The organism is Streptomyces sp. ICC4 (assembly GCF_003287915.1).
GTDB classification, from domain to species: Bacteria; Actinomycetota; Actinomycetes; order Streptomycetales; family Streptomycetaceae; genus Streptomyces; species Streptomyces tritrimontium.
The window spans coordinates 6,602,795-6,657,909 of the sequence record NZ_CP030286.1 but is presented as its reverse complement, the minus strand read 5'-3'; the positions used below and the strand labels follow the sequence as shown (position 1 = coordinate 6,657,909).

At 72.5% G+C, this 55,115-nt stretch carries 57 protein-coding genes (1 of these 57 cut by a window edge); 29 read left to right on the top strand and 28 right to left on the bottom strand.

What is annotated here, in order from left to right; translation table 11 throughout:
* On the top strand, positions 1 to 211 hold the 3' portion of the coding sequence (locus DRB89_RS31115) for a hypothetical protein (RefSeq protein WP_112449852.1). The gene continues 119 nt to the left of window position 1, outside the view; 211 of the gene's 330 nt are visible here — the last part of the coding sequence; its start codon lies beyond the left edge, outside the window; it ends in the stop codon at positions 209 to 211.
* A gap of 46 nt (positions 212 to 257) precedes the next feature.
* On the opposite strand, the gene DRB89_RS31110 is transcribed toward DRB89_RS31115, so the two are convergent.
* The 3 genes from DRB89_RS31110 to DRB89_RS31100 form a co-directional block, all read right to left on the bottom strand.
* A complete protein-coding gene (locus DRB89_RS31110) occupies positions 258 to 626 on the bottom strand; it encodes a hypothetical protein (protein WP_112449853.1) in 369 nt (122 codons plus the stop codon).
* 146 nt (positions 627 to 772) lie between these two features.
* Complete coding sequence (locus DRB89_RS31105; RefSeq protein WP_112449854.1) at positions 773 to 1,372, bottom strand: isochorismatase family protein; 600 nt, start codon at positions 1,370 to 1,372, stop codon at positions 773 to 775.
* Between the two features lie 118 nt (positions 1,373 to 1,490).
* Positions 1,491 to 2,819 (bottom strand): nicotinate phosphoribosyltransferase, encoded by a 1,329-nt coding sequence (locus DRB89_RS31100; protein ID WP_112463502.1) that lies wholly within the window; start codon positions 2,817 to 2,819, stop codon positions 1,491 to 1,493.
* Between the two features lie 81 nt (positions 2,820 to 2,900).
* Between DRB89_RS31100 and clpS the strand changes: the two genes are divergently transcribed.
* The 7 genes from clpS (at position 2,901) to DRB89_RS31070 (ending at position 7,699) form a co-directional block, all read left to right on the top strand.
* Positions 2,901 to 3,215 (top strand): ATP-dependent Clp protease adapter ClpS, encoded by a 315-nt coding sequence (clpS, locus tag DRB89_RS31095; RefSeq protein WP_112449856.1) that lies wholly within the window; start codon positions 2,901 to 2,903, stop codon positions 3,213 to 3,215.
* Complete coding sequence (locus tag DRB89_RS31090) at positions 3,215 to 3,817, top strand: DUF2017 domain-containing protein (RefSeq protein ID WP_112449857.1); 603 nt, start codon at positions 3,215 to 3,217, stop codon at positions 3,815 to 3,817. The genes clpS and DRB89_RS31090 overlap by 1 nt, the downstream gene beginning before the upstream one ends.
* A 320-nt stretch (positions 3,818 to 4,137) precedes the next feature.
* Positions 4,138 to 5,562: an amino acid permease gene (locus DRB89_RS31085; protein WP_112449858.1), complete on the top strand. Its 1,425-nt coding sequence runs from the start codon at positions 4,138 to 4,140 to the stop codon at positions 5,560 to 5,562.
* 170 nt (positions 5,563 to 5,732) lie between these two features.
* Positions 5,733 to 6,155, top strand: coding sequence for a M67 family metallopeptidase (locus tag DRB89_RS31080; RefSeq protein ID WP_112449859.1), 423 nt, complete (start codon positions 5,733 to 5,735; stop codon positions 6,153 to 6,155).
* Positions 6,156 to 6,265: 110 nt separating this feature from the next.
* A complete protein-coding gene (locus DRB89_RS46410) occupies positions 6,266 to 6,373 on the top strand; it encodes a putative leader peptide (protein ID WP_310941867.1) in 108 nt (35 codons plus the stop codon).
* Positions 6,374 to 6,461: 88 nt separating this feature from the next.
* Positions 6,462 to 6,749: a MoaD/ThiS family protein gene (locus DRB89_RS31075; RefSeq protein ID WP_112449860.1), complete on the top strand. Its 288-nt coding sequence runs from the start codon at positions 6,462 to 6,464 to the stop codon at positions 6,747 to 6,749.
* Positions 6,749 to 7,699, top strand: coding sequence for a cysteine synthase (locus DRB89_RS31070; protein ID WP_112449861.1), 951 nt, complete (start codon positions 6,749 to 6,751; stop codon positions 7,697 to 7,699). Before DRB89_RS31075 ends, DRB89_RS31070 begins: the two co-directional genes overlap by 1 nt.
* A 237-nt stretch (positions 7,700 to 7,936) precedes the next feature.
* Here DRB89_RS31070 and DRB89_RS31065 read toward each other — a convergent pair whose 3' ends face one another.
* Complete coding sequence (locus DRB89_RS31065) at positions 7,937 to 8,857, bottom strand: ion transporter (protein WP_112451556.1); 921 nt, start codon at positions 8,855 to 8,857, stop codon at positions 7,937 to 7,939.
* Between the two features lie 279 nt (positions 8,858 to 9,136).
* On the opposite strand from DRB89_RS31065, the gene DRB89_RS31060 reads away from it, so the two are divergent.
* Positions 9,137 to 10,486: a CoA transferase gene (locus DRB89_RS31060; protein WP_112451557.1), complete on the top strand. Its 1,350-nt coding sequence runs from the start codon at positions 9,137 to 9,139 to the stop codon at positions 10,484 to 10,486.
* 87 nt (positions 10,487 to 10,573) lie between these two features.
* Here the strand turns inward: DRB89_RS31060 and DRB89_RS31055 are convergent, their stop codons facing one another.
* A complete protein-coding gene (locus tag DRB89_RS31055; RefSeq protein WP_162688801.1) occupies positions 10,574 to 12,598 on the bottom strand; it encodes a putative Ig domain-containing protein in 2,025 nt (674 codons plus the stop codon).
* Between the two features lie 523 nt (positions 12,599 to 13,121).
* On the opposite strand from DRB89_RS31055, the gene DRB89_RS31050 reads away from it, so the two are divergent.
* Positions 13,122 to 15,905, top strand: a complete 2,784-nt coding sequence (locus DRB89_RS31050) for a LuxR family transcriptional regulator (RefSeq protein ID WP_162688800.1) — start codon at positions 13,122 to 13,124, stop codon at positions 15,903 to 15,905.
* On the opposite strand, the gene DRB89_RS31045 is transcribed toward DRB89_RS31050, so the two are convergent.
* From DRB89_RS31045 to DRB89_RS31020, 6 genes are all read right to left on the bottom strand, one after another.
* A complete protein-coding gene (locus DRB89_RS31045) occupies positions 15,835 to 16,467 on the bottom strand; it encodes a hypothetical protein (RefSeq protein ID WP_239516412.1) in 633 nt (210 codons plus the stop codon). The genes DRB89_RS31050 and DRB89_RS31045 overlap by 71 nt on opposite strands.
* Before the next feature lie 122 nt (positions 16,468 to 16,589).
* Complete coding sequence (locus DRB89_RS31040; RefSeq protein ID WP_112451560.1) at positions 16,590 to 18,035, bottom strand: glyceraldehyde-3-phosphate dehydrogenase; 1,446 nt, start codon at positions 18,033 to 18,035, stop codon at positions 16,590 to 16,592.
* A gap of 81 nt (positions 18,036 to 18,116) precedes the next feature.
* Positions 18,117 to 18,776 carry an NAD(P)H-dependent oxidoreductase gene (locus DRB89_RS31035; protein WP_112453932.1) on the bottom strand — a complete coding sequence of 220 codons (660 nt, stop codon included), beginning with the start codon at positions 18,774 to 18,776 and terminating at the stop codon, positions 18,117 to 18,119.
* A gap of 121 nt (positions 18,777 to 18,897) precedes the next feature.
* Complete coding sequence (locus tag DRB89_RS31030; RefSeq protein ID WP_112451561.1) at positions 18,898 to 19,671, bottom strand: 3-hydroxybutyrate dehydrogenase; 774 nt, start codon at positions 19,669 to 19,671, stop codon at positions 18,898 to 18,900.
* Positions 19,672 to 19,792: 121 nt separating this feature from the next.
* On the bottom strand, positions 19,793 to 20,125 hold the full coding sequence (locus tag DRB89_RS43865) for a hypothetical protein (protein WP_204358162.1): 333 nt from the start codon (positions 20,123 to 20,125) through the stop codon (positions 19,793 to 19,795).
* Positions 20,122 to 20,646: a hypothetical protein gene (locus DRB89_RS31020; RefSeq protein ID WP_162688799.1), complete on the bottom strand. Its 525-nt coding sequence runs from the start codon at positions 20,644 to 20,646 to the stop codon at positions 20,122 to 20,124. Before DRB89_RS31020 ends, DRB89_RS43865 begins: the two co-directional genes overlap by 4 nt.
* A gap of 90 nt (positions 20,647 to 20,736) precedes the next feature.
* Between DRB89_RS31020 and DRB89_RS31015 the strand changes: the two genes are divergently transcribed.
* From DRB89_RS31015 to DRB89_RS31005, 3 genes are read left to right on the top strand one after another with little or no spacing between them, the layout of a single operon-like run.
* Positions 20,737 to 21,456 carry a response regulator transcription factor gene (locus tag DRB89_RS31015; RefSeq protein ID WP_204357861.1) on the top strand — a complete coding sequence of 240 codons (720 nt, stop codon included), beginning with the start codon at positions 20,737 to 20,739 and terminating at the stop codon, positions 21,454 to 21,456.
* Positions 21,453 to 22,709, top strand: coding sequence for an ATP-binding protein (locus DRB89_RS31010; protein WP_112451605.1), 1,257 nt, complete (start codon positions 21,453 to 21,455; stop codon positions 22,707 to 22,709). Before DRB89_RS31015 ends, DRB89_RS31010 begins: the two co-directional genes overlap by 4 nt.
* A gap of 33 nt (positions 22,710 to 22,742) precedes the next feature.
* Positions 22,743 to 23,588: a hypothetical protein gene (locus DRB89_RS31005; RefSeq protein WP_239516411.1), complete on the top strand. Its 846-nt coding sequence runs from the start codon at positions 22,743 to 22,745 to the stop codon at positions 23,586 to 23,588.
* Here the strand turns inward: DRB89_RS31005 and DRB89_RS31000 are convergent.
* The 3 genes from DRB89_RS31000 to DRB89_RS30990 form a co-directional block, all read right to left on the bottom strand.
* A complete protein-coding gene (locus DRB89_RS31000; RefSeq protein WP_204357862.1) occupies positions 23,560 to 24,309 on the bottom strand; it encodes a hypothetical protein in 750 nt (249 codons plus the stop codon). The two genes, DRB89_RS31005 and DRB89_RS31000, sit on opposite strands and share 29 nt — an antisense overlap.
* 70 nt (positions 24,310 to 24,379) lie before the next feature.
* Positions 24,380 to 24,775, bottom strand: a complete 396-nt coding sequence (locus DRB89_RS30995; RefSeq protein ID WP_112451606.1) for a PIN domain-containing protein — start codon at positions 24,773 to 24,775, stop codon at positions 24,380 to 24,382.
* Positions 24,772 to 25,044: a hypothetical protein gene (locus DRB89_RS30990; protein ID WP_112451607.1), complete on the bottom strand. Its 273-nt coding sequence runs from the start codon at positions 25,042 to 25,044 to the stop codon at positions 24,772 to 24,774. The genes DRB89_RS30995 and DRB89_RS30990 overlap by 4 nt, the downstream gene beginning before the upstream one ends.
* 168 nt (positions 25,045 to 25,212) lie before the next feature.
* On the opposite strand from DRB89_RS30990, the gene DRB89_RS30985 reads away from it, so the two are divergent.
* The 5 genes from DRB89_RS30985 (at position 25,213) to DRB89_RS30965 (ending at position 31,887) form a co-directional block, all read left to right on the top strand.
* The gene (locus DRB89_RS30985) at positions 25,213 to 26,160 is read left to right on the top strand and encodes an LLM class F420-dependent oxidoreductase (protein ID WP_204357863.1); all 948 of its coding nucleotides are present in this window, start codon (positions 25,213 to 25,215) and stop codon (positions 26,158 to 26,160) included.
* Positions 26,161 to 26,185: 25 nt separating this feature from the next.
* Complete coding sequence (locus tag DRB89_RS30980; RefSeq protein WP_112451608.1) at positions 26,186 to 26,980, top strand: glucose 1-dehydrogenase; 795 nt, start codon at positions 26,186 to 26,188, stop codon at positions 26,978 to 26,980.
* A gap of 139 nt (positions 26,981 to 27,119) precedes the next feature.
* Positions 27,120 to 28,241, top strand: a complete 1,122-nt coding sequence (locus tag DRB89_RS30975; protein WP_112451609.1) for an LLM class flavin-dependent oxidoreductase — start codon at positions 27,120 to 27,122, stop codon at positions 28,239 to 28,241.
* Positions 28,242 to 28,582: 341 nt separating this feature from the next.
* Positions 28,583 to 30,322 carry a D-aminoacylase gene (locus tag DRB89_RS30970; protein WP_112463501.1) on the top strand — a complete coding sequence of 580 codons (1,740 nt, stop codon included), beginning with the start codon at positions 28,583 to 28,585 and terminating at the stop codon, positions 30,320 to 30,322.
* Positions 30,319 to 31,887 (top strand): aldehyde dehydrogenase family protein, encoded by a 1,569-nt coding sequence (locus DRB89_RS30965; protein WP_239516410.1) that lies wholly within the window; start codon positions 30,319 to 30,321, stop codon positions 31,885 to 31,887. The genes DRB89_RS30970 and DRB89_RS30965 overlap by 4 nt, the downstream gene beginning before the upstream one ends.
* A gap of 179 nt (positions 31,888 to 32,066) precedes the next feature.
* On the opposite strand, the gene DRB89_RS30960 is transcribed toward DRB89_RS30965, so the two are convergent.
* From DRB89_RS30960 to DRB89_RS30940, 5 genes are all read right to left on the bottom strand, one after another.
* The gene (locus DRB89_RS30960) at positions 32,067 to 33,584 is read right to left on the bottom strand and encodes a flotillin family protein (RefSeq protein ID WP_239516409.1); all 1,518 of its coding nucleotides are present in this window, start codon (positions 33,582 to 33,584) and stop codon (positions 32,067 to 32,069) included.
* Positions 33,585 to 33,729: 145 nt separating this feature from the next.
* Positions 33,730 to 33,948: a hypothetical protein gene (locus DRB89_RS30955; RefSeq protein ID WP_112451582.1), complete on the bottom strand. Its 219-nt coding sequence runs from the start codon at positions 33,946 to 33,948 to the stop codon at positions 33,730 to 33,732.
* Positions 33,949 to 33,966: 18 nt separating this feature from the next.
* A complete protein-coding gene (locus DRB89_RS30950) occupies positions 33,967 to 35,295 on the bottom strand; it encodes a nitrate/sulfonate/bicarbonate ABC transporter ATP-binding protein (RefSeq protein WP_112451581.1) in 1,329 nt (442 codons plus the stop codon).
* A gap of 11 nt (positions 35,296 to 35,306) precedes the next feature.
* Positions 35,307 to 37,061 carry an ABC transporter permease subunit gene (locus tag DRB89_RS30945; RefSeq protein ID WP_112451580.1) on the bottom strand — a complete coding sequence of 585 codons (1,755 nt, stop codon included), beginning with the start codon at positions 37,059 to 37,061 and terminating at the stop codon, positions 35,307 to 35,309.
* A 65-nt stretch (positions 37,062 to 37,126) separates the two neighbouring features.
* A complete protein-coding gene (locus DRB89_RS30940) occupies positions 37,127 to 38,035 on the bottom strand; it encodes a DUF3027 domain-containing protein (protein WP_112451579.1) in 909 nt (302 codons plus the stop codon).
* A 326-nt stretch (positions 38,036 to 38,361) separates the two neighbouring features.
* Between DRB89_RS30940 and DRB89_RS30930 the strand changes: the two genes are divergently transcribed.
* The 4 genes from DRB89_RS30930 to DRB89_RS30915 all read left to right on the top strand — a co-directional run bounded on the left by DRB89_RS30930 (position 38,362) and on the right by DRB89_RS30915 (position 42,038).
* A complete protein-coding gene (locus DRB89_RS30930; RefSeq protein ID WP_112451578.1) occupies positions 38,362 to 39,744 on the top strand; it encodes an MFS transporter in 1,383 nt (460 codons plus the stop codon).
* 164 nt (positions 39,745 to 39,908) lie between these two features.
* Positions 39,909 to 40,394 (top strand): DUF2771 domain-containing protein, encoded by a 486-nt coding sequence (locus tag DRB89_RS30925; RefSeq protein ID WP_112451577.1) that lies wholly within the window; start codon positions 39,909 to 39,911, stop codon positions 40,392 to 40,394.
* 13 nt (positions 40,395 to 40,407) lie between these two features.
* Positions 40,408 to 41,133, top strand: a complete 726-nt coding sequence (locus DRB89_RS30920) for a futalosine hydrolase (RefSeq protein ID WP_112451576.1) — start codon at positions 40,408 to 40,410, stop codon at positions 41,131 to 41,133.
* A complete protein-coding gene (locus tag DRB89_RS30915; RefSeq protein WP_112451575.1) occupies positions 41,130 to 42,038 on the top strand; it encodes a 1,4-dihydroxy-6-naphthoate synthase in 909 nt (302 codons plus the stop codon). Before DRB89_RS30920 ends, DRB89_RS30915 begins: the two co-directional genes overlap by 4 nt.
* Positions 42,039 to 42,094: 56 nt before the next feature.
* Here the strand turns inward: DRB89_RS30915 and DRB89_RS46095 are convergent, their stop codons facing one another.
* Positions 42,095 to 42,478, bottom strand: coding sequence for a cold-shock protein (locus DRB89_RS46095; protein WP_112451574.1), 384 nt, complete (start codon positions 42,476 to 42,478; stop codon positions 42,095 to 42,097).
* Between the two features lie 239 nt (positions 42,479 to 42,717).
* Between DRB89_RS46095 and DRB89_RS30905 the strand changes: the two genes are divergently transcribed.
* Positions 42,718 to 42,969: a hypothetical protein gene (locus tag DRB89_RS30905; RefSeq protein WP_112453935.1), complete on the top strand. Its 252-nt coding sequence runs from the start codon at positions 42,718 to 42,720 to the stop codon at positions 42,967 to 42,969.
* 11 nt (positions 42,970 to 42,980) lie between these two features.
* Here the strand turns inward: DRB89_RS30905 and DRB89_RS30900 are convergent, their stop codons facing one another.
* The gene (locus tag DRB89_RS30900) at positions 42,981 to 43,610 is read right to left on the bottom strand and encodes an HAD family hydrolase (protein WP_112451573.1); all 630 of its coding nucleotides are present in this window, start codon (positions 43,608 to 43,610) and stop codon (positions 42,981 to 42,983) included.
* A gap of 324 nt (positions 43,611 to 43,934) precedes the next feature.
* Positions 43,935 to 44,834 carry a hypothetical protein gene (locus tag DRB89_RS30895; protein WP_112451562.1) on the bottom strand — a complete coding sequence of 300 codons (900 nt, stop codon included), beginning with the start codon at positions 44,832 to 44,834 and terminating at the stop codon, positions 43,935 to 43,937.
* 278 nt (positions 44,835 to 45,112) lie between these two features.
* Here DRB89_RS30895 and DRB89_RS30890 point away from each other — a divergent pair, with 278 nt between their 5' ends.
* A complete protein-coding gene (locus tag DRB89_RS30890) occupies positions 45,113 to 46,273 on the top strand; it encodes a sensor histidine kinase (protein WP_112451563.1) in 1,161 nt (386 codons plus the stop codon).
* Entirely contained in the window at positions 46,270 to 46,977 is a 708-nt protein-coding gene (locus tag DRB89_RS30885; protein ID WP_112451564.1) for a response regulator transcription factor, read from the top strand. The genes DRB89_RS30890 and DRB89_RS30885 overlap by 4 nt, the downstream gene beginning before the upstream one ends.
* 208 nt (positions 46,978 to 47,185) lie before the next feature.
* Here the strand turns inward: DRB89_RS30885 and DRB89_RS30880 are convergent, their stop codons facing one another.
* The 3 genes from DRB89_RS30880 to DRB89_RS30870 form a co-directional block, all read right to left on the bottom strand.
* Positions 47,186 to 47,980, bottom strand: coding sequence for a DUF3732 domain-containing protein (locus DRB89_RS30880; RefSeq protein WP_239516408.1), 795 nt, complete (start codon positions 47,978 to 47,980; stop codon positions 47,186 to 47,188).
* Between the two features lie 41 nt (positions 47,981 to 48,021).
* Entirely contained in the window at positions 48,022 to 48,741 is a 720-nt protein-coding gene (locus tag DRB89_RS30875; RefSeq protein ID WP_112451565.1) for a class E sortase, read from the bottom strand.
* A gap of 187 nt (positions 48,742 to 48,928) precedes the next feature.
* Positions 48,929 to 49,561, bottom strand: a complete 633-nt coding sequence (locus DRB89_RS30870) for a sortase (RefSeq protein WP_112451566.1) — start codon at positions 49,559 to 49,561, stop codon at positions 48,929 to 48,931.
* 547 nt (positions 49,562 to 50,108) lie between these two features.
* Here DRB89_RS30870 and DRB89_RS45095 point away from each other — a divergent pair.
* Positions 50,109 to 50,414: a hypothetical protein gene (locus tag DRB89_RS45095; protein WP_239516407.1), complete on the top strand. Its 306-nt coding sequence runs from the start codon at positions 50,109 to 50,111 to the stop codon at positions 50,412 to 50,414.
* 458 nt (positions 50,415 to 50,872) lie between these two features.
* Positions 50,873 to 51,598, top strand: a complete 726-nt coding sequence (locus tag DRB89_RS30860) for an SMI1/KNR4 family protein (RefSeq protein WP_112451567.1) — start codon at positions 50,873 to 50,875, stop codon at positions 51,596 to 51,598.
* Between the two features lie 123 nt (positions 51,599 to 51,721).
* Here DRB89_RS30860 and DRB89_RS30855 read toward each other — a convergent pair whose 3' ends face one another.
* The 3 genes from DRB89_RS30855 to DRB89_RS30845 all read right to left on the bottom strand — a co-directional run bounded on the left by DRB89_RS30855 (position 51,722) and on the right by DRB89_RS30845 (position 53,583).
* The gene (locus tag DRB89_RS30855) at positions 51,722 to 51,970 is read right to left on the bottom strand and encodes a hypothetical protein (protein WP_112451568.1); all 249 of its coding nucleotides are present in this window, start codon (positions 51,968 to 51,970) and stop codon (positions 51,722 to 51,724) included.
* Positions 51,967 to 52,197: a hypothetical protein gene (locus DRB89_RS30850; RefSeq protein WP_112451569.1), complete on the bottom strand. Its 231-nt coding sequence runs from the start codon at positions 52,195 to 52,197 to the stop codon at positions 51,967 to 51,969. Before DRB89_RS30850 ends, DRB89_RS30855 begins: the two co-directional genes overlap by 4 nt.
* A gap of 834 nt (positions 52,198 to 53,031) precedes the next feature.
* A complete protein-coding gene (locus tag DRB89_RS30845) occupies positions 53,032 to 53,583 on the bottom strand; it encodes a hypothetical protein (protein WP_112451570.1) in 552 nt (183 codons plus the stop codon).
* A 480-nt stretch (positions 53,584 to 54,063) separates the two neighbouring features.
* Between DRB89_RS30845 and DRB89_RS30840 the strand changes: the two genes are divergently transcribed.
* Entirely contained in the window at positions 54,064 to 54,387 is a 324-nt protein-coding gene (locus tag DRB89_RS30840; RefSeq protein ID WP_112451571.1) for a hypothetical protein, read from the top strand.
* Positions 54,384 to 55,049 carry a nucleotidyl transferase AbiEii/AbiGii toxin family protein gene (locus DRB89_RS30835; RefSeq protein WP_112451572.1) on the top strand — a complete coding sequence of 222 codons (666 nt, stop codon included), beginning with the start codon at positions 54,384 to 54,386 and terminating at the stop codon, positions 55,047 to 55,049. The genes DRB89_RS30840 and DRB89_RS30835 overlap by 4 nt, the downstream gene beginning before the upstream one ends.
* Positions 55,050 to 55,115 lie beyond the last annotated feature (66 nt).

The window sequence follows — 55,115 nt, the reverse complement described above, 5'->3', positions numbered from 1 at the left end:
GCTGGTGCACGCGGCGAACCGGGCCCGCGCCCTGACCAGGCTGCGGAACCTCGGCATGCGCGCCGTCTACCTGCGCGGCAACGCGCAGCCGCCGACCCCGGACGAGATCACCGCCGTCCTGCACCACCCCGACGGCCTGCTCTGGCGCTGCGCGCCCGACCGGGCGGAGGAGCTGTGGCACCCGATCAGGGCGCTGCTGGGGCGCAGCTAGTGCTGTGACGGGCGCGGGCATGGGCGTGGGCACGGGCACGGCGCCGTCAGGCGAGCTCGAAGCCGAAGCTCCCGCCGACCCGTGCGCCGTCGTCGTCGCGGGCGGTCCACCACTCCACGGTGTAGGCGCCCGCCGGGAGCCGGCCCCCGGGGGTGTGCCCGAAGCGGTAGGCCCGCTGCCGGGACCCGCGCATGCGGAACTCGAGCAGCGGGGTCCCCTCCGGCGTGCGGACCTCCGCCCCCGCGGTCAGGGGCAGCTCCCCGCCGTGGCCGGGGACGGGCAGGGCCTCGCCCGACCACACGAAGGTCGGCTTCCAGCCCCCGTCGGCCGCGGCGACGCTGAGCGTGCCGCGGCCCCGGAGCGAGGGCCGGTCGGCCGGGGTCCCGTCGTCCGCCGGCCCGGTGAACCTGAACATCACGGAGCGCCTCCTCGTCGCAGGTGCTGACCGGCGACAGGTTTCCAGGACTCGTGATCAGATGTGGAGGGTTTCGCGGCTTTGACGCAAATCCGCCCCAGCTTGTCCGATGTGCTCCTCTGACGGCCCGGGCCCGGCCCGGGGCGTCAGCCGCCGACGACGGGCGTTCCGGACAGCTCCACCCCGGCCTCGCGGAGCTCGGCCAGCGCCCGCGTCGTGGTGTGCGGGGCCACGCCGGCCGTCAGGTCCAGCAGGACGTGCGTACGGAACCCGGCGCGGGCCGCGTCCAGGGCGGTGGCCTTGACGCAGTGGTCGGTGGCGATGCCGACCACGTCGACCTCGGTGACCTGCCGGTCGCGCAACCACTGCGCGAGCCCGAGGCCGTTCTCGTCCGCCCCCTCGAAGCCGCTGTACGCCGCCTCGTACGCCCCCTTGTCGAAGACGGCGGCGACGGCCCCCGAGGCGACGGCGGGCGCGAAGTTGGGGTGGAAGCCCACCCCCTCGGTCCCGGCGACGCAGTGGACCGGCCAGGAGGTCTCGTAGTCCGGCTGGGCCGGCGGGTGCGCGAAGTGGGACCCGGGGTCGACGTGGTGGTCCCGGGTGGCGACGACGTGCCGGTACCCGGCGGTGGCCTGCCCGATGAGCTCGGTGACGGCGGCGGCCACGTCGGCCCCGCCGGCGACCGCGAGGCTGCCGCCTTCGCAGAAGTCGTTCTGGACGTCGACGACGATCAGTGCGCGGTGCATGTCCGGTGCCCTTCGGCTTGGTGTGTGGCGGTGCGGGGGGACCCTGCGGGGGCTCTTCCCCCGCCCTGCCCCGGGCAAATCCAGCCCCCGCCGGCGTTTGGGTCCGGCGGGGCGGCGCTTACGCGTACTCCGTCGGGATGACGGCCTCGCCGCGCGAGAGCTGGGTGGCCGGGAGGGGGAGGCCCGCCAGGGCCTCGCGGTGGCGTTCGCGCGCGGCCTCCAGGGACTCGCGGGCCACGACCTCGCCCCCCTTGACCAGCTGGACGAGGAGCTGCGTGTCGGCCAGTGCCGCCGGCACCGGACCGGTCCCGATGACCTCGGCCTCCGCGATCCCGTCGGAGTCGAGCCGCCGCGCCGCCCACTTGCGGCCGCCGACGGACGTCTTGCCGCCCGAGGACTTCTTCGCCACCGACACGTACGGGGCCTTCAGGTCCGCCGAGGCGGCCCGCGCGACCAGCTTGTAGACCATCGAGCACGTCGGGTGCCCGCTGCCCGTCACCAGCTGCGTGCCGACGCCGTACGCGTCCACCGGGGCGGCCGCCAGCGAGGCGATCGCGTACTCGTCCAGGTCCGAGGTCACCACGATCTTCGTCGCCGTCGCCCCCAGCTCGTCCAGCTGCTGGCGCACCCGGTGGGCGACCAGCAGCAGGTCCCCGGAGTCGATCCGGACGGCGCCCAGGCCGGTCCCGGCGACCTCCATGGCCGTGCGGACCGCCTCCGCCACGTCGTAGGTGTCCACCAGCAGCGTGGTCCCGTCGCCCAGCGAGGCGACCTGGGCCGTGAAGGCGTCCCGCTCGCTGTCGTGCAGCAGGGTGAAGGCGTGCGCGCTCGTGCCGACCGTCGGGATCCCGTACCGGAAGCCGGCCGCCAGGTCCGAGGTCGAGGTGAAGCCGCCGACGTACGCGGCGCGGGCCGAGGCGACGGCCGCCAGCTCGTGCGTGCGCCGCGCGCCCATCTCGATCAGCGGCCGGCCGCCGGCGGCCGAGGACATCCGGGAGGCCGCCGCGGCGATCGCCGAGTCGTGGTTGAGGATCGACAGGATCACGGTCTCCAGCAGCACGCACTCGGCGAAGCTGCCCTCGACGCGCAGGACCGGCGAGCCGGGGAAGTAGACCTCGCCCTCCGGGTAGCCCCAGATGTCGCCGGAGAAGCGGTACGAGGCCAGCCAGTCGAGGGTGCGCGCGTCGACGACGGCGCGCTCGCGCAGGAATTCCAGTACGGCGCCGTCGAAGCGGAAGTTCTCCACCGCGTCGAGCACCCGGCCGGTTCCCGCGACCACGCCGTAGCGCCGCCCCTCGGGCAGCCGCCGGGTGAAGACCTCGAAGACCGAACGCCGGTCGGCGGTGCCGCTGGCCAGCGCGGCCTGCAGCATCGTGAGCTCGTAATGGTCCGTGAAGAGCGCTGTCGACGGCACGTCCACCGGCAGGCCCAGGTCCGCAGGGTTCATGTCACGGATGCTAGCGCACATCTCGTCAAAGTGACGAGATGTAGGGGCCCGTTTGTGCGACAGGCCCCCCGCAGTGGCAGCATGGGACGAGTGAGTGTTGCTCCCATTGAGATCGAACGCACCGAATCGGCCGAAGAGACCTTCGCGGTCCCCGAACCCGACGTCCCGTGGGTGACCCTGGTGCACAACGACCCGGTCAACCTCATGAGCTACGTGACGTACGTGTTCCAGGCGTACTTCGGCTATTCCAAGGACAAGGCGAACAAGCTGATGATGGACGTCCATCACAAGGGGCGGGCCGTCGTCTCCAGCGGCAGCCGCGAGGAGATGGAGCGCGACGTGCAGGCCATGCACGGCTACGGCCTCTGGGCGACCATGTCCCAGGACCGCAACTGATGGGCGGCGTGTTCGAGGCCCTCGAGGGCGGCGGCGCCGCCATCGCCCTGGACGAGATCGAGATCTCGATCCTGCGCTCGCTGGCCGTGCAGCTGCTGGAGCTCGTCGGCCCCGGCAGCCCCGAGCCCGACCCGGACGCCGATCCGCTCGCCGCGCTCTTCGCCGGCTCCGACGGCCCCACCGAGCCCCCGTCCGACCCGGCCCTCGCCCGGCTCTTCCCCGACGCCTACGGCGGCCCGGACACCGCGCCCGGCGCCGACAAGGCGCAGCTGCGCGCGAACTCGGGCGAGTTCCGCCGCTTCACCGAGAACGACCTGCGCGACCGCAAGCGCGAGGACGCGCTGGCCGTCGTGCGCAGCCTCGACGGGCTCACCCGGGCGGACGACCGGGCGGCCGTCCTGGAGCTCACCGGCGAGCTGCCGCTGCGCTGGCTCGGGGCCCTGAACGACCTGAGGCTCACCATCGCGGCCCGCCTGGAGATCACCGAGGACGACGAGAGCGCCGTGCTCTTCCGGCTGCCGGACGACGATCCGCGCAAGCCGATGGTGATGGCGTACCTCTGGCTCGGCGGCCTCCAGGAGACCCTCATCGAAACCCTCTGAGGACCCTCAAACGCGCAGATCGTTCGCTCAGCGGACGCTCAAATCCGGATAACGATCAGATCACCACCATGTGGTGATCTGATTTGTTTTCGGGACCTCTGTCCCGATTTTTTTGCGCCCTGCGTCACATTTTCTTCCCTCATCCACCCGTAAGCACGTGATAAATCTTCACGACCGCCGACGGGGCGCCACCCATGCCCCCCGGCCTGCTTGAACCGGCTGACCGCCGGCGTGCAACTCCATCCGTATCCGGGGGGATCGAGGACCCGATCCGCAGCCAGTCAAGGCGCGGGTCGGCGTGGAGAAAGGCGCACCAAGACATGACCTCCGTACAGGTCGACGAGCAGCAGCACGACACGGCCGAGGGCGGCGAGGGGTACCACCGCGCGCTCGGCGCCCGCCAGATCCAGATGATCGCGATCGGCGGAGCCATCGGCACCGGCCTCTTCCTGGGCGCCGGCAAGGCCATCTCCAAGGCCGGACCCAGCCTGATCCTGGCCTACGCCATCGCCGGCCTGGTCATCTTCTTCATCATGCGGGCCCTGGGCGAACTGCTCATGTACCGCCCGGTGTCCGGCTCCTTCTCGGACTACGCCCGGGAGTTCCTCGGCCCCTTCTGGGGCTATGTGACCGGCTGGACCTACTGGCTCTTCTGGGTGGTCACCGGCATCACCGAGGTCACCGCCGCCGCGCAGTACATGTCGTACTGGACCCACGACAGCTTCCCGCAGTGGGCGTACGCGCTGATCTTCACCGTCATCCTCTACGGCGCCAACCTGATCTCCGTGAAGCTCTTCGGCGAGCTCGAGTTCTGGTTCTCCATGGTCAAGGTCACCGCCATCGTCGGCATGATCCTGATCTGCGCCGGCATCCTCACCATCGGCTTCTCCGACGCCGCCGACACGGCGACCGTCAGCAACCTGTGGAGCGACGGCGGCTTCTTCCCCAAGGGCATCGGCGGCACGCTGATGACCCTGCAGATCGTCATGTTCGCCTTCCTCGCCGTCGAACTGGTCGGCGTCACCGCCGGCGAGTCCAAGGACCCCGAGAAGACCCTGCCCAAGGCCATCAACACCGTGCCGTGGCGCATCGCCGTCTTCTACGTCGGCGCGCTGATCATGATCCTGTCGGTCGTCCCGTGGCACGAGTTCCAGCCCGGCGTCAGCCCCTTCGTCGCCGCCTTCCAGAAGATGGGCCTCGGCGTCGGCGCCGCGATCGTCAACTTCGTCGTGCTGACCGCGGCCCTCTCCTCCTGCAACTCCGGCATGTACTCCACCGGCCGCATGCTGCGCGACCTCGCGCTCAACGGCCAGGGCCCGAAGTTCTTCACCAAGCTGACCAAGAGCGGCACCCCGCTCGTCGGCACCAGCTTCTCCGCCGCGCTCATGCTGGTCGGCGTCTGGATCAACTACGTCGCCCCCGGCAAGGCCTTCGACTACGTGGTCTCCTTCGCCACCATCTCCGGCATGTGGGCCTGGATCATGATCCTCGTCTGCCAGATCCGCTACCGGGCCGCCTCCGACCGCGGGGACCTGCCGAAGTCCCCCTTCCGCGCCCCCGGCGCCCCGTACACGAGCTACTTCGCCCTGGCCTTCATCGGCATGGTCATCGTGATGATGGGCATCGACAAGGACGCCCGGGTCTCGCTCTACTGCGCCCCGCTGTGGGGTCTGCTGCTGGGCGTGTCCTACCTCGTGATGAAGTCCCGCGACCCGCGCTCCGCGGCCTTCACCAAGGCCTCGTAAGGCCCCTCGAACCGTGGTTCCCGGCCGCCTGCCGCGGCCGGGAACCACGCGGCTCCGCCGCCGCGGGCCCCCGGAGCGGGGGCCCGTGTCCAGGCGGTGCCCGTCCAAGATGTGGGCCCGCCCGTACCACTCCTCGGTACGGGCGGGCCCGTCTGTTTATCCTGTCGCTCATGCTGACCCTCACCCAGGCCCTGTACGACCAGATCGTCGCGCACGCCCGCCAGGACCACCCCGACGAGGCCTGCGGCGTGGTGGCCGGCCCGGAGGGCACCGGCCGCCCCGAGCGGTTCGTGCCGATGCTGAACGCGGCCCGCTCGCCCACGTTCTACGAGTTCGACTCGAAGGACCTGCTCAAGCTCTACCGCGACCTGGACGACCGGGACGAGGAGCCCGTCATCGTCTACCACTCGCACACCGCGACCGAGGCCTACCCCTCGCGCACGGACGTCACGTACGCGAACGAGCCCGGCGCGCACTACGTGCTGGTCTCCACGGCCGACGCGGACGGCCTCGGGGAGTTCCAGTTCCGGTCGTACCGGATCGTCGAAGGCGTGATCACCGAGGAAGAAGTGCAGGTCGTCGAGGCCTACTGAGGGCCCACCTGAGGACTTGACTGGGCCTACCGCCCAGTATGTGAGCGGTATTCGTCCACGATGTGAGATCACACTCCAAACCGGGGACCGGGAATCGTTAACATGACCGCATGGTTCCCCACGACGTGAGCATCGAGACGCCCGGCAGGCTGCTGCTTGTGGCGCGGCTGCACGTCGACCTGTGCCGCCTCGCCAGCGCCATCTGTCCCGCGGCCTGAGCCCCCGCCGGCCCCCCGAGGGGCCGCGCGCGCCCACGCCCGCCTCCGCTTCGCCCGCCTTCCCTCACCATCCTGACTGGAGCCTGCCATGGCCATCGAGGTCCGCATCCCCACCATCCTCCGCACCTACACCGCCGGCGAGAAGGCCGTCTCGGGTGAGGGCGCGACCCTGTCCGAGCTGTTCTCGGACCTGGAGACCCGCCACAAGGGCATCCAGGAGCGCATCATCGACGAGGCCAAGGGCGGCGAGCTGCGCCGCTTCGTCAACGTCTACCTCAACGACGAGGACGTCCGCTTCCTCGACGGCATCTCCACCGCGCTCAAGGACGGCGACAACGTCACCATCCTCCCGGCCGTGGCCGGCGGATCGAAGTAATGCGCTACGACTCCCCCCTGGCCGCCGTCGGCAACACGCCGCTCGTCCGGCTGCCCCGGCTCTCGCCCTCCGACGACGTACGGATCTGGGCGAAGCTCGAGGACCGCAACCCGACCGGCTCGATCAAGGACCGCCCGGCGCTCCACATGGTCGAGCAGGCCGAGAAGGCCGGCCGGCTGTACCCGGGCTGCACCATCCTGGAGCCCACCTCGGGCAACACGGGCATCTCCCTCGCCATGGCCGCGAAGCTCAAGGGCTACAAGATCGTGTGCGTCATGCCGGAGAACACCTCGCAGGAGCGGCGCGACCTGCTGGCCATGTGGGGAGCCGAGATCATCCCTTCGCCGGCGGCGGGCGGCTCGAACACCGCCGTCCGCGTCGCGAAGGAACTGGCGGCGGAGCACCCGGACTGGGTGATGCTCTACCAGTACGGCAACCCGGACAACGCGGGCGCCCACTACGCGACGACCGGCCCGGAGATCCTCGCGGACCTCCCCTCCATCACCCACTTCGTGGCGGGCCTCGGCACCACCGGCACGCTGATGGGCGTGGGCCGCTACCTGCGCGAGCACGTACCGGGCGTCAAGATCGTGGCGGCGGAGCCGCGCTACGACGACCTCGTCTACGGCCTGCGCAACCTCGACGAGGGCTTCGTCCCCGAGCTGTACGACGCGTCGGTCCTGACGACCCGCTTCTCGGTGGGCTCGGCGGACGCGGTCACCCGCACCCGGGAGCTCCTCCAGCAGGAGGGCATCTTCGCGGGCGTCTCCACGGGCGCGGCGCTGCACGCGGCGATCGGCGTCGGCCGCAAGGCGGTCGCGGCGGGCGAGACCGCCGACATCGTCTTCGTCGTGGCCGACGGCGGCTGGAAGTACCTCTCGACGGGCGTCTACACGGCGGCGACGACGGAAGAAGCGATCGAGGTCCTCCAGGGCCAACTCTGGGCCTAGCCCGTCGCCGGACCCCCGCCGCCGCACTCAGCCCCGCCGGCGTTCGAGGCGCGGGGTCCGGGCGCAGCCCGGGGAACGACACTCAGCCCCGCCGGCGTTCGAGGCGCGGGGTCGGGGGCGGACCCCAGGGGGGTCCGCCCCCGACCCCGCGCCTCGAACGCCCGGGACCGCTCGCGGGCACCCGCCCCCCGAAGGGCGGGTGCCCGCGAGCGGTCCGGTCCCCGGCAGGGGCAGGGCCTACCGCGCGCCCGCCGAAGCGTGCGCCGCCGGGGCGGAAGCCGCGGGCAGCTGCGCCCCGATCCCCGCGGAGCCGAGCTGGGCCTCCATGTCGTCGAGGGCGCCGCGCACCGCAGCGATCCGCAGGAGGAGCTCGTCGGCGACGTCCACCTCCGCTTCCGCCCGCTGCGCGGCCCGCTGGCTCTGCTCCTCCATCTCCCGTGCCTCCTCCAGGGCGTTGAGGACCACGCCGATCAGCACGTTGAGCAGGACGAAGGAGGCCAGGAGCACGTAGGAGGCGTAGTAGACGATGCTCAAGGGGGACACCGCGAGCCCGGCGTACACGGCGTCCCCGAGCCCTTCGAGCGTCATCAGGAGGAACAGGGTCAGCCCGGCCCGGCCGATCGAGCCGTAGTGGGCGGGGTCGTGGCCGGAGAAGCAGATCCACCCGATCATCGCGTACACGTAGAGGATCAGGGCGCCCACGAACAGGAAGCTCACGGTGCCGGGCAGGCTCCGGCCCACGGCCACCAGGAGGACCCGCAGCTGGGGCATGAACCGTGCCGTGCGCAGGACGCGGGCGAGTCGCAACAGCCGCAGCAGGGTGGTGTTCTCCCGCAGGAACGGGATGAAGGCCGAGGAGACGACCAGCAGGTCGAAGAGGTTCCAGGGGTCGCGGAAGAAAGCTTTCGGCCGGTCGGCGTGCGCCGCCAGGCGGATCACCATCTCCAGGGTGAAGGCGACCAGGCAGAAGTGCTCGGTCATCCCGAGGAGCCGGCTGTACTCGGCGGACAGTCCGCTGTACGTCTCGACGCCCAGGAGTGCCGCGTTGAAGAGGATCACCGCGAAAACGGCGAGCGAGAACGCGGGGGCCTCGCACACGTCTCGGCAGTGCGCGGCCAGCCTTCCACGCCTGGTGTCCACCGCGGTCGGGTCGGTCATCGTGCTCCCTCGTACGGGCCGCCGGCCGCCCCGGTCCACACGCGCCGACGTGGCCCGCGACGGAAGACGAGGCTGCCGAGGCGGTGTTCATGTTCCGCGTCGTGTAACGCCGGACGGCGCGAATCGAGACGCCCTGGCGCACGACATCGCCCGATCGGGTACACGGTGCTCCGCGCCCGGTCGATACCCGGGTCTGAGCCCAGGTCAGCGCCCGGGCAGGCACCCCGGTCCGCGCACGGCCGTCGGCCGTTCGGGGGCGCCGTCGCGGAGGATGGGCCCATGACGAATCGTGACGGTGCGACGGCGCAGGCATGGGCCGCGCTGGGCGGGGCGGACGGACTGGCCGGACGGGTGTCCTACCGGGGCGCGAACGGCCTGGGCGACGGGCCGCTGCCCGTGCGGGAGCTGGCCCGCGCCACGGTCGGCGCGTGCACGCTGGCCGCGGCGGAACTGGCCGCCGTACGGGCGGGGGGCGATCCCGGCGACGTGGCGGCCCAGGTGGTCGACGAAGGCGCCGTGGCCACGGCGTTCGTCAGCGAGCGGCACCTGCTGGTGGCGGGTCGGGCACCGGTGGTCTTCGCGCCGCTGTCCGGCTTCTGGCGGGCGGCCGACGGGTGGGTGCGGACGCACGCCAACTACCCGCACCACGAGGCCGCGCTGGTACGGGCCCTGGGCGCGGGGACGCCGCGGGGCGTGGCGCGCGAGATCTCCCGGCGGACGGCGGTGGTCGTCCAGGAGGCGGTGTACGCGGCGGGCGGGCTGGCCGTGGCCGTGGCCCGGGAGTACGGGGAGCCGCAGCCGCTGGTGGAGTCGTGGGCGTCCGGCGGGCGCGGCCGGGAACTGGGCGGGAGCGCGAACGGGCCGCCCATGGCGGGAGTACGGGTGCTGGACCTGACCCGGGTCATCGCCGGACCGGTGGCCACCCGGACGCTCGGGCTGCTGGGCGCGGACGTGCTGCGGATCGACGCGCCGGAGCCGGCGGAGTCCGACGACGCGTACGCGGACACCGGCTTCGGGAAGCGCTCGACGCTGCTCGACCTGCGCGCGGCCCGGGACCGGGAGGTGTTCGAGGGGCTGCTCGCCGGCGCCGACGCGGTGGTGACGGGCTACCGTCCGGGGGCGCTGGCCCGGTACGGGCTGGACGCGCGGGAGCTGCTGGCGCGACGGCCGGACCTGGTGGTGGCGGAGCTCTGCGCGTGGGGGTGGCGCGGTGCCTGGGCCGGGCGCCGGGGCTTCGACTCGCTCGTGCAGGCGGGGTACGGGATCTCCGCCGCCTGCGGTGACGGGGACGGGCCCGGGGTGCTGCCCGCGCAGGCCCTGGACCACGGGACGGGGTACCTGGTGGCGGCCGGTGTCCTGCGGGCCCTCGCGGACGGCGGCGGCCGGGGGCTGCGGTTCTCGCTGGCCGGGACGGCCTCGTGGCTGGTCCGCGAGGTGCCGGGGGCCGCCGCCGCGGTCCCGGGCCCCCCGATGTCCGCGGCCGCCGTGCCCGGTGGTGGGCCGGAGCCGTGGCTGCGCGAGACCGCCTCGGGATACGGGCCCCTGCGGCACGCGGTGTCCCCGCTCGGGGGCGCGACGTGGGGCCGGGGACCCTCCCGGTGGGGGACCGACCGGCCCGGCTGGCTCTGACTCGGAGCCGCCGACAGCGGGAGGAGGCCGAGGGGGCCAGGGGGCCCCGGCCGGGGTACCGGCCGGGGCCCCGCCGGGGTGGCAGCACTAGAAGTAGACGTTCCAGGTGACGCTGACCGAGGAGGACTTGCCCGCGGCGTCCGTCACCGTGAGGGTGCTGCTGCCGAAGCCCCAGGTGGTGGGGGTGCCCGAGACGGCCCCGGTGGCCGGGTTCAGGCTCAGGCCGGCCGGCAGGCCGGTGGCCTTGAAGGCGTACGGCTTGGTGCCCCCGGTGGCCTGGAGGTTCAGGCTGACCGGCTTGCCGATGTAGACGACCTGGTTGCCGGGGCTCTGCAGGACGGGGCCGGTGCCCGTGACGGTGGTGACCGTCCACGAGAACGTGGCGGAGCCGGTCTTGCCGGCGCTGTCGGTGGCGGTGACGGTCACGGTGGAGGTTCCGGCCGTGGTGGCGGCGCCGGTGATCGCGCCGGTCGAGGAGCCGATGGTCAGGCCGGCCGGGAGGCCGGTCGCGGACCAGGTGTAGGGGGCGGTGCCGCCGGTGGCCTTGACGGTGAGGTCGGCCGGGGCGCCGACGGCCGAGCTCTGGCTGCCGGGGTTGGTCACGGACGGGGCGGTGCCCGCCGTGGTGATGGTCCAGGAGAAGCCGGCCGAACCGGTCTTGCCGGCGCTGTCGGTGGCGGTGACGGTCACGGTGGAGGTTCCGGCTGTGGTCGGGGTACCGGTGATCGTGCCGGTCGAGGAGGCGATGGTCAGGCCGGCCGGGAGACCGGTCGCGGACCAGGTGTAGGGGGCGGTGCCGCCCTCGGCGCTGTTCTTCAGCTCGACGATCCGGGCGCCGATGACGCCGCTCTGGGCCGACACCGCGGAGACGGTGACGTTGCCCGGCTGCGGGGTGGAGGTGAGCAGGGTCAGCTTGAACCGGGTCAGGGCCTCGATCACGGGCTGGAAGATGGTGAACTTCTCACCGCTGCCCGAGGTGCAGGTGGCGCTGCCGCCGCCGGAGTGGAGGCCGACGGCCTTCCCGCCGGTCGCGGTCACGTAGGAGCCGCCCGAGTCGCCGCCCGCCGAGCAGGCGTTGGAGTACGAGAGGCCGTCGATGACCACGTTGCCGTAGTCCACGCTCTGGTTGACCTTCGTGACCTCGCCGCAGCGCATGCCGGTGGTCTGCCCGGAGCGGCATATCGCGGTGCCGACGACGGCCTCGGCCGAACCGGTGACCGTGATGGCCGCATGCGACCCGTCGCCCGCGACCGTGGGGGCGAGGTTCCAGCCCGCCTGGTCCACGTCGACGACGCCCATGTCGCCCTCCTGGGCGTTGACGCTGCTCTTGCCGTCCTTGTTGGACGTGCCCACGCGGGTCCCGTCCTTGCCGTACGCGGGCTGGTTGACGTCGTTGGTGCAGTGCCCGGCGGTCAGGAAGGTCTTGGCCCCTCCGGCGGTGCGGGTGGCCGGGAAGCCGATGGAACACGGGCTCTCGGTGCCCGGCACCCACTTCTCGCCGCCAACGGCGTCGGCCTGCTGGACCGGGCTCTGGGCGGTCTCGCTCACGTGGACGATGTCGCCCAGGGCGGCGATGCGGGCCGTGAAGGCATCGGTGGACGCGTCGCTAGCCGCCCGGTTCACGGTGATGTCGATGCGGTTGTTGCGGGTGTCGGGACCCCACGAGACCACCCCGGCCACGCCGGAGCCGATCTCGCGCGTCACCGTCCGGGCCGCGCCGCCCAGTTCGGCCGAGCCGTACCGGGCCTGCCGGGCGACGGCGCCCGCGTCCCGGACCAGCGCCGCGTCCGCGGCGTTGGAGACGGAAGCGTTCAGCCGCCCCGTGGAGGCGTCGAACCACATGCCCGCCACACGGTCACCGACCCGGCCCCGGATGAGGGTGGCCGCCCGGCCGGCGGCAGCCTCGTCGGCGACGCGGTCGCGCACCTGGTCGGCGGAGAGGTGGAGATCGCGCTGCATGGCCCGGAGGATTTCCGGGGACACGGAAGGCCCGGGCCGCTCGGCCTGCGTGGCGTGCGCGGGCAGGGAGCCCAGGGCGCCGAGCGCCACGACGGCCGTGACCGAGGCGGCCGCAACGGAGCGCCACAGAGGCCTGTTTGACAGATTTCGCACGGAAATCCCTTCATGGGGGGCATACCGGAGGCGTAGGCCGGTAGGGATGCACGTCCCGTGGGGGAGCACGGGACTCTTCTCGTCCCCTCGGAGCCCGCATTCGGGGGAGCCGCGGATGTGCGCTCCGGGGTGGCCAACAGAGTGGTCCCGGGCCGGTGTCGGGAGCATCGGAGGAATCCCTTGCAGCCCCGGTCTCTTGCCGGGCCTGCCCCGGTCTCTTGCCGGGCGCGCTCCGGTCTCTTGCCGGGCCCGCCCCGGGCTCGCCCGGGCCTTCCCCGGTCGCGCCGGCCGGGGAAGGCCCGGCACGGAGCACGGCGGGCCGTCCGGGCCGCGGCCCCCGCTCCTCCCGTGGAGGACCGCGGTGCGCCGGGTCTGCCACCCCGCACCCGGAGCGCGGACGGCCCGCCGTCGCACCACCATCGCCGGGACCGGCACCCCTTGGCATCAGGGGAAACCCTTGATCCCGCGGACCGGCCGCCCCGGCCGTTGTCTCCCGCTCCGCGGCCGCCTACGGTGCCCCTTCGTGAGGCCAGACACGGAGTTCGACACCACCCCGCCGGTCACCGGGGGTCCGCGCGCGGCCGCGGCGGCGACCGCCCGCGCCGTGGAAGCGCTCGACCGCGAAGGGCGGGTCGCGCTCGCCGGCCCCTGGGGCGCGGGCAAGACCACCGTCCTCGAGGACGTCCTGCGGACCCCGTCCGCCGGGGCCGGGCGGACGGCGCTGCGCGTCACCACGGTCGAAGGCGACCGGGAACACGTCTTCGGCGCGCTCGCCCAAATGCTGTCCCACTGCGGCCCGGCCGACTTCGGCTCGCTGTCGCGCGGTCAGGGCCAGGTGGTCGACCGGCTGCTGCACCGCGGCTCCGGCGAACCGCTCGCCGCCTCCGAGCAGTTGCCCGCCCGGCTCGCGGTGACCGCCCTGCTCTCCTCGGGCCGGTGGATCCTGGCCGTGGACGGGGCCCAGTGGCTCGATCCGGCCAGCGCCGACGTCCTCGGCTACGCCCTGCGCACCCTGGCGGCCCCCGGACTCACCGCGATCGTCACCGAACGCGTCCAGGGGCGGGCGCAGGCCGCGGCCCGCCTGCTCGGCGGGCACCCCGCCCAGGTCGACGTGGACCCGCTCGACGCCGAGGAGACGGCCGCCCTGCTCGGCGCGCACGGTCTGCCCACCCGCTGGGCGGGCCCCCTGCAGAGCCACTGCGGCGGCCACCGCCTGCTCACCGCCGTGTCCTGTACGGAACTCGCCCGGCTGCCCGCCCCGGAGCGGCACCGGCCCGCCCTGTCCGAGCAGACGCTCGACGCGGCCGGGGCCTGGCTGCGGGCCGCGCTCCCCGAACCCGCCCGGCACACCCTGATGCTGGCCGCCCTGACCAGCCGCCCCTCGCTGCCCCTCCTGCTGAGGGCGGGCCGCTCCGACGCCGAGGAGCACCTGGCCCAGGCGCAGGCGGCCGGGGTGCTGCGCGTGGACCCCGCCGGCGCCGTCCGCTTCACGGCCGCGGCCCTGGCCCGCGCCGCGGCCCGCTCGGAGGGCCGGCCCCGGCGCGCGGCGGCCCACCTCACCCTCGCCCGGGCCGTGGGCGACCCGGTCCACGAGGTCCGCCACCGGGCCCTGGCGGCGAACCTGCCCGACCAGGGCCTGGCCGAGGACACCGAGGCCGCCGCGGCCACCGCCCGCGCCGCGGGCGAACGGGCCCTGGCCGCCGAGCTGTTCCACCTCGCCGCCGAGATCACCCCGCTGGACCGGTCCGGCCTGCGCGTGCGCAGACTCTCGTACGCGGCCCAGGAGGCGGCCTGCGCCGGTTCCGTCGACATCGCCCGGCAGGCGGCCGACGCCCTGACCGCCGGCCGGGCCGAACCCGCCGACCAGGTCACCGCGCTGCTCGCGCTCGTCGACGCCCACGGCCAGGCCCTCGCCGACCTGGAACCGCTGCTGGCCCGGTGCAGGGAACTGGCGACGGGCCACCCCGGCCTCCTCGCCGCCGTGGAACTGCGCGCCGCCATCGCCGCCAACATCGCCCACGCCGCCCCCGACCGGGCTCTGCGCGCGGCCACCCGGGCCGCCGAACTCGCCGCCGCCGACGGCCACCGGCCCTTGCAGGCCGCCGCGTTGACCATGCGGACCCGCATGGAACGCGTACTCGGCGCCGCCGACGCACCGCGCACCCTCGCCCGGGCCCTCGCCCTCGGGATCCCGGCCCAGCACTCCGGCATCCGCAACAGCGCCCAGTACCTCGCCGCCCGCCACGCCGTCTTCGACGACCGCCTGACGGAGGCGCGCGAACGGCTCGTGGAACTCCTCGCCCTCGCCGAACACGCGGGCGACGCCGAAGACCTGGTCGACATCTGGCGCAGCCTCGCCGAGGTGGACACCCGCCTCGGCGCCTGCGCGCCCGCGCTCGCCTGGGCCGACCAGGCGGTACGGCTGTCGACCACGGCGGGCCTGTCCATGGGGCCCGCCTGGTACACCGCCGCGCTGACGCAGAGCGCCGCCGGATCGTTCGCGGCCGCCCTGCGCACCGCCTCCTGTGGTGCCCGCGCCTCGCAGGAGGAGGGCGACGGCCTGTACGTCTCGCGGAACCTGTGGGTCATGGGCGCGGTCCAGCTCCACACCGGGGACGTCGCCGACGCCGTGGCCTCGCTCACGGCCGTGGCCGAGGCGGAGCGCCACGTCCCGTCGGCCGACCCCGGCATGTTCCGCTGGCAGCCGGACGCGGTGGAGGCCTTCACCTGCGCGGGCCGGCTCGACCTGGCCCGGGAGCTCCTCGACCGCGCGCGGCCCGTCGCGAGCCCGGACGCTGCCGATTCGGGACCCCGGTCGGCGCTGGACCGCGCGCACGGCGTCCTGCTGGCTCGTACCGGCGCCGGGGAGGAGGCGAGCGGCGTACTCCACCGGGCCGCGGCCGCCTTCGGGCACCTGGGCCTGCCGCTCGAACAGGCCCGTACGCTGCTCGCCCTGGGCCGCGTCGAACGGGCCCGCCGCCGGCAGGCGGCCGCCCGCGCGGCCTGGGAAGCGGCCCGGGCCGTCTTCGACGACACCGGCGCCCGCCCCTGGCAGGAGCTCACCCGGGAGCTCCTCGACCGGGCGGGCGGCCCGGCGTCGGCCGCGGGCCCGGCCCCGGGCGCGGGCGGGCTGACCGAGTCCGAGTCGCGCCTCGCCGACCTCATCTGCCAGGGGGCCACCAACCAGCAGGCCGCCCAGCACATGTTCATCTCGGTCAAGACCGTGGAGGGCATGCTCAGCCGCGTCTACCGCAAGCTCGGCGTCCGCTCGCGCACCCAGCTCGCCGCGGCCCTCGCCGGGCCCTGACGGACATCGGACCGGACCCGGCCGCTCCCCGGAGCCGAGGCGCCGTCAGGCCCCGGGCGCCAACCCGGGCGGACCCCGGGCGTGTTGTCGCCCGGGCCTCAGGTCCGGGGCAGCGCGAAGCCTCCGAGGCGGAGACCGGGGCCCCGGAGCGGACTCCGTGCAGGACGTGCGCCAGTACCTCCGTTCCCCGTACGACCCGGGGGCCGGGCCGGTTGAAGTGGGCGGGCCCGTCCAGCACCCACACCCGGCCGGCCCGCACCGCGGGCAGCTCGTCCCAGCCGGGCAGGGCGGTGAGCAGCCCGAGTTCGGTGAGCGTGCGCTCCGGGGCGAATCCGCACGGCAGCAGGAGCAGTACGTTCTGGCGCGCGGCCCGGACGGTCTCCCAGTCCATCGGGCGGGTGTGCTCGCCGGGCGAGGCGATGAGCGGCTCGCCGCCGGCGGCCGTGATCTGCTCGGGCAGCCAGTGCCCGGCGGGCCAGAGCGGATCCAGCCACTCGACGGCCACCACGCGGGGCCGCGGGAGCCCGGCGGTCGCCGCGCGGACCGCGTCCAGCACCCGCACGGCCCGGCTGACGTCCCTTTCGGATCTTGCCGGGCCCGGGGTGCCGGGCCGGGCGGACGAATGCCCCCCGGGTGACCGCGGGGGTCACTCGGGGGGCATGGTCCGTGCGGGTCCTGGCGGGATCAGACCGCCGGGGCCGGGTAGGTCGGGTACTCGACGCCGGAGACGTACTGGACGACCCGGACGACCTGGCAGGAGTAGCCGAACTCGTTGTCGTACCAGAGGTAGAGGATCGCGTTGTCCCCGTCGACCTTGGTCGCGCCGGCGTCGACGATGGAGGCGTGGCGCGAGCCGATGAAGTCGCTGGAGACCGCGTCGGGCGCCGTGGTGAAGTCGATCTGCCGCTTGAGCGGCGAGGTCAGCGACACGTCGCGGAGGTAGTCCAGGACTTCCTCGCGGGTGGTCTCGCGACCCAGGCGCAGGCTGAGGATCGCGATCGAGACGTCCGGCACCGGGACGCGGATGGAGCTGCCGCTGATCGGCGCCTTGAGGTCCGGCAGCGCCTTGGCGACGGCGGAGGCGGCACCGGTCTCGGTCATGACCATGTTGAGCGGCGCGGAGCGGCCGCGCCGGTCGGCGCTGTGGTAGTTGTCCAGCAGGTTCTGGTCGTTGGTGAACGAGTGGACGGTCTCCACGTGGCCGCGCAGAACGCCGTACTCGTCCGCCATCGCCTTCAGCGGCGGGACGATCGCGTTGGTGGTGCAGGACGCGCAGGACAGGATCTGCTCGTCCGGCTTGATCGTGTCGTGGTTGACACCGTGCACGATGTTCGGGACGTCACCCTTGCCGGGAGCCGTCAGGACGACCTTGTCGACACCGGGGCGCAGGTGCTTGGACAGCCCCTCGCGGTCGCGCCACTTGCCGGTGTTGTCGATCAGGATGGCGTTCTTGATGCCGTACGCCGTGTAGTCGACCTCGGACGGGTCGTTGGCGTAGATCACCTTGATCTCGTTGCCGTTGGCGATGATCGTGCTCTTCGCCTCGTCCACGGTGATCGTGCCCTGGAACTGGCCGTGGATCGAGTCGCGGCGCAGCAGCGAGGCGCGCTTGACGAGGTCGGCCTCGCCGCCCCCGCGGACGACGATGGCACGCAGGCGCAGGCCGTTGCCGGAACCGGTCTTCTCGATCAGCAGGCGGGCGACGAGCCGGCCGATGCGGCCGAAGCCGTAGAGGACGACGTCGCGGCCCTCGCCGCGCTCGATCTTGTTGGCACCGGTGGCCCCGGAGACGGCACCGGCGGTGAACTCCTCCACCGACAGGCCGCGGTCGTCGGCGGCGTACGTCGCGGCGAGCATGCCGAGGTCGATCTGCGAGGGACCGAGGTCGAGCGTGGTGAGTGCCTGCAGGAACGGCAGCGTCTCGGTGACCGAGAGCTCCTCACCGGCGATCTGGCGGGCGAAGCGGTGGGTCTTGAGAATGCTGACCACGGACTTGTTCACCAAGGAGCGGCTGTGGAGCAGGATCGTGACGTCCCGCTCCCTGTGCAGCTTCCCGATGATCGGGATCATCGACTCCGCGATCTTCTCGCGGTTCTTCCAATTGGTGAACGAGTCGTCATTGACAGTCACAGATTCGTCTTTCGAGCTAGGCGGCGCTCATATGCTAACCCGCGGTCGCACTGACCCTGCGAGCACCCCCTGAGCAGGCGTTCAGCCCTCGGCACGCTGCGTGACCGGGGCGCTGCTCTCGTCGCCGAGGAACTCGTACCAGCGCCGCTGGAGGCACAGGTAGCGGGTGTCGGCCTCGGCCAGGGCGAGGAAGGAGTCGATCGTGTCGGCCAGCCGCTCGCGCAGGCCCGCCTCGGTCAGCTCGCCGTCGGCGCCGAAGGCGGAGTGCGCCATGGCGAGGCTGAACATGTCCGGGTAGACCCGGGCCCCGAGGTGTTCCAGCGGCACGCGCAGCGCCCAGAGGCCGCGGTTCCCGCCGACCATCGACGGCGAGGCGGACACCAGCAGCGTCTGCTTGTCCTTGAAGGGCTGCGGCCGGAACCGGGAGACCCAGTCGACGGCGTTCTTCACCACGCCGGGCACCGAGGCGTTGTACTCGGGCGAGGCGATGACGAGGGCCTGGGCCGCCAGCAGCCGTTCGCGCAGGGCCGCCGCCCCGGCGGGCGGGCCCTCGGCCGCCTCCGTGTCGCCGTCGTACGTGGGCATCGTGAAGTCCCCGATCCGGGCGAGGTCCACGACGGCGCCCGAGCGCTCGACCTGCCCGGCGACGAGGGCGGCGAGCCGGGTGTTCACCGAACCCTCGCGGGAGGACCCGGAGAGGACGAGGACCCGTAGCGCGCCGGGTCCGGTGCTGATGTTCAGGTTGTCCGGGTCGGTGGGCCCGGTCGGGTTGTTCGCGTTGGTCGCATCGGTCACGTGCGGGACCGTACGGGACCCCGCCCCCGTGCCCGCGGCGCGGCGCACGGCTGTCACCCGGACGGGGTCAGTTGGCGCCCCAGCCGCCGTCCAGGGGGAGGGAGGAGCCCGTGACGTAGCCGGTGTGCGGTCCGCACAGCCAGACGGCGGCCGCGGCGACCTCCTCGGGCTCGATGAGCCGCTTGATCGGCGACCGGGTCAGCAGCACCTCGGACAGGACGTCGTCCGCGGCGATCCCGTGCGCGGCGGCCTGGTCCTGGATCTGCCCCTCGACCAGCGGGGTGCGCACGTAGCCCGGATTGATGCAGTTGCTGGTCACGCCGTACGGGGCACCCTCGATCGCCGCGACCTTGCTCAGCCCCTCCAGGCCGTGCTTGGCCGCGACGTAGGCCGATTTGTACGCACTGGCGCGCAGCCCGTGGACGCTGGAGATGTTGACCACCCGGCCCCAGCCGGCGGCGTACATGTGCGGCAGCACGCGGCGCAGCAGCAGGAAGGGCGCGGTGACCATCACCTGCTGGATCAGGGCGAAGCGCTCGGGCGGGAACCGCGTGATCGGGGCGACGTGCTGGAGTCCGGCGCTGTTGACCAGGATGTCGACGGCTTCGGGCAGCTCCCCGATGGCGGCGGGATCGGCCAGGTCGGCGACGTGCGCGTGGCCGCCGACGAGGCCGGCGACCGCCTTGGCCGCCGCCGCGTCGATGTCGACCACGTGCACGGTGGCCCCGGCCTCGGCCAGGGCCACGGAGCACGCCCGGCCGATGCCGCTGCCACCGCCCGTCACCAGGGCGACGCGCCCGCGCAGCGGCAGCGGCGGGGAAGAAGCAAGTTCGCTCGTCATGGCTGGAAGCGTAGGCAGGGCCCGGGGCGGCGCCCACGGTGTCGCGCTCCATACTCGGGACCGTGCGTATGGAGCCGGTCACCATGCCGGTCACCATGCCGTTCACCGTGCCGGTCAGGTGTCAGGTGTCAGGTGCCCGGGGGCGGGGCGGATGTGTATAAGAGCCAGCCCCGGGGGCGCCCGTACCGCCTCCACCGCCCTGGCCCGCGCCCGCGCCCGCGCCCGCCGCGTTGAGCTTGTGCTCCTTGTCGTACCCGAGCGTCCCGTCCACCTTGAGGCCGGAGCTCAGGTCGCCGCGCGTGACCGGGGCCGTGGAGTCCGGCGCGCCGTTCGCCCGCTGGTCCTTCGCGTCCTTGCCGTCCGTCCCCGCCTGCGCGGTGACCACGTACCCGCCGCCCGAGACGGCGAGTACGACGGCCAGCGAGGCCATGAGCCATGTGCCGCGCTTGCTCACTTGTCCTCGCTGCACTTGTTCAGCTGCGCCATGAACTTGTCCTTGTCGGCCCCCTCGGGGAGCGAGACCCCGGTCCGCGCGTTCCCGTTGAACTCCGGGTCCGGCATGTCGAAGCCGTTGTCGCGCATGCACTTGGCCTGGGCGAGCGCCTTGTCCTTCTCCGCCTGGGATATCTCGCCGCCGGATCCCGGGCCCTTCATCCCGCACTTCTCCATGGCCTTCTGCAGCGCCTCCTGGTCCTCACCGGCGCCCAGGGTCATGCCGCGCGGGTCCTCGCCCGGCTTGGGGTCGGGGGCGTCGATGCCGTTGTCGCGCAGGCACTTGCGCATCTTGAGGGCGTTGTCGGCGTCCGCACCGCTGCTGCTGCCGCCGTTGCCACCGTTGCCGCCGGCCGAGCCGGCGGAGTCCTTCTTCTCGTCCTTCGTGCCCTCGGAGCCGCCCAATCCGCCCGTGCAGGCGGTGACGAAGAGGGTCAGGCCGGTGAGGAGCGCGGCCGTGGTCATGGTCGTGGATCGCTTCATGGGCCCGAGCGTGCGCGAACAGCGGGTTTCGCTTCTCTAACGGCTCGTGCTTACAACGGCGAAATGCCCTTCTCGGGTAAAGAGGACGCCATGCGAGTTCTGGTGGTGGAGGACGAGGAGTTCCTCCGGGAGATGATCGCCGAGGGGCTGCGCGGCGACGCGCTCGCCGTCGACGAGGCGGGCGACGGCCTGGAGGCCCTGCGGCGCCTGCGCCTGGGCGCGTACGACGTCCTCGTCCTGGACCGCGACCTGCCCGGCCTGCACGGCGACGAGGTCTGCCGCCAAGTGGTGCGCGACCGGCTGCCGACCCGCGTCCTGATGCTGACGGCCTCGGGGACCGTACGGGAACGGGTGGAGGGCCTGGGCCTGGGCGCCGACGACTACCTCACCAAGCCCTTCGCCTACGACGAGCTCCTCGCCCGCGTCCTGGCCCTGGGCCGGCGCGTCCAGCCGGCCCTGCCGCCGGTGCTGGAGGGCGCGGGCGTCGCCGTCGACGTCGCGCGGCGCACCGCGACCCGGGAGGGGCGCAGGCTCGCGCTCTCGCGCAAGGAGTTCGCGGTGCTGGAGGCGCTGCTGCGGGCCGAGGGCGCCGTCCTCAGCAACGACGACCTGATCGAGCAGGTGTGGGAGGAGGACACGTCCTACAGCACCAACGCGGTACGGGTCACGCTGAGCAAGCTGCGCGCCAAGCTGGGGGAGCCGCCGCTGATCGAGACCGTGCCCGGGTCCGGCTACCGGATCGAGCAGAGCGACCGGACCGACCGGACCGGCCGGAGCGACCAGAGCGACCGGAGCGGTGATCCGCGATGAGAGCAGTGCTCCGATCCGAGCGCGCCCGTCTCACCGCCCTCTACGGCTCCCTGCTGCTCCTGGCCGGCGGCGGGCTGATCGCCCTGATCAACATCCTGCTCCGCAACGGCCTCTACACCCGCATCAGCGGGGCCGTCGCGACCACCAAGGTGCTCCTGCCGGACTCCCAGGCGACCGTGGTCCCGGGACATCAGCTCCCCGTCCCCGCCGAGAAGATCGGCCCCGGCGTCACCCCGACCCCCGAGCAGCTCGCCACCTGGAAGGCCACCCAGGAGCTGACCAACCGCGTGGAACAGGCCACCCTCCACGAACTGCTGATCGTCTCCCTCGTCGCCCTCGTGGTCTTCGCCATGCTCTCCATCTGGCTCGCCTGGTGGATGGCCGGCCGCGTCCTGCGCCCGGTGAGCGTCATCACCGAGACCGCCCGCCGCCTCTCCGGCGCCAACCTCCACGAGCGGATCGGCCTCAAGGCCCCGCCCGGGGAACTCAAGCGCCTCGCCGACACGTTCGACGGCATGCTCGACCGGATGGAGGACCTGGTCGGCGCGCAGCGGCGGTTCGCCGCGAACGCCGCCCACGAGCTGCGCACCCCGCTCGCCGTCCAGCGGGCGGCCGCCGAGATCGGGCTGGCCGGGGACCCGCCGCCGGAGAAGGTGGCCCGGATCCGGGCCAAGCTGATCGACGTCGCGGACTCCAGCCGGCACCTCGTGGAGTCGCTGCTCCTGCTCGCGGTCTCGGAGGAGGGGCTGGAGGTCGCGGAGCCGGTGGACCTGTCAGCGCTCGCCGCCTCGGAGCTGGCGGCCGTCGAACTCGCGGCCGCGGAGGGGACGGCCCCTCAGGACCTGGCCGTCGTACGGGACCTCGTGCCGCTGACCGTCACGGGCGACCGGACGCTCCTGGGCCACCTGGTGCGCAATCTGCTGGCCAATGCCGTACGTCACAACCGCGCGGGCGGCCGCCTGGAGGTGGAGACCTCCGCCGACGGGGTGCTGACCGTGTCCAACACCGGTCCGGTGATCGACCCCGAGGACGTTCCGCGGCTGCTGGAGCCGTTCCGGCGGCGCGCGGAGCGGCAGCACACCGCAGGTGAGGGCGCCGGGTTGGGTCTCTCGATCGTCGCGTCGATCGCCCGGGCCCACGGCGCGGAGCTGACGGCGCGGGCCAATCCGCGGCCGGGCGGCGGGCTGACGGTCCGGGTCTGGTTCCCGGAGGACGGCGCCGTGCGGGAAACGCCCGGGAGCCCGACCGGTTAACGAATCGAAGATCGGCTGTGTACGGTCGGGTCAATGAGCAAGCACGCCCGAGCCGGCTCCCGACCGTCCCGTCCGCCCCGCCCTTCGCGCGCGGGCGGTGCGCGCCGCGCCGCCCGCGACTCCCGCCCCGCGCGTCCGATCGCGGCGGCGGCCGCCCTCGGCCTGCTCGGTTTCGGCGCGGGCTGGGTGTACCTGGCCCACGATCCGCCGGCCAATGCCGCCGCGCGGGCCGTGGCCGACGCCCGCCCGCAGGCCGCCGAGCGTGCCGCGCGCGGTGTGGAGCGCGACGGCCTGCAGGGCCTGCGGGGGATCAGCGAGGAGACCCGCGCGAAGATCCCGGCGGACGCCCGCCAGCTGATCCTCGTCACGGGCAAGGCGGCGGACTCCTCGGAGTCCACGGCGGCCCTGTACACGCGTCCGGTGGCCGGGGCCGACTGGGCGAAGAGCGCGGAGTGGCCCGCGCGCAACGGGGCCAAGGGCTGGTCCGCGGAGCGGACGGTCGGGGACCTGACCTCCCCCGAGGGCGTGTTCGCGCTCACCGACGCGGGCGGGCTGCTGGCGAAGCCGGAGGGCACGAAGTTCCCGTACGACCGCAGTCGTTCCTTCGTCGCCTCGGGGCGCGGGGTGGAGGGCGAGTCCCTCGCGGGCTCCTTCGACTACGTGGTCGCGATCGACTACAACCGCAAGCCGGGCACCTCGCCGCTCGACCCGACGAAGCCGGAGGGCGAGGCCAAGGGCGGCAACATCTGGCTCCACGTGGACCACGACGGGCCCTCGCAGGGCTGCGTGGGCATCCCGAAGGACGCGATGAAGAAGATCCTGGAGACCCTCGACCCGGCGGCGAAGCCGGTCATCGTGATGGGCCCGCCGGACTTCTGAGCACGGGCTCGCCGCTGCCACCGCTGCCACCACTGTCACTGCCACCCCTGCTGCCGCCGATCCCGCTGCCGACGGCCGGCCCGCCGTCCGCGAGCCCGCCGGCCGCCGCCCCGCGGCCCGCCGGGTCCCAGGCCAGCAGGGCGACGTACGCGAGGTCGAAGACGGCGCACAGCACCCCCAGGCCGAGGATGAACGGCGCGTCCTCGAGCACCCCGAAGAGGAAGGTCGGCGCGAGCGTGCCGACCCACTTGGCCACGGCGATGACGAGCGACTGCCCGTGCCGGCCGCGCCGGCTCGCGTAGAGGGCGATGAACAGCCCGGACATCAGCAGGTTCTGCAGGAACGCCGCGTAGCGGCTCGCCCCGTGCGAGCCGAAGTGGGCGAGGAAGAGCCACTGCACGGCGAAGGCGCTCGCGAAGAGGAGCACGCTCCACACGGCGAACAGCGGCCGGGTCACGAAGCGGGGCAACTCGGCCCGCCCGTAGCGCAGATACGTGTACACGATGACGATGTCGGCCACGGCCCACACCACGTTGACGACGCCCTGGGCCGAGAGGCCGGTGCGCAGGTCGTTGACGGCGTACGTCGATTCCCAGGCGAAGTTGAGCGCGAGCGCGGCGACGGGCATCGCGTAGGTCCGCTCCCGCAACCCCACCCGGATCGATTCCACGTACACGACGGTCCACGCCACCCCGCTGACCAGGGTCAGAAATAGATCCACGCGCGGCACCCTAACGGGCGCCCCCGCAGGGTGACACCCCTGCGGGCCGCCGTCAGGGCCCCCCGCCCCGTCAGATCCTGACGACGCGGATCCGTTTTCCGCACAGAGCGGTCAGGTCGTCGGGATCCGACGTCAACAGGGTGACGGGTTCGGGCTGGTCGAGGGCGGTCGCTGCCACGATGGCGTCCAGGGCGTACTTGTGTCCGTGCAGCCCGGCGGCGGCGGCGAGCAGCTTGCTCGCGTGCCGGACGATGGCCTCGCTCGGCGGGACGATGTTCACGCGGGAGACCGCATAGTCGAAGCGGGCCTGGTGCACCCGGGGGTCACGAGCCTCGACGAGGGTGACTGCGCTGATGACCACCCGGATGTCCTCCGCTTCTGCGGCCGTGAGCCAGTCCAGCAAGCCGGGGTCTTGGCGGACGAGCCGGGAGAGGCCTTCGCAGTCCAGGACCAGGGTCCCGGTCACGCGGCATCCGACGAGGCCGCTGCCCCGCCGCGCAAGATCGCTCGCTTCTCGTCGACCGCCGCTTGGTCGGCCGGCCCGTTCACGGCCTCGGAGTCCTCGATGAGTTCTCGGAGCCTGTCACGCTCCAGCTGTCGCTGAACGAGCGCCTCGATGTACGCGGACATGCCGCGCTTGCCGGTGCGGGCCTTGAGCGCGGCGATCGTCCCCTCGTGAAGCGAGACGGACACGGGCCGGGTCGGGCCCTCGCCGGGTGTGGGCTGGTCAGTCATGAGGCCATCATAACAAAACTCATGTTATTCGGCACGGGGGGCCGCGTCCGGGTCGGGGTGCTGCTTCCCGGGCCCGTCAACCCCTTGCCTGACGGACCGTCAGCTACGACGATGGCCCCCGACGTCGGTATGACGAATCGGCAGACGAGGACGAGGCGGGTACGGCCCATGGCGCGCGTGTTTCCGGAAGGTCGGCTGGTCTACGGGATGCAGCTCCCGATCCAGTCGCAGAGCACCATCTACGCCGAGCCCTGGGAGGCGACCGCCGGTGCGGCCGATCTCGCCGCGGTCGCGCGGGCGGCCGACCGGGCCGGGTTCGGCTACGTCGCCACCTGCGACCACGTCGCGATCCCGCGCCGCATGGCCGGCCCCATGAGCACCATCTGGTACGACCCGGTGGCCACGCTCTCCTTCCTGGCCGGGATCACCGAGAACGTGCGGCTGCTGAGCCACGTCGCGATCCTCGGCCTGCGCCACCCGCTGCTCAGCGCCAAGCAGTACGCCACCGTCGACCACCTCTCCGGCGGCCGGCTGATCCTCGGCGTCGGGGCCGGGCACGTGCAGGAGGAGTTCGAGGCCCTCGGCGTGGACTTCGCGCGCCGCGGGGCCGTCCTCGACGAGACCCTCGACGCGCTGCGGGCGGCCCTCGGGCCGGAGGAGTACCCGGAGTTCGAGGGCGAGCTGTTCTCCTTCAAGGACCTCGGGCAGCTGCCCCGGCCCGCCCAGGCGCGGATCCCCGTCTGGGTCGGCGGCTCCTCGCCCGCCGCGGTCCGGCGCGCCGCGGTGCGCGGCGACGGCTGGCTCCCGCAGGGCGACCCCCGCGACAAGCTCCCGGCGCAGATCGCCCGCATCAAGGAGCTCCGCGCCGAGGCCGGGGTCACCGGCCCCGTCGAGTTCGGCGCGATCACCGAGGCGCTCTACGTCGGCGAGCCCGGCTGGGACACCGGCCGGCGCACCCTCACCGGCAAGGCGGAGGCGCTCGCCGAGTCGCTGCGTGAGTACAAGGCGCTGGGCATCGACCAGATCCAGGTCCGCTTCCGCAACCGCGACCGCGCCGAACTCCTCGACCAGATCACGGCTTTCGGGTCCGAAGTGGGCCCTCTCCTCAACGACTAGCGACGAGATGCTTAGGGGCGAACACATGGGCAGGTCAGGCAGGCTGGACGGGCGCGTCGTCATCATCACCGGTGCGGCGCGCGGCCAAGGCGAGCAGGAAGCCCGCCTCTTCGCCTCCGAGGGCGCCAAGGTGCTCCTCGGGGACGTGCTGGACGAGCAGGGTGCGGCGGTGGCGAAGGACATCGGCGAGGACCGGGCCCGGTACGTGCGGATGGACGTGAGCCGGGAGGAGGACTGGGCGGCCGCCGTCGAGGCGGCGAAGGAGGCCTTCGGCCCGATCGACGGCCTGGTCAACAACGCGGGCATCCTGCGCTTCAACGAGCTGACCGCGACCCCGCTGGAGGAGTTCCAGCAGGTGGTCCAGGTCAACCAGGTCGGCGCGTTCCTCGGCATCAAGACCGTGGCTCCCGAGATCGAGGCGGCCGGCGGCGGCACGATCGTCAACACCTCCTCGTACACGGGCCTGACGGGCATGGCGTACGTCGGCACGTACGCGGCGACCAAGGCGGCGATCCTCGGCCTGACCCGGGTGGCCGCGTTGGAGCTGGCGGCGAAGAACATCCGGGTCAACGCGATGTGCCCGGGCGCGGTGGACACCCCGATGGCCACCCCCGGGCACGTGAATCCGGCGGACCTGCCCGAGGAGGCGCGCGAGGCCATGGCGGAGCTCTACAAGCGCGTGGTGCCGATGGGCCGGGTGGGGCAGCCGGAGGAGGTGGCGAAGCTGGCACTGTTCCTGACCAGCGAGGACTCCTCGTACATCACCGGTCAGCCGTTCGTGATCGACGGCGGCTGGATGGCGGGCGTGAGCATCCTGTGAGCCGCTCCCGACCGCCAAGGCGGCACGCCCTCCAGGTTATCTGATGGAGCGTCAGGTATTGACGCTCGCGCCCCACCGGTGGAACAGTCGTGGCATCGAATCTGACGCAACGTCAGAAACAAAAGGACGGTGAATCCCCTTGGAATTCGGGCTCTTTGTGCAGGGATACGTGCCTGAGGCGCGGTCCAAGGTCGACCCCGAGGCAGAGCACAAGGCGCTGATCGAGGAGACCGAGTACGTCATCCAGGCGGACAAGTCAGGCTTCAAGTACGCCTGGGCCTCCGAGCACCACTTCCTGGAGGAGTACTCGCACCTTTCGGCGAACGAGGTCTTCCTCGGGTACCTCGCCCACGCCACCGAGCGCATCCACCTCGGCTCCGGCATCTTCAACCCGCTCGCCCCGGTCAACCACCCGGTCAAGGTGGCCGAGAAGGTCGCCATGCTCGACCACCTCTCCAAGGGGCGCTTCGAGTTCGGCACCGGCCGCGGCGCCGGCAGCCACGAGATCCTCGGCTTCCTTCCCGGCATCGAGGACATGAACGGCACCAAGGAGATCTGGGAAGAGACCATCGCCGAGTTCCCCAAGATGTTCCTCCAGGAGGAGTACGAGGGGTTCCAGGGCAAGCACTGGTCGCTCCCGCCGCGCAAGATCTTCCCCAAGCCGTACGGCAAGGCCCACCCGGCCATGTGGTACGCCGCCGGCTCCCCCGCCTCGTACGCCATGGCCGCCAAGAAGGGCCTCGGAGTCCTCGGCTTCAGCGTCCAGAAGGTCTCCGACATGGCCTGGGTCCTGGACCAGTACAAGACCGCGATCCAGGAGGCGAAGGCGATCGGCGCCTTCGTCAACGACAACGTCATGGTCACCTCGACCGCGATCTGCGCCGAGACCCACGACAAGGCCGTCGAGATCGCCGTCAACGCCAACATGAACCGTTTCCAGTCGCTGGTCTTCCGCTACCACGACACCTTCCCGCGGCCCGAGGCCATCCCGCAGTGGCCCGAGACGCTCCCCGAGTACAACGCGGAGATCATCGAGCTCCTGATCGCCGAGGAGCTGCTGATCTGCGGCGACCCGTCCGAGGTCCGCGCGCAGTGCAAGCGCTGGGAGGAGGCCGGCGCCGACCAGCTCTCCTTCGGCCTGCCGACCGGCGTCTCGCCCGAGGACACGATGACCTCCATCAAGCTCATCGGCGAGCACGTCATCCCGCACATCGACACCGACCCGGTGCACCGCACCACGCGCTTCCGCGAAGGCGCCTAGCCCGCGGGGGAACGGGGGCGGCGTCTTCCCGGACCGCCGCCCCGCAACCGGCCCCGGCCGGAGTCACGCCGTGGCTGCGGCCGGCCCGGCGGACTCCGACCGGGGTCCCGGGCTGCGGCCCCGCAGGTGCGGCGCCGCTGCCGGGGGCCGGCCCCCGGACCCCCGCTCCTCAAACGCCGGAGGGGCTGGATGTGGCCTCCGGCGGCCCGCACGTGCGCGCAGCGCACCGCGTGGCCGGGCCGCCGGCCGGTGATTCCAGCCCCTCCGGCGTTTGAGGAGCGGGGTCCGGGGCGGAGCCCCAGGAGACGGCGCGCAACGCGAACACCGGCAGAGAGGACGTCATGCTCGACCACCTGATCAAGGGCGCCACCGTCGTGGACGGCACCGGCGCACCCGCCCGCGTGGCGGACGTCGGGATACGCGACGGCAGGATCGCCGTCATAGCCCCGCCGGGAACCGTCACCGAACCCGCCGCCACCAGCGAGGACGCCACCGGCCTCGTCCTGACCCCCGGGTTCATCGACCCCCACACCCACTACGACGCCCAGCTGTTCTGGGACCCGTACGCGACCCCCTCCATGAACCACGGAGTGACCACCGTCGCGGGCGGCAACTGCGGATTCACCCTGGCCCCCCTCAACCCCGCCCGCCCCGAGGACGCCGACTACACCCGCCGCATGATGAGCAAGGTCGAGGGCATGGCCCTGGCCGCCCTCGAAGAGGGCGTCGACTGGACCTGGTCCACCTTCGGCGAGTACCTCGACGCGCTCGACGGCCGCATCGCCGTCAACGCCGGCTTCATGGTCGGCCACTGCGCGCTGCGCCGGCACGTGATGGGCGAGGACGCCGTCGGCGGCCAGCCGACCGAAGAGCAGATGCAGGCGATGCTCGACCTGTTCCACGACGCCATGAACGCCGGCGCCTGGGGCCTGTCGACCACCCAGTCCTCCACCCACTCCGACGGATCCGGCGCTCCCGTCGCCTCCCGGCACGCCGCGCCCGCCGAGCTGATCGCCCTCTCCCAAGCGGTCTCCGAACACGAAGGCACCCAGCTCGAAGCCATCGTCGCGGGCTGCCTCGACCAGTTCGCCGACGAGGAGATCGACCTCTTCGTCGAGATGAGCGCGGCCGCCGGCCGGCCCCTGAACTGGAACGTCCTGACCATCGACGCCTCGGTCCCCGAGCGCGTGCCGCGCCAGCTGATCCCCAGCGAACGCGCCCGCAAGGCCGGCGGCCGCATCGTCGCCCTGACCATGCCGATCCTGACCCCCATGAACATGTCGCTCGGCACGTTCTGCGCCCTCAACCTCATCCCCGGCTGGGGCGAGATCCTCGCCCTGCCCGTCCCGGAGCGCATCGCCACGCTGCGCGACGCCGACGTACGGGCCGAGATGCTGCGCCGCGCGGCCAGCAAGGAGGCCGGGGTCTTCCGGCGCCTGGCCAACTTCGGGCGCTACGTCATCGGCGACACCTACAGCGAGGCGAACGCGGGCCTGTCCGGCCGCGTCGTCAACGACATCGCGGCCGAACGCGGGCAGGACGCCTTCCACTGCCTCGTGGAGATCTGCGCCAACGACGACCTGCGCACGGTGCTGTGGCCCATGCCCACCGACAACGACCCGGCGAGCTGGGCGCTGCGCGCCGAGACCTGGCAGCACGAGGACGTCATGCTCGGCGGCTCCGACGCCGGCGCGCACCTGGACCGCATGTGCGGGGCCCCGTACACGACCCGGTTCCTCGGCGACTGCCTGCGCGGCCGCAGGCTGGTGCCGCTGGAGCAGGCGGTACGGATGCTCACCGACGACCCGGCCCAGCTGTTCGGGCTGCGCGAGCGCGGCCGGATCACCGAGGGCTTCCACGCGGACCTGGTGCTCTTCGACCCGGAGCGGATCGAGGCCGGCCCGGCCACGCTCGTGCACGACCTGCCCGGGGACAGCCCGCGGCTGGACGCGCGGGCCATCGGCATGGTGTCGGTGCGCGTCAACGGAGTGGAGACCATCCGCGACGACGAGGTCACGGGGGCGATCCCCGGGATCGTGCTCCGATCGGGCCGGGACACGAGGACGGTGAGCACCCGATGAGCGCGACGCAGCCCCAGCGGCTCTACATCGGCGGCGAGTGGGTCGAGCCGGCCGGCGGCCACTACGAGGTGGTCAACCCGGCCGACGAGTCCGTCGTCGGCCTGGCACCCGAGGCCTCGCGCGCCCAGGTCGAGGACGCGGCGCGCGCCGCGGCCGAGGCCTTCGGCAGCTGGTCGCGGACGAGGCCGGAGGAGCGGGCCGCGATCCTGGACCGGGCCGCCGACATCATCCAGCGGGAGTACGAGCCCTGGTCGGCGCTCGCCCAGGCCGAGACGGGCGCCCCGACCGGGATCGCGCGCGGCATGCAGGTCGGCGTCGGGGTGGCGCGCTTCCGGCGGTACGCGAAGGGCGCGCTGGAGGCCGTCGAGCGCGGGCTGCCGCCGCAGGTCACCGACGCGGGCCCGATGGGCGCGGCGAGCATCCTCGGCGCGCTGGAGGTCCGCCAGCCGGTCGGGGTCGTCACCTGCATCACCTCGTACAACAACCCGTGGGCCAACCCGGCGGGCAAGGTGGCACCGGCGCTGGCCATGGGCAACACGGTGGTGGTCAAGCCGGCCCCGCAGGACCCGCTGTCGGTGTTCCGGATGGCGGACGCGCTGCACGAGGCCGGGGTCCCGGCGGGCGTGGTGAACGTGGTCTCGGGCACCTCGGTGGAGGTCGGCGAGGCGGCCGTGGACTCCCCGCACGTGGACATGGTGTCCTTCACCGGTTCCACGGGCGTCGGGCAGTCCATCGCCGAGGTCTGCGGCCGGACGATGAAGCGGCAGCTGATGGAGCTGGGCGGCAAGGGCGCGGCGATCGTCCTCGCGGACGCGGACCTGGACGCGGCCGTGATGGGGATCGGCACCACCTTCTCCTTCTACTCCGGGCAGATCTGCACGGCCCCGACCCGGGTGATCGTGCACCGGTCGGTGTACGAGCAGCTGGTCGAGAAGCTGACGGGCTACCTGGCCTTCATGAAGGTCGGGGATCCGGGGGTGCGCGGCACGGTGGTGGGCCCCGTCATCTCGGCGGCGCACCGCGACCGCGTGGAGTCGTACATCGAGCTGGGGAAGAAGGAGGGCGCGCGGATCGCCTTCGGCGGCGAGCGCCCGGTGGTCGGTACGGAAGGGAAGGGCTTCTACGTGGCCCCCACCCTCCTCGTCGACTGCACGAACGACATGCGGGTGGTGCGCGAGGAGATCTTCGGCCCGGTCGTCGTGGTCGTCCCGTTCGACGGAGCCGCCGGAGACGACGAAGAGGCGGTGGCGCTGGCCAACGACAGCGACTTCGGCCTGATCAGCTACGTGTGGTCCGGGGACTCGGCGCGCGCCTTCCGGGTGGCGCGCCGGCTGCGGGCGGGCGGGGTCGGTGTGAACACCATCGGGCGGAACATGGAGGCGCCGTTCGGCGGCTTCAAGCGCTCGGGGGTGGGCCGGGACGTGGGCTCGTACGCGCTGCACGCCTACAGCGAGATCCAGTCGATCGGTACGAGCACGAAGGGCGCCTTCGTGCTCGTACTGGCCACGGTGCTGGTGCTGGCCGCGAAGCGGATCCTGGGGCGGCGCCCGGCCCGCCGCCCCTGACCCCGGCCGGGTGGGCGTTCGGGCCCTTCGGGGCTGTCCCCTGCCCGCCCTTCCACCGTTCCCTGGGGCTCCGCCCCGGACCCCGCGCCTCACACTCCCCCGGCTACCGCTGGGAGGTGCCCCCTGGCGGGGCTGGATCTGCCGACCGGCGGCCGGATCCAGCCCCGGGGGCCTCCTGGCTACGCGCCCTGGATCGGGATCTGGTGGGACGCCGTCGGGGACGAGCCGTTCACCGGGGTGCCCTCGGCCGCCGGCGCCGTCGCCGTCGGGGGCTGGGACATCGTCGACAGGAGCTGGCGGGCCAGGCCCAGGCCCGTGCCGCCCATCGTCAGGGCCTTCGCGAACATCTCCGACATGCCCTCCGCCCCGTTCAGCAGGATCATGTGCTCGACGTTGCCGAAGGCACCCGCACCCGCCTCCACGATCGCCGGCCAGTTCTCGGCCAGCTGCTGCGCGATCACCGCCTCCTGGTTCTGCGCCAGCGCGGCGGCCCGCGCCTTGATCGCCTCCGCCTCCGCCAAGCCCTGCGCCTTCGCCGACTCCGCCTGCGCCAGGCCGTTCGCCTTCGCCGACGCCGCCTCCGCGAGGCCCTTGGCCTGCGTCGCCGCCGCCTCCGCCTCACCGCTCGCGCGCGTCGCCGTCGCCGCCGCCAGGCCCCGCGCCTCCGTGGCCTGCGCGTCGGCCGCCGCGGCCGTCGTCACCCGGGTCGCCTCGGCCGCGGCCGCCAGCTCCGTCTCCTTCGCCTTGGCCTGCGCCGCCGAGATCCGCGCGTCGCGGTCCGCTTCGGCGCGGGTGCGGGTCTCGTACGCCGCCGCGTCCGCCGGCTTGCGCACGTCCACCTGAAGCTGCTGCTCGCGCCGCTGCGCCTCCAGCTCCGCGACCCGCGTCTCCTGGACCACGACCTCCTGGCGCGCCGCCGCCTCCGAGAGCGGGCCCGCCTGCCGGGCGGTGGCGGCCGCCTTGTCCCGCTCCGCCTGGTAGCCCGCCTGGAGGATCTCGCTGTCCCGCGTCGCCTCCGACATCCGCGCGAAGGCGGCCTGTTCGGCCTCCGTCGCCCGCAGGTTGGCGTCCGCCTGCGCGATCCGCGCGTCCCGCTGGACCGCGGCCGCGTGCGGCATCGCCAGGTTCTTGATGTAGCCCGTCGGGTCCTCGATCTCGTGGATCTGGAGGGAGTCCACGATCAGGCCGAGCTTCTCCATCTCCGTACCGCACGCCGCCCGGGTCTGGCCGGTCAGCTTCTCGCGGTCGCGGATCATGTCCTCGACCGTCAGCCCGCCCACGATGGAGCGCAGATGGCCGGCGAAGACGATGTGGACCCGCTCGGGCATCATCTTCTGCTGGTCCAGGAAGCGGCGGGCCGCGTTGGCGATGGACACGAAGTCGTCGCCGATCTTGAAGATGACCACGCCCTTGACCCGCAGCGGGATGCCTTGGTGGGTCACGCAGTCCACGTTCAGCTGGGTCTCGTTGAGGTCCAGCGACAGCTTCCGCACCGCCTGCACGCCGGGCAGCACGAGCGTTCCGCGCCCGGTGACGATCCGGAAGCCCATGCCCTCCGCGATGCCCTCGGTCTTGTGCGCGGAGCCGGAGATGACCAGCGCCTCATTGGGCTCGGCCACCCTCCACATGAGCTTGAACAGGCCGATCACGGCCACGATGGTGCCCACGACCATGCCTGCCAATACGCCGATAGGCATCGGCAACTCCCCCTGTTCCACGGCGGCGTCCGCCACCGAGAAGGCGAGTCTGCGCCCGTGTCAAGGCGGCGTGAAGACGGCGGAGGAGTCTTGTCGCCATCTTGGTACGCGGGGCTCCGACGCCCCCGACGCCCCCGACGGCCGGTCAGTCGCCGTACGCGGCCATCACGTACACCGTGCGCGGCGGAAGGTGTTCGACCACCGTCACCACCGTCCCGACGGCGAGGCGCCCGGTCCCCGGGGCCGGGTGCGCCAGGAAGTGCTCCGCACCGCCCCGGATCCGCACGATGACCTCGCCGACCAGCCCCGGCCCGACCGTTCCCGTGACCCGGCCGTCCAGTCCCACCATGTCCGATTCCCCCATGTCCCTGAGCGTACGCGGCTATCCGCGCCCCGGGTCCTCGTCGAGCCGGTATTCCTCGGCGTCCGCGTGGTAGCCGTACAGCTCCCCGTAGCGCCCCCAGTCCGTCGCCGTCTCCAGCTGCCGTTCCAGCTGCTCGCTCGTGTAGTGGTGCGAGAGCAGGTCGCGGAAGAACCCGGCCCGCTGGGTGCCGCCGCGCGAGCGCTGCAGCGTGGTGTGGATCAGATGGACCAGCGGGACCTCCATCGCACCCTGAGCGAACAGCTCCTTCGACTCCTGTACGTCGGCCCCCGCGAAGGCGCTGCCGCGCGCGGTCAGCACCAGGTGCAGGTCCCGCACCTCGGCCAGGCCGAGCAGTTCCAGGCCGTCCACCAGGGGCAGTACGTCGTCCACCTCCAGGCCGAGCTCGTCGGCGAGGTCGGCGAGATCCTCGCTGTCCTCGCCGCCGGCCCCGGCGGCCCGCTGGAGCACGATCTCGGCGAGGCCCGCCATGCCGTCGACGCTGGCCTCCGGGAGCGGGGTGTTGGCCGGGGTCCGCTTCGCGGGCGGGGTGGCGGCCGGGGTCTTGGCGGTGCGCCCGGTCATCACCGCGTACACGGCGTCGACGATCCGCTCGAACTCGGCGGAGCTCCGGTCCCGGGGGCGGGCCAGGTCCACCGGGAAGGTCTCCTTGATGGTGCCGTAGGGGCGGGAGCCCAGGACCACCACCCGGTCGGCCATCAGCACGGCCTCCTCGATGTTGTGCGTGACCAGTACGACCGCCTTGGCGGGGAAGCGGTCCGAGGCCCACAGCTCCATCAGCTCGCCGCGCAGGTTCTCGGCGGTGAGCACGTCCAGCGCGGAGAACGGCTCGTCCATCATCAGCACCTCCGGCTCCACGACGAGCGCCCGGGCGAAGCCGACGCGCTGGCGCATCCCGCCGCTGAGCTCCTTGGGGTAGGCCGACTCGAAGCCGTCGAGGCCGATCAGGTCGATCGCCTCCACCGCCTGGCGGGACCGTGCCTCGCGGTCCACGCCCTTGGCCTCCAGACCCAGTTCGACGTTCTGCTGGACCGTCAGCCAGGGCAGCAGCGCGAAGGTCTGGAACACCATCGCCGTGCCCGGGTTGGCGCCGCGCAGCTCCTCGCCGCGGTAGGTGACGGAGCCGGAGCTCGCGGGGATCAGGCCGGCGAGGCAGCGCAGCAGGGTGGACTTGCCGCTGCCGGACTTGCCGAGGAGGGCGACGATCTCGCCCTCGCGGATCTCGAGGTCGATGCCGCCGAGGACGGGCAGTTCGCCGTCGGCGCCGGCGTAGGCCTTGGTGAGGGCCTCGGTCTTGAGGATGGTGGCGGCCGCGGGGCTGGTGGTCATGGGCGCGCTCCTCAGATGGAGTACCGGCGCTCGGCCAGCCGGTACAGGGGCCGCCAGAACAGCCGGTTGAGCCCGACGACGTACAGGCTCATGACGGCGATGCCGGCGATCAGCTCGGGGTAGTCGCCGGCCTCGGTGGCGTGGAAGATGTACGCGCCGAGGCCGGTCGCGGAGAGGGTGGTGCCGGCGAAGGTGACGACCTCGCCGACGATCGAGGCGTTCCAGGCGCCGCCCGAGGCGGTGATGCCGCCGGTGACGTACGAGGGGAACACGGCCGGGATGATCAGGCGCTTCCAGCGCTGGAGCCCGCGGACGCCGAGGTCGTCCATGGCCTCCTTGAGGTCGGAGGGGATGGACATGGCGCCGGCGATGGCGTTGAAGAGGATGTACCACTGCGCGCCGAGGGCCATCAGCAGGACGCAGCCGATGTTGATGTTCAGGCCGGTCCTGAGGAAGAACCACACCGCGACGGGGAAGAGCAGGTTCGCGGGGAAGCTCGCCAGCACCTGTACGACCGGCTGGGCGATCTTCGTGAGCTTGGGCGAGGAGCCGATCCAGACGCCCACGGGCACCCAGACGACGGTGGCGGCGGCGACCAGCACGATCACCCGGACGAAGGTGATCAGCCCGAGCAGCAGCGGTTCGCCGAAGACCCCGAGGCCGGTCTCGCGCCGCAGGTAGCCGACCAGGTCGTACAGGCCCCACAGGATGACGGCTCCGGCGACGACCGCGAAGACGATGTCGCCGGTGCGCCGACGGGCCGGGTCCACGGACAGCGCCATGTCGTCCCGGCCCAGTACGCGGGCGGCCCGGCCGGTGGCCTCGCGGGCGGGGGCGGTGGCGCGGCCGAGGAGGGCGGGCCAGTGGGAGCGGCGCAGGAAGTCCAGGACGTAGCTGCGCTGCACCTCGGTGGACTCGGACTGCTCGTTCTTGAACTTCTCGGCCCAGGCGGTGAGGGGCCGCCAGAAGACGAAGTTGACGGTGACGATGGTGACGGTCATGGCGACGATGACCCAGGCGACCTTGCCGAGGTCGCCCTCCCCGATCGCCGTGCCGGCGTAGGAGCCGAGGCCGGGGACGGCGTAGTCGTGTCCGGAGACGGAGACGGCCTCGGAGGCGACGAGCATGAACCAGCCGCCGGCGAAGCTCATCATGCCGTTCCAGACGAGGTCGATGGCCCCGGCGGGGACCTCCACGCGCCAGAAGCGCATCCAGCGGGTGAAGCCGAACGAGCGGGAGACCTCGTCGAGTTCGCGCGGCAGGGAGGTCAGCGTGGCGTAGAACCCGAAGGTCATGTTCCAGGCCTGGGAGGTGAAGATGGCGAAGATGACCGCGCACTCCAGGCCGAGCAGGGACCCGGGGAACAGGGCGACGAAGAACGTGACGAGGACGGACAGGAACCCGAGGACGGGTACGGACTGCAGGATGTCGAGGAGCGGGATCAGCACCCGTTCGAGCCGCCGGCTGCGGGCGGCGGCGTAGGCGTACCCGAAGGTGAACACCACCGACGCGATCAGCGCGATGAACATGCGCAGGACGCTGCGGGCCGCGTAGTACGGGAGCTTCGCGGGGTCCGTGTCCACGTCGGGGACGTCGGCGGGGTCGAAGTTGACGGTGGTGCCCTTGCCGACCTGGAGGATCAGGTACCCGAGCACGAGGACGGCGGCGGCCACCGCGAAGTCCACCCACGACAGGCGGGTGCGCGCGGGGGCCGCCTGACCGGTGTGGACGGCGGCGCCCGTCTCGGGGCGGGCGGAGGTCTTCATCCCGCCCAGCGGATCACGCCGTGCGGGCGCCCACACCCCGGGTCACCCAACCGGGCGAGCCCGGGCTACGAGTGGCCGAGGTCCGCCGCGAGGAGGTCCGCCGCCGGGACCGGGCCCGAGTCGGTGGACGGGCGGAGGTGGAACTCGTCCGAGGCCATGGAGTCCAGCACCGGCGGCGCCGGCCGCGGGGGCTTCGGCATCACGGCGGCCTCCGAGTGGCCCCCGCATCCGTAGGACAGGGAGACGAGCCGGCCGTCCGCCGGTCCGAACTCGTTCGCGCAGACGCCGAAGGCCTGGCCCAGCGAGCCGCCGATCGCGACGAGGAACCCGCAGGAGACGCAGGACGCGGGCGCGGCCTGCGCCATCGGGGTCTTCGCGCCGAAGGACTCGTCCCAGCGGTCGGCGGCGCTGTGCAGCCCGTAGCGGGAGAGCACGCGCGCCCGGCGCATGCCCAGTTCCTCCGCGACGGAGGCGATGGAGCCGCGGACGGGGACGACCGTGCGGTCGGTGACGTCGGCGTCCTCCGCCTCGACCAGTGCGGCCATCTCGGCGGAGACCACCGAGTTCGGCGGCGGCGCGTCCTCGCCCGACCAGCCCTGTTCCAGGCGCAGGTCCTCGGCGTCCGTGGGGAGCAGGTCGCCGGGGCCCATGTCGCCGGGGCGCAGCCGCTCGCTCCACGGCACCCACTCGGGGGCCAGCAGCGCGTCGTCGCCGGGGAGCAGCACCGTTTCGTCGAGGGTGATGTTCTTGGCCCGGGACGCACGGGTCACCGTCACGGCCCAGCGCCAGCCCCGGTAGCCGGGGTCCTTGCACTCGAAGAAGTGGGTGACGACCCTGTCGCCCTCAGCGACCGCGGATACGTGCTCTCCCACCACACCGGGTGCGGCCGCTTCCTCCGCCGCCGTGCGGGCGAGGTCTACCGCCTCGACGCACAGGCGGTCGGGGGTACGGCTTCGCGTCGTCGCAGCACTCACAGGTCTCGTTCTCTCCTACGCCGTCTCACGAGTGCGCCGTCCGTACTTGTCGTCCACAACGACCCGTCGGCTGTCCCTACGTAGCGCGGGCGGAGCGGACCAGAGGGCCGCGTCGACGTCCGCGCCCGATCGGTTCCAGGGCGCACCTACCTGCGATCCATTCTGCGGGATCGCGAAGAGGCGCGCGGCCAAGAGCAACCGCCGGTGGCGCGCTACGCACGCTACCTCCTCCGGGGCCTTCGGCCCACATGCAAGGTCCGATTCGCGGACAACCCCACTACCGGCCACACCCGCGCGCCGCGCCGGGGCGGGTCACGAGGGGCCGAGTGGGGCACTATGACCACGTGGCACCCGTACGGTCGTCCGATGACGGCTCGGGACCGGCCAGGCGGGCCGGCCGGGCCGTCGGGCGTGCCCTGCACCTGCCCTTCACCGGTACGGCGCGCGGGATCCGGCGGGCCACGCACGCCCACGGGGCGGGTGAATCCGGCCTCGGCAAACTGATCGAACTGCACGCGATCAACGGCGCCGGTGATGTGATGATCACAGTCGCGCTCGCCTCCACCGTCTTCTTTTCCGTCCCCACGGACGAAGCACGCGGCCGAGTGGCCCTGTACCTCGCCATCACCATGGCCCCCTTCACCCTGCTGGCCCCGGTGATCGGCCCGCTGCTGGACCGGCTGCCGCACGGGCGCCGGGCCGCGATGGCCGGCGCGATGCTCACCCGGGCGCTGCTGGCCGTGATGATGTCGGGCGCGGTGGCCACGGGCGGCCTGGAGCTGTACCCGGCCGCGCTGGGCGTGCTCGTCGCCTCCAAGGCCTACGGCGTGGTGCGCAGCGCCGTGGTCCCCAGACTCCTCCCACCGGGGTTCTCGCTCGTCAAGGCCAACTCCCGGGTCACCCTGGCCGGCCTGCTGGCCACCGGCGCGGCCGCGCCGGTGGGCGCCGCCCTGCACACGATCGGGGCGCCGTGGCCGCTGTACGGGGCGTGCGCCATCTTCATCTGGGGCACCTTCGCGGCGTTCACGCTGCCCCACAAGGTCGACGAGGCCAAGGGCGAGCGGCGGGCCCGGCTGTCCACGCACGAGGCGCACTCGAAGCGGCCCGGACTGCGGACGGTCAGCCGGCCGGTGCTGTGCGGGCTGCTGGCGAACGCCTCGATGCGCGGTCTGTCCGGGTTCCTGATCTTCTTCCTGGCGTTCCTGCTGCGCGAGCACCCGCTCGCCGGGCAGAGCGCGGCGGTGTCGCTGGGCATCGTCGGCGTCTCGGCGGGCGTGGGCAACGCGTGCGGGACCGCGGTGGGGGCCTGGCTCCGGGCGCGCGCGCCCGAGGTGATCATCGCTTCCGTCCTGTGCCTGACCCTGGCGGTCGCCGTCCTCGCGGCGGTCTTCTTCAGCGGGGTCTTCATGGCCGTCCTGGGCGCGACGGCCGGCTTCTGCCAGGCCCTGGCGAAGCTCTCGCTGGACGCGATGATCCAGCGCGACGTGCCCGAGGCGGTGCGCACCTCGGCCTTCGCCCGCTCGGAGACCCTGCTCCAGGTGGCGTGGGTGCTCGGCGGCGCGATCGGCATCGCCCTGCCCCTGAACGGCGCCCTGGGCATGGCCGTCGCCGCGACGGTGGTGGCCCTGGGCACGGCGATGGCCCTGCGCGGGGTCCTCACGTCCCCCCGCCACCAGCAGTCCACATCCTCTCGCCCACGGGTGGCGTAGCAACCCGGCCCCGCCGGCGCCGATCCAGCCCCGCCGGCGTTTGAGGCACGGGGTCCGGGGCGGAGCCCCGAAAGCCCGGCGCGGCCGGGGCCGCTCGCGCCACGGCGCCGCACCACACCACCCCGTGCAGCAGCGCAGCGCACCCGCCCGATAGCCTTCGGCTCATGACCGCACCGCTTTTCTCGGGTAGGGGCCGCCGCAGCGTCGCGGCCCTCGGAGCCGTATCCGCCGGCCTCCTCCTCCTCTCCGCCTGTGACAAGCCGACGCCGCTGGCGACCGTGACGGTCGGCACCTCGTCGGTGTCCGCCGAAGCCGCCTGCCGCGACGGCAAGGAGCTCACGGCCGAAAAGGTCCAGGAGTGCTTCACCGACCTGAAGGACGCCAAGACCATCGAGTACGGCCGCGGCGACACCCTGCGCCTGGGTGTCGAGCCCGAGGTCGTCGAGGACGGCAACAAGTGGCAGGCGGTCCTGGACGGACAGCAGATCACCGAGCCCTCCAGCAACACCTACGACAGCTTCCCGGGCGCCGACCTCTTCCTCACCGGCGGCCAGGGCGAGGCCCCCGCCTCGAAGAAGCTCAACATCGTCCAGGTCTCCCCGGACGGCAAGCCCCTCGCCGTCTGGGCCTTCACCGTCAAGCTCAAGTAAGCACGTACCCGAGGTGCGCGCGCTCATCGTGACCGCGGTGGCGGCGGAGGCCGACTCCGTCGTCAGCGGCCTGCCCGGTCCGGTCCCTCATCCGGACCACACCCCCGGCTCCGGGCCGCGCACCCTCCCCGGTGGCTACCTCATCCACCACCGGGGATCCTTCGACGTCCTCGTCGCCGGAGTCGGCCCGGCCGCCGCGGCCGCCGGGACCGCGACCGCCCTGGCGCTCGCGCCCGGCCCCGGCTACGGCCTGGTCGTCTCCGCCGGCATCGGCGGCGGGTTCGCGCCCGCCGCCCCGCTCGGCTCCCTCGTGGTCGCCGACGCCATCGTCGCCGCCGACCTGGGGGCCGAGACCCCGCAGGGCTTCCTGCCCGTCGCGGAGCTCGGCTTCGGCCGCAGCGTGCACCTGCCTCCCGCGGAGCTCGCCGCGCGCGCCGCCGAGGCCACCGGGGCCCTGCTCGCACCGGTCCTGACCGTCTCCACCGTCACCGGCACCGCGGCCCGCGCAGCCGCCCTCGCGGCCCGCCATCCGCTGGCCGGGGCCGAGGCCATGGAGGGGTTCGGGGTCGCGGAGGCCGCCGCCGCGCACGGGCTGCCCGTCCTGGAGGTCCGTGCCGTCTCCAACGCCGTGGGTCCCCGCGACCGCGCCGCCTGGCGGATCGGCGACGCGCTGGCCGCGCTCGCCGGCGCCTTCCGCGCGCTGGGACCCGTACTCGACGCCCGGGAAGGCCCGTCATGAACGCCACGCCCTCCGAGAACACCGGGAACACCGGGACCTCCGAGAACACCGCGGGCCCCGTACGGATCGCGTACTCGCCCTGCCCGAACGACACCTTCGTCTTCGACGCCTGGGCCCACGGCCGGGTCCCCGGCGCGCCCGCCCTCGACGTCACCTTCGCGGACATCGACATCACCAACGGCATGGCCGAGCGCGGTGAGCTGGACGTCCTGAAGGTGTCCTACGCCGTCCTGCCGTGGGTGCTGGAGGAGTACGCGCTGCTGCCCTGCGGCGGGGCCCTGGGGCGCGGCTGCGGGCCGCTGGTCCTGACCCGCGAACCGGGCGACGGCCCCGCGGGCCTGGCCGGCAAGACGGTCGCGGTCCCGAGCGAACGCTCCACCGCCTACCTGCTGTTCCGGCTGTGGGCCGCCGACGTGCTGCCGGCCGAGGGGGTCGGCAAGGTGGTCGTGCTGCCGTTCCACGAGATCATGCCGGCCGTGCGCGACGGCCGGGTGGATGCCGGACTGGTCATCCACGAGGCCCGGTTCACCTATCAGGACTACGGGCTGCACTGCCTGGCCGACATGGGCGAGCACTGGGAGTCCACGACCGGCCTGCCGATCCCGCTCGGCGCGATCATCGCCAAGCGCTCGCTGGGCGAGGACGCGCTGCGCGCGCTCGCCGAGTCCGCCCGCGCGTCGGTCCGGATGGCCTGGGCCGACCCGGAGGCCTCCCGGCCCTACGTACGGGCGCACGCGCAGGAGCTGGACCCGGCCGTCGCCGACCAGCACATCGGGCTGTACGTCAACGAGTTCACGGCCGGCCTGGGCGACGCCGGTTACGCGGCGGTGCGCGGCCTGCTGACGCGGGCGGCGGCGGAGGGTCTTGTTCCGGCCATCGCCCCCGGTGCGCTGGACTTCCCGTAGGACATGAGCGTGCCCCGGCTCCCTCCCGGGAGCCGGGGCACGGCCGTACGCAGAGGTCAGACGTCCATCTGATCGGCCACCGCGCGCAGCATGTCGGCGATCTTCGAGCCGTGCGCCTTGTCGGGGTAGCGGCCCCGCTCCAACTGCTGCGTGACGTTCTCCAACAGGGTCGTGAGGTCCTGCACGATGGAGGCGAGCTCGTCCGGCTTGCGCCGCTGCGCGGCCGCGACCGAGGGTGCCGGATCCAGGACGATCACCGAAAGCGCCTGGTCACCGCGTTGCCCGGCGACGACGCCGAACTCGACGCGCTGGCCCGGCTTGAGGGCGTCCACCCCGGCGGGGAGCACCGAGGAGTGGACGAAGACGTCGCCGCCGTCGTCGCGGGAGAGGAAGCCGAAGCCCTTCTCGCTGTTGAACCACTTGACCTTGCCGGTAGGCACGTCCGTCCTCTGTCCTTGTGCTCGTCGGGTGTGGAGCGGGTCACCGACCCGCACCTCTCAGGCTAATCGTCAGGTTCCGGGGAACAAGACGTTCCCCGGTCCTTCGTGGATGACCGCTCCGGCCAGGGAACTACCCTGGCCGGGTGACTGTTACTCCTCAGCCCGAGCACGCGGACACCGCCCGCGCCACCACCGACACCGCGGGCGACCCCGACGCGGCCCGCCCCGGCGACGGGCTCGTGAAGGCCGGCGGGATCGTCTTCATCGCCGGCGCCGTCGCCACGCTCGCCACGATGGCCCCGCTGCTCCTGGACATCGACCCGTTCCCGTCGTACGCGTGGGCCGTGTGCATGCTCATGGGCGTCGGCTTCGCCATCTCGGCGGCGGGCGTGCTGCGCTCGGCGGCCGCGCAGCGCACGGCCGCCCGCGCGTCACAGGCGCAGGCTCAGACCCAGGCCCAGACCCAGGCCCAGGCCCAGGCCCAGGTGTAGGGCGTACGTCCTCACGCGGTCCGCGTGCGGGCGTACTCCTCCAGCCAGGCCGGCAGCTCCGTGAGGTCCGCGAGGACCACGTCGGCGCCGGCCTCCCGCAGCTCCGGCTCCGGGCAGGGGCCGGTCGGGACCGTCACCGACAGGGCGCCGGCCGCGCGTGCGCCCCGTACGTCGCCGACGTGGTCGCCGACGTAGACCTGGGCGCCGTACTCGCGCAGGGCGCCCGCCTTGGCCTCCGCCCACAGCCAGCCGACGACCGCGTCGGGCTCGATGCCCAGGTGGGCCAGGTGCAGGCGGGCGTTGGGCTCGTGCTTGGCGGTGACGACGATCGCGCGGCCGCCGAGCGCCCGGACCGCCTGGACGGCCTCGCGGGCGCCGGGCATCGCCGGGGTCGGCCCGATGGCGTGGGCGGGGTAGATCTCCCGGTAGCGGTCGGCCATGGCGGGGATCTCCGCCTCGGCGAACCAGTGCGCGAGCTCCTGCTCCAGCGGCGGTCCGAGGCGCGTGACGGCCTCGTCGGCGTCGATGAACGTGCCCGTCTCGGCCGAAAGCGCCTGGTAGGCGGCCTTGATGCCCGGCCGGGAGTCGATGAGGGTCATGTCGAGGTCGAATCCGACGGTCAGCAGCGTCTCGGAGCTCATGCCGCCATTGTGCCGAGCCCTGCGGGGCTGACCCGACCCAGGGCCCCCGGGCTCCGCCCCGGACCCCGTGCGTCGGCCCCGCCGGCGTTCGAGGCGCGGGAGTGCGGGGCGGAGCCCGGGGCTCCGCCCTGACCCGCAGCCCCGGGCTCCGCCCAAGACCCCCGGGGCTGCGGGTCAGCGAGCGGCCCACCACGAAGGCGGCACCGTCCCAATCCGTCCACTCAGCCAGCCCCTCAGAAAGATCCACGGAGCGATCCTGCCAGCACAGCATCAGACCCGGTGAACCTTTCCGGTCACAGCACTAGGCGCCCGCCGACCGGCGGATCAGGCATGCCGCGAACGCCGCGCGGTGAGGGCGGTCACGGCGAGGGTCAGTAGCGTCACCGTGCCGAGGGCGATCAGCGTCTGCCGGTCCGGGTGCGCCACGGACTGGCCGCGTCGTGCCTGCCAGGTGAGTACGGCGAACAACCCCGTGTACCAGCACGCGAACGCACCGACGAGCAGGGTCCGGACCCCGTCGTCGAGCCGCCGGCGGAAGAGGGTCCCGTACAGGTGCATCACGGCGATGAGCAGCAGTAGGACGTGGATGGCGTGCATGCTGACGAGGTGGGGTACGCGGAGGTCTCCGCCGGTCAGGCTCCAGCCGGTGAGCGGCATCCCCCGCCCGTCGGGATCGCCGATCCCGTGAGCGCCGCTCAGCACGACCGGGTTCCCGGCCGCGTCCGGGACCGTACGGGGCTCAATGGAAAGGGTACTGAGCCAGCCCGCCACGGCCATGCCGGCGGCGGCGAGCGTGAGCCCCGCGCCCAGGGCGACGGTGAGTGCCCGGTCGGTGCCGGACTGGAACAGCACCAGCGTCGCGATGACCAGGGTGGCCACGAGGAGCGGCATGACGCCGATCGAGAAGGCTGCGGCGACATTCCGGGCGACGGCGTCGGTGTTCTCGTTGAAGTGGCTGAAGGTGCCGTGGGCGGCGGCGTAGACGACGGCGCAGACGTCGATCACCCCGGCCACCGCGATGACGCTGCCGGTCCACCAGCCCAGCCGCCTCCCCTTGTTGAGCCTGCTCAGGAGCCAGGCGAGCGTGACTCCGTATATGCCGAAGGCCACGCCGAACTTCATCGGTTTGAACCAGAGGGATGCACCCAGGAGTTGACGGTCGTCGAGCAGCGCGGCGACGGCGCAGAACACCGAAATGGCACACATCAGCGCGGAGTTCAGCATGAGGGGGCGATGCCATTGTGACACTGCCGGTGAGCGGTTCACGAGTCCTCCAGGAGCGGGTGCGGTTCGTGCTCGCCACGCTAGGAAGCGAGCTGCCTCGGCCGCGTCCCCTACCAGGGGCATCCGGCGGACCCCGGGAGGGGTGGCTGTCCGGGGGCCGCGTACCCCATGGGGACGATGCGCACCCCGCGGTCCCCGGCTAACGTGCGGGCAACAGGGCAAAGGGGGACAGCCGGCTTGCGGAGTCCGCCCCCCTCGGCTGGAAGGACCTGGCAGAGATGCGCCGACCCGCGAAGCACCTGATCACGTGGTGGCCCCCCAGTGCGTGGCGGATGCCGACGGGCCGGCCGCTGATCGCCCGCCCCGTCGCCGCGGACGTCGTACTCGCCGCGGCCTTTTTCGCCGTCATGCTCGTCGAACAATTGGGGCCGACCGAAGGGGCGGACACGCCCACGACGCGCGCCGTCATGTTTGCCGCGGCGGTCGCCGGACCGCTGGCCTGCCGCAGGACCGCGCCGCTGGCCTCGTACCTGGTGGGTACCGCGGCCCTGTCCGTCGAAGCGCTGTGGGGTCGGGAGAACCCGCTCTCCCCGTACGCGAACCTGATCGGCCTGTACTCCCTCGGCCTGCACGCGAGCCGCACCCGGGCCTGGACCGGTCCGTTCGCCGCGTTCCTCGGCATGATCGCCTACTTCACCGGACAGCAGGACCGCGACTTCTGGTCCGTGGTGCCGGCCGGAGTGCTCTTCCTGTGGCTCCTCGTCTGGGCCATCGGCTTCGGCGCCGCGCGGCGCCTGGAGGAACGCGACGCGACCCAACTCCGGCTTCGCGAGGAGGTGATCGCGGGGGAGCGTGCCCGGATGGCGCGTGAGCTGCACGACCTCGTCGGCCACACCGTCAATGTGATGCTCATTCAGGCCGGCGCCACCCGGCGACTGCTCAACCGCGACCCGGAGCGCGCCCGCGAGGTGCTCGGGCAACTGGAAGACTCCGGCCGCGAGGCACTGGAGGAACTCGACCGGGTCCTGGGCCTGTTGCGCCGCACCGCGCCGGCCGGATCCCAGCCGAAGCTCGACGACCTGAGCCGTCTCACGGATCGGATGGCGCAGGCCGGGATCAGCGTGGCGGCACACGTGGATCCCGGCCGGGACGAACTCCCCAGCAGCATCGACATGTCGGCGTACCGGATCGTGCAGGAGGCGCTCACCAACACGGTCAAACACGCCCGCGCCGGATCCGCCGACGTGACCGTCCGCCGGGTGGGGGACCGCCTCGACATCGAGGTCAGCGACGACGGCCAGGGCGCAGGCAACGGCTACGAGCCCGGACGAGGACTGCTCGGCATCGCCGAACGCGTGTCGATCCTGGGCGGCAGGCTCGAACACGGGCAGGGCGAGCAGGGCGGGTTCCGCCTGCACGTCTCGCTTCCGGTTCGATGACCCGGCACGCCGACGGAGCGGCCAACGACGAGCACCGGATCAAGATCGTGGTGGCCGACGACGACGCCCTGCTCCAGGCCGGCCTCGAACTGATCCTCGGGACCGAGGACGGCCTGGAGGTGGCCGGGCGGGCAGCGGACGGCATCCAGGCCGTCCGCCTGTGCCACGAACTCGTCCCCGACGTCATCCTGATGGACGTACGGATGCCCGGCATCGACGGGGTCGAGGCGACCCGGCGGATCGTGGCCGCCGGTCTGCCGACCCGGGTGCTGGTCCTGACGACGTTCCACCACGATGAATACGTATGGAGCGCGATCCGGGCCGGCGCGAGCGGTTTCCTCCTCAAACGCGCGTCCCCCGAACGCCTCATCGACGCCGTACGGACCGTCGCGGCCGGTCAGGCCGTGCTGGATCCGGCCGTCACCCGCGACATCCTGACCCGGCTTGCGGCCCAGCCCGCACCCACGCGCTCAGGGAGCCTGCGGGCGCCGGCCGACGCCCGCCTGGAGCGACTCACCGCCCGCGAACGCGAAGTGCTGCGGCAGGTCGCCCACGGCCTGTCCAACACGGAAATCGCGGAGCTGCTTTCCCTCGCAGAATCCACCGTCAAGACCCACGTGAAGCGGATCCTGGCCAAGCTCGACGCCCGCGACCGGGCCCAAGCGGTGGCGATCTCGTACCAGAGCGGCCTGATGCCGACTTGAGGGCTCACACCGCGCGCACTCCCGTCCGATGCGATCTCGAGTTCGGGACATTGGTTTGAGAGACAGTGAGTCTTGGTGGGTTGGTGCGCTGTTCTCGTGGAGGGAGCCAACCTCCAATGCCATCGGGCCAGAGGGCTCCACTCGCGCCGTGTGGGTCTTTGCCCGTTGCCCCGGTGGGACTGGGTCACCTGCCTTCGGTATGTGGTGGTTACGGGGTGGGGTTGATGTCGAGCCAGGTGGTGGGGATGAGGTTCTCGCCGCCGCGCCAGTCGTAGCGGATGGAGTCCTGGTACCAGCGGTGGGGCAGGTCGGCGTGGTCGCTGACGATGATCTGGAAGCCGGGAGCCGGCTCGGTGGCGACCTGTTGCATGAGCTTGAAGAGGCCGGTGACTGTCGCACGGTCTTCGACGAGGGCGAGGTCTTCCCGTCGTCCTCGTGCTTTGGCCGTGTCGGAGGGGCCGTAGGGCTGGGTCGGCCGGTCGAGCATGAGGAGGCGGGGCACGGGCCGGCTGTTCGCGGTGAAGTACTGGTGCACGGCGAGATGGGCGGCCAGGTGGTAGCAGACATGGGTCTTGCCGCTGCCGCTGCCGATGCGGAGCAGTTCGGTGATGCCGTCAGGGGTGTCGGTGACGACGGTGAGCTTCTTCGGGTTCAGGCGGACCAGTCCGTCGCCGTGCTCGAGTCTGAGGAACCGGGCGTGGCTGGTCATCTTGCCGCTGACGTAGCGGAGGCTGTGGGTGAGCTTGTCGTCGATGGCCTCGCTGTCGAGCTGCTCTTCCCGTCCTTGGACACGTTGCTGCGCGATGGAGACATCTGCCTGCAGACGCTGGAGGTGACCGCTGCCGGTTGTGGTGCTGATCTGGCCCAGGTAGGCGTTGATCCTGCAGCGGGTGTAGGCCTGGGCCTCAGCTTGTCCCAGGAGGCTGCTGCCCGGGCGCCGGCCGCGCAGTTCCCGACGGCGTACGGCATGGTCGCGCGGCCGGTGAAAACGCCTCCCGGGCACGCGCAGGGGCCCGCCCGCGCCCCTGCGAGGGCTGGGCGGCACTATCCGGCAGGCGGCGCTGCGGTCGTCTCGCGGAGAACGCCTATCTTGTCGATTCGGTGCTCGGGATTGCCCTGGGCATCGCTCCAGAAGTTGCCTTCGGCATGGTCTTCCGGGGTGGCGCAGGTCGAGATCGTGATCATGGCCTGGGTCGGGGCCGCACCCGGCTTTCCGGGGACCGCGGCGCGCTGCTCGCTCAGCGAGCGTTCTGACCGGAAGGACGTCTTGCGGCTCGCGATGATCTCGTACGTGTACACCACATCGCCCACGGTCACGAGCACCGAGTCGCCCTTCGCCACGGCGGGCAGGTCACGCAGCGGGCCGCCCGCCGACAGGCGGTGCGCGGTGACCAGGAAATTGCCCGCCTGGCCGGGCGCGACTCCGCCACGCTTCCCGTATGGGCTGGCCGCCACACCCTTGTCCTGAATACGGGTGCCGGGCGCATCGTCGGTGGTGCCCTCGTAGGGAATCACGCGCAGCCCGGTTATGCCCACCGAGGGTATGGACAGGACGGAGGCCTCGGTCTGCACGGAGGTAACCGGTGGCTCGGACGGCCGCGCGGCGGAGGCGGCCGGGGCCGAAGCGGGTGCCGCTGCCATCTTCGGCGGTGCGGGAGCCGCCGCGCCGGCGGCAGCCTGAGTGGTGCTGCAAGCCGCCAACAGGACGACCATGGCGCCAGCCGCCACGGCGGATGCGGCTCGGGACGGGAAATGCAGGGGCATGGGCGTTTCCGTACTGGTCGGCGGGGTCGTCGGGGCAGGGGGCGCGAGCCGGTTTGCCCGCCAGAGTGACATACGGAGCAAGAGGTTCATAAGGGCCGGACCTGTGACCTTCGCCCTCCCGGGGACGGGACGGGACGGGACGGGACAGGACGAGGCGCGGCGTGGACGGGGCAGGGCGTGGTGACGGTCAGGACGTGGTTGCTGTGAGGACGCCGATCTTGTCGATGCGGTGCTCGGGGTTGTTCTGCGCGTCCCGCCAGTGATTGCCTGCCGCATCGTCCTCGGGCGTGAGACAGGTGGTCACCGTGATCATCGCGCGGGTAGGGGCGGCGCCGGGGAAGCCGGGGACAGCGGCGCGCTGCGCGGCCATGGCGGACTGGGAGCGGAAAGAGGTCGTCCGGGTAGTGGTGATCGTGTACGTGTAGGTCACACCGCCGGAGGTCACGACGACGGACGCGCCCGTTGGCAGTGACGGCAGCGCCCGCAGTGGCCCGCCCGCCACGATGCGGTGTCCGGTGACGATGTAGTTGCCCACCTCGCCGGGGCCGACGCCACCGGCGGGACCATGCGGACTGGCGGCCACGCCCCGGTCCTGGATTCGAGTGCCCGGCGAGTCGTCGGGGCTCCCGCGGTACGGGACGACGGGAAGCTCGGACACGCCGATGGCCGGAATCGACAGCACGGCTGACTGCGGGCCCGCCGCTGCGGCCGACCCGGTCGCTGCCGCGGGCGCGCCGGGCGTCGTCAGCAGGAGGGCGAGGGCGGCGCTGGTGAGCACCGCCGACACGGCATGGGAGTCGAGGAACGCGCGCTGGGACATAGCGGTATCCCTGGTCGGCCGGGCCGCGCGGGGTCGAACAGGCCCGGTTGGCCCTTCCAGGGTCGCATACGGGCCGAGTGCGGCAAGGTGGCGTCCGACAGTTGAAACCAGGAGGCGCAACAGGCCGGTTCCCACGGGCGGAACCGTGTACCGACGTGTACCGCACTCCTCGCGGGTCACCACGGCCGGCCGAGCTGGGCACTGCTCGGTCTGCGCCCTCCCGCTCCACCCAGTGTGTGAGGGCCGCCAGGCCCCTTTTTGGAATGCCTGTTGCGCTTTGCTCGGGCCCCCTCCGCCCGTACGCGGCGCTTCCAGGGTGGGAGGCGGGGCCTGGGTGGGTTGTACGCCCAGCGCGGTAGCCGTCCGTGCTCAGGTACGGCGGTGTGAGCGCGACGACCTGGCAGACGTGGTCGGCGTCCTGCGCCCACGCGAGGAGGGTGAAGGACCCGTTCGTCACGACCATTGACTGCGCGGCCCCGTACACGGGCCCGGCCGTCCCGTTGATCCGGTACAGGACCTCGTCGCCGACCCTGCGGCCTCGGGCCGTGTGCTTGCACGGCACCGCGAGAGTGCGGTTGGCGGCGTCGACCGCGAGCACGTCCACCGCTTGGTCGCCGCGGCCGCCGACGACCTCGGCCTGCAGGCCGTCCCGCTCCAGCAGCCGCCGCACCATCTCCGCGAACCCGGCCGCCGAAGCCCCGTCTATAGCCCGGGCGTCGGGGCCGAACTCTGCCTTCCGGGCACTGCTGCTGCCTTCGAGCCCGGCCTCCCACGCCTTCCGGCGGGCCGCACGCTCCTGCTGGCGCAGCAAGCGCTGGGCTTCCGCCTCCCGGATCCGCGCGAGCCGCAGTAGCTCCTTCCGCCGCCGCAGCTCCCCTTCCAGGCTCCGCTGCCGGTCGCGGAGCCGCTCCGCCTCCGTACGCAGGCGCCCGGCTTCCTCCTCGTACCGTCGTACCCGGCGCCGGAAGGCGGCGCGGGCGGCGAACTCGACGGGCAGGGCGAGCAGAAGCCCCAGCGTCAGTACCTGCCCCGCAGGCGCGGGAAGCAGTCGCCGGCGACCTCGCACACGAAATTCTCGGGAGGGCTATTCCCGCAGGTGCAGGGAGCAGGCGTGCTGACCTGCCACTTTAGGGTTGTGGAGAGCCTTCTGAGGCACTTTCACCGGAACCCGCAGATTCGGCGGCTTCCAGGGGCCGGAAGGAGATCGGCCGCGCTCCCGGTCGGGTGTTGCCGAGTTCCGAGAACACCAGGGTCCGCATGTCAGGGCATGGGGGAGGGAGGGCTGACGAGCGGCACGGATATTGTCTCAGCATGAAACAAGAGTTCGATCTCGCTGCGGCTCTCGCCGGCGGCGTCGAAGGACGCAGTGGTGCATGGGACTTCATCCAGGGGTTCGCTGCCCATTGGGCCGGCGCCCTGGAGAGCGGCGACGGGTGGTCGGAGGCCGATCTGGCCGCGGCCGAGGAGAGGCTGGGTGTTCGGCTGCCGGCGGCGTTGCGCGAGGCGTACCTGCTGTTCGGGCGCCGCCGGGACCTGACCGGCAATCACGATGTGCTGCTCGGCCCGGCGGAGCTGTACGTGGACGATGCCAAGGAGGCCCTGGTCTTCCGGCACGAGAATCAGGGAGCCGCCTCCTGGGGCATCCTCCTCCACACCCTCCAGGACGACGACCCTGCGGTGTTCATCCGGTCGGACCTGGCCGACAAGACCGCCGAGCGGTGGGAAAGCTGGCTGGAGCGTCTCTCCCTCTGCTTCGTCGAGATCGTTCTGTCGGAGTCCGTCCAGGCCGACGGAGAGCCGTGCGACTTCCTTGAGCCCGATGACGACAGCGTCGAACTGCTGGAGGAGACCTGCGTCCGGCTGCCGTTCCCGCCGTATCCCCTCGGCGAGGAAGACCACGCGATTCGCTGGTTCCTGGGCCAGGATGCCCTCCTGCGCGACGACGGCATGGCCATTCTGGCCCGTGGCCGGACGGCGGAAGACCTCGACCGTGTTCGTGACCTGATCCCGGGCGACTGGCTCGACGACGATCGCTGACCGCGTCCAGGACTGCTGTCAGCCGAGTCGTCCACCATCGTTGGAGTCAGCCCAGGGGCTGCCGTTCAGATCGGAGGCGCCTTCACGCTGTCGGCTTCGTACGCACACGGTCGAGGGCTTCGTTCAGCGGCGCCGGCGACGACGGCGACGGACCAGCCGCAGCGCCACGCCCGCGGCGAAGGACAGCGCGCCGAAGCCGAGGATCGCGAACCCGAGACCGTCCATGAGGTCCAGGAGCAGCCACGGTTCCGCCGGCCGGTTCAGCCACGCCACCAGGAGCAGCATCCCGCCCAGGCCGAGGAGCACCAGGCCCCGGGCGTACCAGGTTTGGGGGTCGGCGTTGTCGACGGGCACCCGCTCGCGGCCTGTCACCGCGACCCCGCCAACCGCCGCAACCGCACGGCGTACATGGCCGCCATGCCGAGCTGCGCGACCGCGCCGGCCACCATGATCGCCGGCACCAGCCCGCCCGGCATCTCGAGCGGCTCCGGCACCATCAACAGCCAGAACACCAGCACCCCGCACCACGCCACCCCGACGACGCCGGAGATCCACAGCCCCGCCATCGGTGGCATCGGCTTTTTCACCGTCATGATCATTTCCCCCGTTCCTTGTTCCTTTCCGCAAGGGTAGGCGCGAGGCGCGAGCTTCCCGCCCGGCTGCTCATCCGTGCGTGCGGATGCGGCACGGGTGCCCGGAACCCTGCGGCACCGCCGTCGCACCGCCGTCGCAGCGGTGGGCAGGTACGCGCCGGCCGGCCGTGACGAGGGGCTACGCAGGACAGTGGACGGCGTGGAGCAGCCGGAGGCACAGCCACAGTTGCTGCGGGCAGGAGGTTCCCCGCGCGTGCGGGGGAGTAACTGCAGAAGGGCCGTTTCACCCAGAACTGCGAAGGGTCATGCCCCGCAGAGGCAGGGCTCGACCGAAGTTGCCGCAGATCCACTGGTGAGTCTCGGAGACATCCCCGCGGTTGCGGGGCGCAGCCTCCTGGACACGTTCAAGGAGTACAGCACCCAGGGTTCATCCCCGCAGGTGCGGGGAGCGATCGGTCGTCTTCCGAGCACCCGCGACACTCACGGATTCATCCCTGAAGGCGGGGAGCAACGTGCTTGGTGCGTCATGGCCGTGGCTTCCAGAGGTTCTGGTTCACCCCGCAGAGACGGTGAACCGGGAAGCAGCGGGGAACAGATACCGACGCCTCCGCCCGCCGTGTTGAGAGCGGGTTCATCCCCGCAGGTACAGAGAGCGGGCTTACTGACCTGCCACTTTAGGACTGTAGCCAGCCTTCTGAAGCACATCCACCAAAACCCACGGATTCGGCGGCTCTCAGGGGGTGCGGGCACGAGATCGGGCCTCGGAGTGTCGGAGTAGGGGTGTGCCGGTACGGGTCGGGTCGGGCCGGGGAAGACCGTGTGATTCGAGGTGCAGGAGGTCTAGAAGACGATCTCCGCCAGCGCGGCGCGGGCCACGCGTTCGGCCTGGACGGGCAGGTCGGCCTTGCCGTTGCTGTCGGAGTAGGAGACATCGACCACGACGTTCCCCTTGCGTGCCCGGATCTGCGACGTGCCTCGTGAATCCTTCCGGTACGCCTCGTCCCCAAGGCCCGAAACCGGCTTCCAGGTACCTGTGTCCGTGCCGACGCGGGACGCGAGCCTGTTGTGAGCGGCGGTCACACCGCTCTCGGGGTGGCGGATGAACGACCACTCCTCCCTCTCGTACGCGAGCCGGAGTGATGCCTCGTCGGTGACCTCCCCCGCCGTGCAGGCCGTCCGGCCCGGCCTGTCGTACGGGGAGCTCGCGGGCGTCTTGCCAGGCGTCAGCCGCTCCGCGGGCTCCGCCAGGACGACGCACGGGCCCGCGACTGCGCTCGCCTCGCTCACGCCGGGCCACCAGCCGGCGTTCCACGGCTTGCTCGTCAGTACGAGGCCGCCCAGCATCAGGAGGATGAGGCCGGCGCCGACGAGCCAGACCACCTTCCGCGCCATACGTGCCCGAGCCTCCACAGCGGATTCCGTCATCGCGCGCCACCCCCGTTGCGTGATCCGGCTGCCGAACATATCAGCGGGAGCAGACGGCGTGTGCCGGGTGACAGCACCCACCACCACCAGCAGTAGCAGTAGCAGTTCCGGCTGCTGCCCGGCTCCGATCCCTCGCCCATTCTCAGGTCGGCTCCGGCACCCGGCCGGACCCGCGGTGTCAGTGCCCCCGCGCCTCACGACCGCCGACCCGATCTCCACCCCCCTGACCACCCCCTGACTCGTCCCCGCAGGGCGTGGGAGCAGCGGCAGAAGGCGTACGCGGATGTAGGCAGCAGTCGTAGTCCGGCTGGGCCGTGCGCAGGATGCCCGGTGCGGCCAGTGGGGCCGTACGCGCGTCTGCGGTACCGGGGACGCGCGGGACGCGCGGGATAATCGGGTTCATGGTCACGCTCTCCTCCAGCAGCGGGGAGCACCTCGGCGGCCGAGGTGCTCCACGCCCGGTACGCGGGCCGCCTGCCCGCCTCGCTGAAGGAGCTCGCGGGTCCCACGCACGGTGTGGTCGAGCTGCCGCTGAACGTCGCCTGGTCCGGACTGCGCGCGTACGACGTGGACCGGCCCCGCCTGCGCATGGGCCTCTACCGCACCGTCCTGGCCGAGGGGCAGCACGAGGACCTCGTGAACCTGCTGGACCGCGAGCTCCTGCTGGAGCTGTGGCCCGTCCTGCGCACCCTGGTCAGCGGGCACCTGCGCGAGGCCTGGGAGGACGCGTTCCCCGAGCTCGGCGCGGCGGCGGGGTCCGCCGCCGCGTGAAACTGAGCGACCTGCACCGACGGCTCCTCGCCGCCGTGATCGACATCGGCGCCCCGTACCCCCTCGTGATCACCGGCGGGTACGCCGTCCAGGCCCACGGCCTGGTCGAACACCTCAGCCAGGAACTCGACGTCGCCACCGAGAACCCCGCCCCGATGGCGGAGATCGCCGCCGGCCTGGAGCAGGGCCTGACGTCGCGCGGCTGGCAGGTGCGCGTGATCGCCGTGGACCCCTTGTCGGCCAGGCTGATGGCGGTCGACCCCGCCACCGGTGAGGAGTGCGAGGTCGACGTGCTCAAGGAGCACTTCTGGAACCCGCCGGCCCTCAGCGCGTACGGGCCCGTCCTCACCCTCGACTCCGTCATCGGTACGAAGGTCCGCGCCCTGGCCGACCGTGGGGCGGCCCGCGACTTCATCGATGTCCACGCAGCCTCCCGCCACCGCACCACGGCCGACCTCGAGCGCCTCGGCGAGCGGCACGGCCGCGACGAGTTCCGCCTCCAGGGCCTTCGCGACCGCCTCACCGGAGCGGACCGGGCGGACGACTACGAGTTCGCCGCCTACGGCCTCACCGAGGACGACATCGCCGAGCTCCGCACCTGGGCCCGCCGCTGGGCCGACGACCTCGACCAGCGCCTGCACGACCACGACCACGGCGCTTGAGACCACGCGCTCGCCCGGCCCCGGACGTTCCTCACGACCTGCGGCCGAGGCGGTCGGTACCATGCG

Excerpts from the sequence above, each read along its gene's own strand:
- DRB89_RS30980 (WP_112451608.1), top strand. The coding sequence starts at position 26,186 with ATGGGCAGGTCAGGCAGGCTGGACGGGCGCGTCGTCATCATCACCGGT.
- DRB89_RS30970 (WP_112463501.1), top strand. The coding sequence starts at position 28,583 with ATGCTCGACCACCTGATCAAGGGCGCCACCGTCGTGGACGGCACCGGC.
- DRB89_RS30875 (WP_112451565.1), bottom strand. The coding sequence starts at position 48,741 with ATGCCCCTGCATTTCCCGTCCCGAGCCGCATCCGCCGTGGCGGCTGGC.
- DRB89_RS30890 (WP_112451563.1), top strand. The coding sequence starts at position 45,113 with ATGCGCCGACCCGCGAAGCACCTGATCACGTGGTGGCCCCCCAGTGCG.
- DRB89_RS30960 (WP_239516409.1), bottom strand. The coding sequence starts at position 33,584 with ATGCCTATCGGCGTATTGGCAGGCATGGTCGTGGGCACCATCGTGGCC.
- DRB89_RS30860 (WP_112451567.1), top strand. The coding sequence starts at position 50,873 with ATGAAACAAGAGTTCGATCTCGCTGCGGCTCTCGCCGGCGGCGTCGAA.
- DRB89_RS31075 (WP_112449860.1), top strand. The coding sequence starts at position 6,462 with ATGGCCATCGAGGTCCGCATCCCCACCATCCTCCGCACCTACACCGCC.
- DRB89_RS30945 (WP_112451580.1), bottom strand. The coding sequence starts at position 37,061 with ATGAAGACCTCCGCCCGCCCCGAGACGGGCGCCGCCGTCCACACCGGT.
- DRB89_RS31005 (WP_239516411.1), top strand. The coding sequence starts at position 22,743 with ATGAGCAAGCACGCCCGAGCCGGCTCCCGACCGTCCCGTCCGCCCCGC.
- DRB89_RS30950 (WP_112451581.1), bottom strand. The coding sequence starts at position 35,295 with ATGACCACCAGCCCCGCGGCCGCCACCATCCTCAAGACCGAGGCCCTC.
- DRB89_RS31100 (WP_112463502.1), bottom strand. The coding sequence starts at position 2,819 with ATGAACCCTGCGGACCTGGGCCTGCCGGTGGACGTGCCGTCGACAGCG.
- DRB89_RS30885 (WP_112451564.1), top strand. The coding sequence starts at position 46,270 with ATGACCCGGCACGCCGACGGAGCGGCCAACGACGAGCACCGGATCAAG.
- DRB89_RS30965 (WP_239516410.1), top strand. The coding sequence starts at position 30,319 with ATGAGCGCGACGCAGCCCCAGCGGCTCTACATCGGCGGCGAGTGGGTC.
- DRB89_RS31030 (WP_112451561.1), bottom strand. The coding sequence starts at position 19,671 with ATGACGAGCGAACTTGCTTCTTCCCCGCCGCTGCCGCTGCGCGGGCGC.
- DRB89_RS31020 (WP_162688799.1), bottom strand. The coding sequence starts at position 20,646 with ATGAAGCGATCCACGACCATGACCACGGCCGCGCTCCTCACCGGCCTG.
- DRB89_RS31015 (WP_204357861.1), top strand. The coding sequence starts at position 20,737 with ATGCGAGTTCTGGTGGTGGAGGACGAGGAGTTCCTCCGGGAGATGATC.
- DRB89_RS30990 (WP_112451607.1), bottom strand. The coding sequence starts at position 25,044 with ATGACTGACCAGCCCACACCCGGCGAGGGCCCGACCCGGCCCGTGTCC.
- DRB89_RS30845 (WP_112451570.1), bottom strand. The coding sequence starts at position 53,583 with ATGGCGCGGAAGGTGGTCTGGCTCGTCGGCGCCGGCCTCATCCTCCTG.
- DRB89_RS30870 (WP_112451566.1), bottom strand. The coding sequence starts at position 49,561 with ATGTCCCAGCGCGCGTTCCTCGACTCCCATGCCGTGTCGGCGGTGCTC.
- DRB89_RS31010 (WP_112451605.1), top strand. The coding sequence starts at position 21,453 with ATGAGAGCAGTGCTCCGATCCGAGCGCGCCCGTCTCACCGCCCTCTAC.
- DRB89_RS30900 (WP_112451573.1), bottom strand. The coding sequence starts at position 43,610 with ATGAGCTCCGAGACGCTGCTGACCGTCGGATTCGACCTCGACATGACC.
- DRB89_RS31105 (WP_112449854.1), bottom strand. The coding sequence starts at position 1,372 with ATGCACCGCGCACTGATCGTCGTCGACGTCCAGAACGACTTCTGCGAA.
- DRB89_RS30915 (WP_112451575.1), top strand. The coding sequence starts at position 41,130 with ATGAACGCCACGCCCTCCGAGAACACCGGGAACACCGGGACCTCCGAG.
- DRB89_RS31060 (WP_112451557.1), top strand. The coding sequence starts at position 9,137 with ATGACGAATCGTGACGGTGCGACGGCGCAGGCATGGGCCGCGCTGGGC.
- DRB89_RS30985 (WP_204357863.1), top strand. The coding sequence starts at position 25,213 with ATGGCGCGCGTGTTTCCGGAAGGTCGGCTGGTCTACGGGATGCAGCTC.
- DRB89_RS46410 (WP_310941867.1), top strand. The coding sequence starts at position 6,266 with ATGGTTCCCCACGACGTGAGCATCGAGACGCCCGGCAGGCTGCTGCTT.
- DRB89_RS30895 (WP_112451562.1), bottom strand. The coding sequence starts at position 44,834 with ATGCTGAACTCCGCGCTGATGTGTGCCATTTCGGTGTTCTGCGCCGTC.
- DRB89_RS31070 (WP_112449861.1), top strand. The coding sequence starts at position 6,749 with ATGCGCTACGACTCCCCCCTGGCCGCCGTCGGCAACACGCCGCTCGTC.
- DRB89_RS31080 (WP_112449859.1), top strand. The coding sequence starts at position 5,733 with ATGCTGACCCTCACCCAGGCCCTGTACGACCAGATCGTCGCGCACGCC.
- DRB89_RS31110 (WP_112449853.1), bottom strand. The coding sequence starts at position 626 with ATGTTCAGGTTCACCGGGCCGGCGGACGACGGGACCCCGGCCGACCGG.
- DRB89_RS30850 (WP_112451569.1), bottom strand. The coding sequence starts at position 52,197 with ATGATCATGACGGTGAAAAAGCCGATGCCACCGATGGCGGGGCTGTGG.
- DRB89_RS31065 (WP_112451556.1), bottom strand. The coding sequence starts at position 8,857 with ATGACCGACCCGACCGCGGTGGACACCAGGCGTGGAAGGCTGGCCGCG.
- clpS (WP_112449856.1), top strand. The coding sequence starts at position 2,901 with ATGGGACGAGTGAGTGTTGCTCCCATTGAGATCGAACGCACCGAATCG.
- DRB89_RS31090 (WP_112449857.1), top strand. The coding sequence starts at position 3,215 with ATGGGCGGCGTGTTCGAGGCCCTCGAGGGCGGCGGCGCCGCCATCGCC.
- DRB89_RS30955 (WP_112451582.1), bottom strand. The coding sequence starts at position 33,948 with ATGGGGGAATCGGACATGGTGGGACTGGACGGCCGGGTCACGGGAACG.
- DRB89_RS31085 (WP_112449858.1), top strand. The coding sequence starts at position 4,138 with ATGACCTCCGTACAGGTCGACGAGCAGCAGCACGACACGGCCGAGGGC.
- DRB89_RS30925 (WP_112451577.1), top strand. The coding sequence starts at position 39,909 with ATGACCGCACCGCTTTTCTCGGGTAGGGGCCGCCGCAGCGTCGCGGCC.